General features: G+C 63.8%; 50 protein-coding genes, 2 tRNA genes, 1 pseudogene and 1 riboswitch (2 of these 54 cut by a window edge). Of the genes and pseudogenes, 16 read left to right on the forward strand and 37 right to left on the reverse strand.

The window, feature by feature from the left end:
- The 4 genes from SH584_RS01430 to SH584_RS01445 all read right to left on the reverse strand — a co-directional run.
- On the reverse strand, positions 1-252 hold the 5' end (the start) of the coding sequence (locus SH584_RS01430) for a DNA polymerase III subunit delta' (RefSeq protein ID WP_324807984.1). It extends 720 nt beyond the left edge of the window; only the first 252 of its 972 coding nucleotides appear in the window; its start codon is at positions 250-252; its stop codon lies beyond the left edge, outside the window.
- Positions 253-254: 2 nt separating this feature from the next.
- Complete coding sequence (gene tmk, locus SH584_RS01435) at positions 255-884, reverse strand: dTMP kinase (RefSeq protein WP_324807986.1); 630 nt, start codon at positions 882-884, stop codon at positions 255-257.
- A 6-nt stretch (positions 885-890) separates the two neighbouring features.
- Positions 891-2,027, reverse strand: a complete 1,137-nt coding sequence (locus SH584_RS01440) for a D-alanyl-D-alanine carboxypeptidase family protein (protein ID WP_324807988.1) — start codon at positions 2,025-2,027, stop codon at positions 891-893.
- Positions 2,028-2,111: 84 nt separating this feature from the next.
- Complete coding sequence (locus SH584_RS01445; protein ID WP_324807990.1) at positions 2,112-3,209, reverse strand: lytic murein transglycosylase; 1,098 nt, start codon at positions 3,207-3,209, stop codon at positions 2,112-2,114.
- A 110-nt stretch (positions 3,210-3,319) separates the two neighbouring features.
- Here SH584_RS01445 and SH584_RS01450 point away from each other — a divergent pair.
- A tRNA-Ser gene (locus SH584_RS01450) sits at positions 3,320-3,409 on the forward strand.
- 87 nt (positions 3,410-3,496) lie between these two features.
- A complete protein-coding gene (locus tag SH584_RS01455) occupies positions 3,497-4,687 on the forward strand; it encodes an acyl-CoA dehydrogenase (protein ID WP_324807991.1) in 1,191 nt (396 codons plus the stop codon).
- A gap of 6 nt (positions 4,688-4,693) precedes the next feature.
- On the opposite strand, the gene SH584_RS01460 is transcribed toward SH584_RS01455, so the two are convergent.
- Both SH584_RS01460 and rpmE read right to left on the reverse strand, forming a co-directional pair.
- The gene (locus tag SH584_RS01460) at positions 4,694-5,227 is read right to left on the reverse strand and encodes a GNAT family N-acetyltransferase (protein WP_324807992.1); all 534 of its coding nucleotides are present in this window, start codon (positions 5,225-5,227) and stop codon (positions 4,694-4,696) included.
- Positions 5,228-5,231: 4 nt separating this feature from the next.
- Entirely contained in the window at positions 5,232-5,462 is a 231-nt protein-coding gene (rpmE, locus tag SH584_RS01465; RefSeq protein ID WP_322840526.1) for a 50S ribosomal protein L31, read from the reverse strand.
- 101 nt (positions 5,463-5,563) lie between these two features.
- Positions 5,564-5,707, forward strand: a riboswitch (cobalamin riboswitch).
- 101 nt (positions 5,708-5,808) lie between these two features.
- On the opposite strand from rpmE, the gene SH584_RS01470 reads away from it, so the two are divergent.
- The 4 genes from SH584_RS01470 to SH584_RS01485 are packed head-to-tail and all read left to right on the forward strand — an operon-like array spanning position 5,809 to position 10,046.
- Positions 5,809-7,650 (forward strand): TonB-dependent receptor plug domain-containing protein, encoded by a 1,842-nt coding sequence (locus tag SH584_RS01470; protein ID WP_324807994.1) that lies wholly within the window; start codon positions 5,809-5,811, stop codon positions 7,648-7,650.
- Positions 7,619-8,374, forward strand: a complete 756-nt coding sequence (locus SH584_RS01475; protein WP_324807996.1) for an ABC transporter substrate-binding protein — start codon at positions 7,619-7,621, stop codon at positions 8,372-8,374. Before SH584_RS01470 ends, SH584_RS01475 begins: the two co-directional genes overlap by 32 nt.
- Positions 8,371-9,327 carry a FecCD family ABC transporter permease gene (locus SH584_RS01480; RefSeq protein WP_324807998.1) on the forward strand — a complete coding sequence of 319 codons (957 nt, stop codon included), beginning with the start codon at positions 8,371-8,373 and terminating at the stop codon, positions 9,325-9,327. The genes SH584_RS01475 and SH584_RS01480 overlap by 4 nt, the downstream gene beginning before the upstream one ends.
- Entirely contained in the window at positions 9,324-10,046 is a 723-nt protein-coding gene (locus SH584_RS01485) for an ABC transporter ATP-binding protein (RefSeq protein ID WP_324808000.1), read from the forward strand. Before SH584_RS01480 ends, SH584_RS01485 begins: the two co-directional genes overlap by 4 nt.
- On the opposite strand, the gene fabZ is transcribed toward SH584_RS01485, so the two are convergent.
- The 11 genes from fabZ to rpsB all read right to left on the reverse strand — a co-directional run bounded on the left by fabZ (position 10,015) and on the right by rpsB (position 20,764).
- Entirely contained in the window at positions 10,015-10,491 is a 477-nt protein-coding gene (gene fabZ / locus SH584_RS01490) for a 3-hydroxyacyl-ACP dehydratase FabZ (protein ID WP_324808002.1), read from the reverse strand. The genes SH584_RS01485 and fabZ overlap by 32 nt on opposite strands.
- Positions 10,488-11,069: an OmpH/Skp family outer membrane protein gene (locus SH584_RS01495; protein WP_322840520.1), complete on the reverse strand. Its 582-nt coding sequence runs from the start codon at positions 11,067-11,069 to the stop codon at positions 10,488-10,490. The genes fabZ and SH584_RS01495 overlap by 4 nt, the downstream gene beginning before the upstream one ends.
- The gene (bamA, locus tag SH584_RS01500; RefSeq protein WP_324808005.1) at positions 11,069-13,795 is read right to left on the reverse strand and encodes an outer membrane protein assembly factor BamA; all 2,727 of its coding nucleotides are present in this window, start codon (positions 13,793-13,795) and stop codon (positions 11,069-11,071) included. The genes SH584_RS01495 and bamA overlap by 1 nt, the downstream gene beginning before the upstream one ends.
- Before the next feature lie 82 nt (positions 13,796-13,877).
- Entirely contained in the window at positions 13,878-15,008 is a 1,131-nt protein-coding gene (rseP, locus tag SH584_RS01505; RefSeq protein ID WP_324808006.1) for an RIP metalloprotease RseP, read from the reverse strand.
- Positions 15,008-16,171: a 1-deoxy-D-xylulose-5-phosphate reductoisomerase gene (locus SH584_RS01510; RefSeq protein WP_324808007.1), complete on the reverse strand. Its 1,164-nt coding sequence runs from the start codon at positions 16,169-16,171 to the stop codon at positions 15,008-15,010. The genes rseP and SH584_RS01510 overlap by 1 nt, the downstream gene beginning before the upstream one ends.
- A complete protein-coding gene (locus SH584_RS01515) occupies positions 16,168-16,818 on the reverse strand; it encodes a phosphatidate cytidylyltransferase (protein WP_324808009.1) in 651 nt (216 codons plus the stop codon). The genes SH584_RS01510 and SH584_RS01515 overlap by 4 nt, the downstream gene beginning before the upstream one ends.
- On the reverse strand, positions 16,815-17,561 hold the full coding sequence (gene uppS / locus SH584_RS01520; protein WP_416385158.1) for a polyprenyl diphosphate synthase: 747 nt from the start codon (positions 17,559-17,561) through the stop codon (positions 16,815-16,817). Before uppS ends, SH584_RS01515 begins: the two co-directional genes overlap by 4 nt.
- A 2-nt stretch (positions 17,562-17,563) precedes the next feature.
- The gene (gene frr / locus SH584_RS01525; RefSeq protein WP_322840515.1) at positions 17,564-18,121 is read right to left on the reverse strand and encodes a ribosome recycling factor; all 558 of its coding nucleotides are present in this window, start codon (positions 18,119-18,121) and stop codon (positions 17,564-17,566) included.
- Positions 18,122-18,124: 3 nt separating this feature from the next.
- Positions 18,125-18,847, reverse strand: coding sequence for a UMP kinase (pyrH, locus tag SH584_RS01530; RefSeq protein ID WP_322840514.1), 723 nt, complete (start codon positions 18,845-18,847; stop codon positions 18,125-18,127).
- A gap of 100 nt (positions 18,848-18,947) precedes the next feature.
- Positions 18,948-19,892: a translation elongation factor Ts gene (gene tsf / locus SH584_RS01535; protein WP_324808012.1), complete on the reverse strand. Its 945-nt coding sequence runs from the start codon at positions 19,890-19,892 to the stop codon at positions 18,948-18,950.
- A 116-nt stretch (positions 19,893-20,008) separates the two neighbouring features.
- The gene (rpsB, locus tag SH584_RS01540) at positions 20,009-20,764 is read right to left on the reverse strand and encodes a 30S ribosomal protein S2 (protein ID WP_322840512.1); all 756 of its coding nucleotides are present in this window, start codon (positions 20,762-20,764) and stop codon (positions 20,009-20,011) included.
- Between the two features lie 285 nt (positions 20,765-21,049).
- Between rpsB and SH584_RS01545 the strand changes: the two genes are divergently transcribed.
- The gene (locus SH584_RS01545; protein WP_324808014.1) at positions 21,050-21,271 is read left to right on the forward strand and encodes a hypothetical protein; all 222 of its coding nucleotides are present in this window, start codon (positions 21,050-21,052) and stop codon (positions 21,269-21,271) included.
- On the opposite strand, the gene SH584_RS01550 is transcribed toward SH584_RS01545, so the two are convergent.
- Positions 21,225-22,001 (reverse strand): CDP-alcohol phosphatidyltransferase family protein, encoded by a 777-nt coding sequence (locus SH584_RS01550; protein ID WP_324808016.1) that lies wholly within the window; start codon positions 21,999-22,001, stop codon positions 21,225-21,227. The genes SH584_RS01545 and SH584_RS01550 overlap by 47 nt on opposite strands.
- A complete protein-coding gene (locus SH584_RS01555; protein WP_324808018.1) occupies positions 21,998-22,729 on the reverse strand; it encodes a phosphatidylserine decarboxylase in 732 nt (243 codons plus the stop codon). Before SH584_RS01555 ends, SH584_RS01550 begins: the two co-directional genes overlap by 4 nt.
- Before the next feature lie 112 nt (positions 22,730-22,841).
- On the opposite strand from SH584_RS01555, the gene SH584_RS01560 reads away from it, so the two are divergent.
- Entirely contained in the window at positions 22,842-24,065 is a 1,224-nt protein-coding gene (locus SH584_RS01560) for an NADP-dependent isocitrate dehydrogenase (RefSeq protein WP_324808020.1), read from the forward strand.
- On the opposite strand, the gene SH584_RS01565 is transcribed toward SH584_RS01560, so the two are convergent.
- Genes SH584_RS01565 through SH584_RS01575 form a run of 3 tightly spaced genes read right to left on the reverse strand, consistent with a single transcriptional unit; the run spans position 24,062 to position 27,151 of the window.
- Positions 24,062-25,288, reverse strand: a complete 1,227-nt coding sequence (locus SH584_RS01565; protein WP_324808022.1) for an FAD-dependent oxidoreductase — start codon at positions 25,286-25,288, stop codon at positions 24,062-24,064. The two genes, SH584_RS01560 and SH584_RS01565, sit on opposite strands and share 4 nt — an antisense overlap.
- Before the next feature lie 4 nt (positions 25,289-25,292).
- Complete coding sequence (locus SH584_RS01570; RefSeq protein ID WP_322840506.1) at positions 25,293-25,502, reverse strand: hypervirulence associated TUDOR domain-containing protein; 210 nt, start codon at positions 25,500-25,502, stop codon at positions 25,293-25,295.
- 47 nt (positions 25,503-25,549) lie between these two features.
- Positions 25,550-27,151, reverse strand: coding sequence for a monovalent cation:proton antiporter-2 (CPA2) family protein (locus SH584_RS01575; RefSeq protein WP_322840505.1), 1,602 nt, complete (start codon positions 27,149-27,151; stop codon positions 25,550-25,552).
- Positions 27,152-27,233: 82 nt separating this feature from the next.
- Here SH584_RS01575 and SH584_RS01580 point away from each other — a divergent pair, with 82 nt between their 5' ends.
- Positions 27,234-28,997: a cation:proton antiporter domain-containing protein gene (locus tag SH584_RS01580; protein WP_322840504.1), complete on the forward strand. Its 1,764-nt coding sequence runs from the start codon at positions 27,234-27,236 to the stop codon at positions 28,995-28,997.
- Here the strand turns inward: SH584_RS01580 and SH584_RS01585 are convergent.
- On the reverse strand, positions 28,994-29,431 hold the full coding sequence (locus SH584_RS01585; protein ID WP_324808026.1) for a GFA family protein: 438 nt from the start codon (positions 29,429-29,431) through the stop codon (positions 28,994-28,996). The genes SH584_RS01580 and SH584_RS01585 overlap by 4 nt on opposite strands.
- Positions 29,428-32,076 (reverse strand): alanine--tRNA ligase, encoded by a 2,649-nt coding sequence (alaS, locus tag SH584_RS01590; protein WP_324808028.1) that lies wholly within the window; start codon positions 32,074-32,076, stop codon positions 29,428-29,430. Before alaS ends, SH584_RS01585 begins: the two co-directional genes overlap by 4 nt.
- A 211-nt stretch (positions 32,077-32,287) precedes the next feature.
- On the opposite strand from alaS, the gene SH584_RS01595 reads away from it, so the two are divergent.
- Together SH584_RS01595 and mtgA are read left to right on the forward strand one after the other, a co-directional pair.
- Complete coding sequence (locus SH584_RS01595; RefSeq protein ID WP_324808030.1) at positions 32,288-33,571, forward strand: cation:proton antiporter; 1,284 nt, start codon at positions 32,288-32,290, stop codon at positions 33,569-33,571.
- A 9-nt stretch (positions 33,572-33,580) separates the two neighbouring features.
- Positions 33,581-34,300: pseudogene (gene mtgA / locus SH584_RS01600) on the forward strand (monofunctional biosynthetic peptidoglycan transglycosylase); the annotation flags it as partial.
- A gap of 272 nt (positions 34,301-34,572) precedes the next feature.
- Here mtgA and dnaE read toward each other — a convergent pair.
- From dnaE to proS, 6 genes are all read right to left on the reverse strand, one after another.
- The gene (dnaE, locus tag SH584_RS01605) at positions 34,573-38,034 is read right to left on the reverse strand and encodes a DNA polymerase III subunit alpha (protein ID WP_324808032.1); all 3,462 of its coding nucleotides are present in this window, start codon (positions 38,032-38,034) and stop codon (positions 34,573-34,575) included.
- 71 nt (positions 38,035-38,105) lie between these two features.
- A complete protein-coding gene (locus tag SH584_RS01610) occupies positions 38,106-38,990 on the reverse strand; it encodes a lysozyme inhibitor LprI family protein (RefSeq protein WP_324808034.1) in 885 nt (294 codons plus the stop codon).
- A 32-nt stretch (positions 38,991-39,022) separates the two neighbouring features.
- Positions 39,023-39,514 (reverse strand): glutathione peroxidase, encoded by a 492-nt coding sequence (locus SH584_RS01615; RefSeq protein ID WP_324808036.1) that lies wholly within the window; start codon positions 39,512-39,514, stop codon positions 39,023-39,025.
- Positions 39,511-40,185, reverse strand: coding sequence for an ABC transporter ATP-binding protein (locus tag SH584_RS01620; RefSeq protein ID WP_324808038.1), 675 nt, complete (start codon positions 40,183-40,185; stop codon positions 39,511-39,513). The genes SH584_RS01615 and SH584_RS01620 overlap by 4 nt, the downstream gene beginning before the upstream one ends.
- On the reverse strand, positions 40,178-41,428 hold the full coding sequence (locus SH584_RS01625; RefSeq protein WP_324808040.1) for a lipoprotein-releasing ABC transporter permease subunit: 1,251 nt from the start codon (positions 41,426-41,428) through the stop codon (positions 40,178-40,180). The genes SH584_RS01620 and SH584_RS01625 overlap by 8 nt, the downstream gene beginning before the upstream one ends.
- On the reverse strand, positions 41,425-42,747 hold the full coding sequence (gene proS / locus SH584_RS01630; RefSeq protein ID WP_324808042.1) for a proline--tRNA ligase: 1,323 nt from the start codon (positions 42,745-42,747) through the stop codon (positions 41,425-41,427). Before proS ends, SH584_RS01625 begins: the two co-directional genes overlap by 4 nt.
- Before the next feature lie 365 nt (positions 42,748-43,112).
- Here proS and SH584_RS01635 point away from each other — a divergent pair, with 365 nt between their 5' ends.
- Entirely contained in the window at positions 43,113-43,478 is a 366-nt protein-coding gene (locus SH584_RS01635; protein WP_324808044.1) for a DUF1622 domain-containing protein, read from the forward strand.
- Positions 43,479-43,685: 207 nt separating this feature from the next.
- Here the strand turns inward: SH584_RS01635 and SH584_RS01640 are convergent, their stop codons facing one another.
- The gene (locus SH584_RS01640) at positions 43,686-50,696 is read right to left on the reverse strand and encodes a M10 family metallopeptidase (RefSeq protein WP_324808046.1); all 7,011 of its coding nucleotides are present in this window, start codon (positions 50,694-50,696) and stop codon (positions 43,686-43,688) included.
- 530 nt (positions 50,697-51,226) lie between these two features.
- Between SH584_RS01640 and SH584_RS01645 the strand changes: the two genes are divergently transcribed.
- Positions 51,227-51,508, forward strand: a complete 282-nt coding sequence (locus SH584_RS01645; protein WP_324808048.1) for a hypothetical protein — start codon at positions 51,227-51,229, stop codon at positions 51,506-51,508.
- A 34-nt stretch (positions 51,509-51,542) separates the two neighbouring features.
- On the opposite strand, the gene SH584_RS01650 is transcribed toward SH584_RS01645, so the two are convergent.
- Positions 51,543-51,619: transfer RNA gene (locus SH584_RS01650), tRNA-Met, on the reverse strand.
- Positions 51,620-51,771: 152 nt separating this feature from the next.
- On the opposite strand from SH584_RS01650, the gene SH584_RS01655 reads away from it, so the two are divergent.
- Positions 51,772-52,182 carry a DUF3775 domain-containing protein gene (locus SH584_RS01655; protein ID WP_322840491.1) on the forward strand — a complete coding sequence of 137 codons (411 nt, stop codon included), beginning with the start codon at positions 51,772-51,774 and terminating at the stop codon, positions 52,180-52,182.
- Here the strand turns inward: SH584_RS01655 and SH584_RS01660 are convergent.
- From SH584_RS01660 to SH584_RS01670, 3 genes are read right to left on the reverse strand one after another with little or no spacing between them, the layout of a single operon-like run.
- Positions 52,179-52,697 carry a 2'-5' RNA ligase family protein gene (locus SH584_RS01660; protein WP_324808049.1) on the reverse strand — a complete coding sequence of 173 codons (519 nt, stop codon included), beginning with the start codon at positions 52,695-52,697 and terminating at the stop codon, positions 52,179-52,181. The two genes, SH584_RS01655 and SH584_RS01660, sit on opposite strands and share 4 nt — an antisense overlap.
- Positions 52,694-53,254, reverse strand: coding sequence for a PRC-barrel domain containing protein (locus SH584_RS01665; RefSeq protein ID WP_324808051.1), 561 nt, complete (start codon positions 53,252-53,254; stop codon positions 52,694-52,696). The genes SH584_RS01660 and SH584_RS01665 overlap by 4 nt, the downstream gene beginning before the upstream one ends.
- 30 nt (positions 53,255-53,284) lie before the next feature.
- Positions 53,285-55,237: a potassium transporter Kup gene (locus tag SH584_RS01670; RefSeq protein WP_324808053.1), complete on the reverse strand. Its 1,953-nt coding sequence runs from the start codon at positions 55,235-55,237 to the stop codon at positions 53,285-53,287.
- Positions 55,238-55,363: 126 nt separating this feature from the next.
- Here SH584_RS01670 and ald point away from each other — a divergent pair, with 126 nt between their 5' ends.
- The gene (ald, locus tag SH584_RS01675) at positions 55,364-56,464 is read left to right on the forward strand and encodes an alanine dehydrogenase (RefSeq protein ID WP_324808055.1); all 1,101 of its coding nucleotides are present in this window, start codon (positions 55,364-55,366) and stop codon (positions 56,462-56,464) included.
- A gap of 61 nt (positions 56,465-56,525) precedes the next feature.
- On the forward strand, positions 56,526-56,750 hold the full coding sequence (locus SH584_RS01680; protein WP_324809426.1) for a DUF3072 domain-containing protein: 225 nt from the start codon (positions 56,526-56,528) through the stop codon (positions 56,748-56,750).
- Here SH584_RS01680 and SH584_RS01685 read toward each other — a convergent pair.
- Together SH584_RS01685 and SH584_RS01690 are read right to left on the reverse strand one after the other, a co-directional pair.
- Positions 56,710-57,363 carry a tetratricopeptide repeat protein gene (locus SH584_RS01685; protein WP_324808057.1) on the reverse strand — a complete coding sequence of 218 codons (654 nt, stop codon included), beginning with the start codon at positions 57,361-57,363 and terminating at the stop codon, positions 56,710-56,712. The genes SH584_RS01680 and SH584_RS01685 overlap by 41 nt on opposite strands.
- Positions 57,363-57,404 carry the 3' portion of a cytochrome c-type biogenesis protein gene (locus SH584_RS01690; protein ID WP_324808058.1) on the reverse strand. Its footprint extends 363 nt past the window's final position, so the window shows 42 of its 405 coding nt (coding positions 364-405); the start codon falls outside the window, past its right edge — the gene reads right to left on this strand; it ends in the stop codon at positions 57,363-57,365. The genes SH584_RS01685 and SH584_RS01690 overlap by 1 nt, the downstream gene beginning before the upstream one ends.

A 57,404-nucleotide genomic window follows, 5' to 3' on the forward strand; every position in this document is an offset into this window, starting at 1 on the left:
CCAGCGAAAGTCGGGGTGGCTTCCCGCGCTAAGAAGCCGCGCCACCGGATGATCGGTCGGCGTGCCGAGATCGGGTTCGTCGCTGACCGGACCGGCCGCGTCGGCCAGAACGCGTGTCGACGCCATTCGCGCGAACATCGCTTTTCCGACGCCGCTTGGACCAGCGAGCAGCCAAGCATGATGGAGACGTCGCCCGGCCCATGCTGTCGAGAATTGCTCGACCGCCCGGCTCTGGCCAAAAAGCCTTTCCATGCTCACGGCAGCAAGTCGCCCAATGCATATAAAAGTCGCGCGGTGACTGTTGGGGCGCTGCCGTCGGCATCGACCAGTCGTACCCTTTCGGGCTCGACGTCGGCCATTCGGCGAAAACCCGCCTCGACCGCGGCGTGATAGGAAGGCGGCCGAGACCCGATCCGATCGCCGGCATTCCCGTCGCGAACACGAGCGCGGGTGGCGCCTTCGCTTTCTTCCAGGATCAGCACCAGCGTTCGATCGGGGACGAAATCGAGGCTTCCAAATCGATGCAAATCGCGGACCGCCTCGATGCCCAGTCCCCCGGCCTCACCTTGATAGGCCAGGCTGGAATCCAGAAAGCGATCGCTCAGCACCCATTCGCCACGAGCAAGCGCTGGACTAATGGTCTTTTGGATATGATCGGCGCGGGCTGCCGCGAACAGGAGCGCTTCGGCGCGGGGCGACCAGCGCCCTTCATCGCCCGAGAGGAGCAACTGCCGGATCGCCTCGGCTCCCGGGCTTCCACCGGGCTCGCGAGTGACGAGCACGGTTAGCCCACGCCCCTCTAGCGCGGCGGCGAGCGCCGACACTTGGGTCGACTTGCCGACCCCTTCTCCGCCTTCAAGGCTGATGAACCGCCCGGGAGTCATCCCGGTTCAGGCCATGCCGACCATTTGCTTGAACGCAAGCCAGGCGCGCCCGAAGAAACCGGCCTCCGTCACTGCCTCGCCCGCGATCAGCGGCATGACCTGTTCACCGGTGTCCGGGCTCGTCACGATCAGGTCGGCGATATGCTGGCCCTTGGCGATCGGCGCCTTGATCGGCCCCTGATAGCGCAGCTTCATCGAGGTCTGGCCCGCAAGCCCGGCCGGAACCGTTACCGCCAGATTGCGCGGCGCCACGAGCGACACGTCGGCCGCGCTGCCGAGTTGAACCTTTGCGCGGCCCACCGTCGCGTTCGCGGCGAACAACGGCTTGGCCTGCCACGCATTAAAGCCCCACTCCATCAGTCGCGTGGACTCGACGATTCGCTGATTGAAGCTGTCGAGACCTGCGACGACCATGACCAGTCGGCGGCCGTTCTGCTCCGCCGACCCGGTGAAGCCGTAACCGGCTTCCTCGGTATGGCCTGTCTTCAGGCCATCCGCGCCAGCGACCTTGCCGAGCAACGGATTGCGGTTCGACTGAGTGATCGCCTGTCCCGACCCCAAGGTCTTCCCCCAGGTAAAATTCCGCTGGCCGTAGAATTGCTTGTAGAGCTTGGGATGCCGCTCGACCGACGCGCGCGCCAGCGTCGCAAGGTCGCGGGCGGTCACGACCGTCCGCCCCTCGTCCGGCCAGCCGTTGCTGTTGCCGAACCGGCTATTGGTCAGCCCCAATTCCTTGGCGAGCGCATTCATCTGGTTGGCGAACGCTTCCTCGGTGCCGGCGAGGCACTCCGCCAGAACCACCGACGCGTCATTGCCCGAGAGCGTGACGATGCCGTGCAGGAGGTTTTCGACGCTGACCTGCTCGTTCGGTGACAGGAACATGGTCGAGCCTGCCTGCGGGCCATGCCATTTCTGCCAGGTCTCGGGACGAACCGTGCACATCTTCGACAGGGGCAACTCCCCCTTGTCGATCAATTCGAACGCGACCTCGGTCGTCATCATCTTGGCCATCGAGGCCGGCGGCATCGGGCGATCGGCATCCTTCGCCAGCAGGACCGCACCCGACGACAGGTCGACCAGATAGGCCACTGGCGCAGGCGTCGTGAAGGGCGGCGCTGCCGCAGGGGCCGCGGACGCAAGCATGAGGGAGGCGATCGTGATCGGGAAAGCGGCGCGAATCATCGGAAAGGTCGGCTCCGGTCTGCAGGAGGAAATGAGGCGCTACGTCTAGCGACTGGCGATGGCATCCGCTAGCAGACCGACCGAAAGCGCATAAAAGTTCGAGCAATTATAATCGAGGATCGCCCGATAGTTGGTCGACAGCAGATATGCGGTGTTCGACGGGCCGTCCGGTTCGATCAGTGTCGCCATCTCATTCTCCGGCAGACCGCGCCCGGTCGGCGCTACGCCTAGCTCGCGCCATTCCCGCATCGTCTTCCACTGGCTGTGACGCGCATAGACTCGCTCGCATCGCGGAGCGGTCAGTCGCGATACGATCGCGCGGCGATTGAGCGTCGAGGGCACCCGAACCGGCACGCCCCAGTGGATGTTCGGCTTCCAGCCGGCATCGCGCAGGTATGATGCGATCGAAGCCAGGCCATCGGCCTCGCTGCTCCAGATGTTCGCGACCCCGTCCCCGTCTCCGTCGACGGCCAGTCGTAGGACGGCCGACGGCATGAACTGGGGATAGCCGGTCGCCCCGGCCCAGCTCCCCTTAAGGCGCGACCGAGGGGTGCCGCGATCCAGCAGCCGCAGGGCGGCAATGAATTCGTCTTCGAAAAACTCCCGCCGACGGCCCTCATAGGCCAGCGTCGATAGCGCATCGAGCAGATCGAAATTGCCGGTCACCGAACCGTAGCTGGTTTCGTGACCGTAGATCGCCATCAGGACCTGCGGTTCCACTCCGAAACGACGCTCGATCGCGGCCAGCCGCGTCCAGTTGGTGGAATAGCGTGCCTGGCCCCGGTTAATCAGCGACGAGGTGACGTGTTGGCGACGATAGGGCGCGAATGGCGGGATCGCGTTGGGATTGTTGACCTGCCCCGGCTGCGCTCGGTCGAGACGGATCGCGGTCTGGTTGAGCTTGAGATAGGGAATCGTCGCCGCGATCGTGGCGGGACGGATTCCTTCGGCCCTCGCACGGGCAGCGAGGACCTGCTGGTAAGCTACGAAGCTGGACGCGCCCCCCGATGGTCCTGGACGAGCAGGCTGGACTGCGAGCCGGACGACCGACGTTGGAAGCGGCGCAAGCGGATCGAGCGGCTGCGCATTGGCCGTGCCGCCGGCCGTCATGATCGTCGCCGCCAAGATCAACTTCATACGCATCGAATTCTCCAACCCTCGCTCAACGCTAGACGCGAACGGCGAGCACGCCCACCGCATTCGTCCTGCGACTTGCACAGCCCATCGTCGTCGCTTAGTCCCGCCAACCTGAAGGAGAGGTGGCCGAGTGGTTTAAGGCAGCGGTCTTGAAAACCGCCGTGGGTGCAAGCCTACCGTGGGTTCGAATCCCACCCTCTCCGCCACGTCCCGGACCTTCACCTTCGTCTGGCGCCTTCCCGCCGAGAAGGCTAAGGCGCCCTCAAATTCACACCACTTTCGCGGAGACTGACGTGGGCGAGCCGAAAATCCTGCCGTTTGATTGGGCCGATCCCTTCGACCTCGACCATCAGCTGACCGACGAAGAGCGTCTGGTCCGCGACACGGCCGAATCTTACGCGCAGGACAGCCTTCAGCCGCGGGTGACCGAGGCCTATCTCGACGAAAACTTCGACCGCGAGATCCTTCGTGAGATGGGGTCGCTCGGTCTCCTAGGCGCGACGATTCCTGAGGAATTTGGCGGCGCAGGGCTTGGCTATGTCAGCTACGGCCTGATCGGACGCGCGGTCGAGCGGGTGGACTCGGGCTACCGCTCCGCCATGTCGGTCCAGTCAAGCCTCGTGATGCACCCGATCAACGCCTACGGATCGGACGAGCAGCGCCGCAAATATCTCCCCGGCCTGGCTTCGGGCGAATTGGTCGGCTGCTTCGGCCTGACCGAGCCTGATGCCGGCAGCGATCCCGGCGGAATGCGCACGCGCGCTACCAAGACCGCCAACGCGTATAAGCTGTCCGGGTCCAAAATGTGGATCACCAATTCGCCGATCGCCGACGTCTTCGTCGTGTGGGCGAAGTCCGAAGCCCATGGCGGCGCGATCCGCGGTTTCGTACTCGAAAAAGGCATGAAAGGCCTGACGGCGCCCAAGATCGGCATGAAGCTCTCGCTTCGCGCCTCGATCACCGGCGAGATCGTCATGGACGAGGTCGAGGTCGGCGAGGAGGCGCTGCTTCCCAATGTCGAAGGGCTGAAGGGTCCGTTCGGCTGCCTCAACCGGGCGCGCTACGGGATCGGCTGGGGCGCGATGGGCGCCGCCGAGGCCTGCTATCACGCCGCGCGCCAGTATACACTCGATCGCAAGCAGTTCGGTCGGCCCCTCGCCGCCAACCAGCTGGTTCAGCTTAAGCTTGCAAACATGGTCACCGAGATTACGCTCGGCCTTCAGGCGGCCTTGCGCGTCGGTCGGCGGATGGAAGAAGGCGTCCTTGTCCCCGAGACAATCAGCCTGATCAAGCGCAACAATGTCGGCAAGGCCCTCGATATCGCCCGCACCGCCCGCGACATGCACGGCGGCAACGGCATCAGCGCCGAATTCCAGGTCATGCGCCACGCCGCCAATCTGGAAACGGTCAACACCTACGAAGGCACCCACGACGTCCATGCGCTGATCATGGGGCGTGCGATTACCGGGATTTCCGCCTTCTAGGCTTCGTCAGGACCAAGCTGGCCGGCGAAGCACCAGCGTCGGTTCGCCATGATATGGCGTTTGGTGCAGCGCCTCGAAGCCTAGGCGCTCGGCGAGCTTGATCGAGGGCGTGTTCGCCGGCGCGATGATCGCCCAAACGGGCGTCGGCGGAAGCGTGCGTTCGGCCCAGTCGAGAACCGCACGGCAGGCTTCGCCGGCAAGCCCCTGCCCATGGACCTCGGCATCGAAGATCCATCCCATCTCAGGTTCGTCGCCAAATTCGGGATCGAGACCGCGCCACGCGGTGAACAGTCCGGCATTACCGATCAGGCGGAAGTCGCTCTTGCGCTCGACCGCCCAGGTTCCGAAACCGTTGAGCGTCCAGCCGCCGACGGCCGCCAGAATGCGGCGCCAGCACTCCTCGACCGACATGGGAATCGGGCCGAAGTGACGGTGGACGTCAGGATGCTGAAGTAATTGGTGATACGGGCGGAAATCTTCTTTCCGCCACGTTCGCAGGATGAGCCGCTCGGTCTCGACAATCGGGACCGAGCGGGACACCGCCTTACTTTTTGCCGAGCGTCAGACCGCCGAAGCGCTTGTTGAAGCGCGCAACCTGCCCGCCGCTGTCGAGCATCTGGCCACGGCCACCGGTCCAGGCCGGATGCGCGGTGGGATCGATCTCGAGCTGCAGCGTGTCGCCTTCCTTGCCCCACGTCGAGCGGGTCTGGTAGGTCGTGCCGTCGGTCATCTGGACGGTGATGAAGTGATAGTCGGGGTGCGTCCCGGATTTCATGGCATATTCCCTTGGATGTGGCTGGTTCCGACCAGCCTGAAGAGCGAGCCGCGCCCCTAGCCGAAGCCCATCGCCTTGACAAGTATCGCTGCCCGGCCCACCCGCCGCGGCAGGATCAGGGTCCGGCGTCGTAATGGCGCTGGCGAAGGGGGAAGCCGGCGAATATCCGGCACTGTGCCCGCAACTGTGACCCGTCGCCGATCGGCGATGGCAAGTCAGATACCCGCCTTGAACCGTCGTCCGTTTCCCGGCCGGGACCAGCCGTGGAGCGTGGGCGGTCGCGCGTGCCGACGGCATGCGCCCTTCCCTCCGTGACGACATCGTCATGGAAGAAGGAAGACCAAGCATGCCCGATTACCCCGCCATTGAACCGCCCGCCATCGTCGTCACGGCTTCGCGCAGCGATGAGCGCATCGACCAAAGCCCCGCCAGCGTGACGCTGATCGAAGCTGCGAAAATCGAACGCCTCGGTTCCCCACAAGTGACCGATTTCCTCCGCCTCGTCCCATCGGCGGCGGTGTCGGTCAGCGGCCCGACGGGTTCGCTCAGCCAGGTTCGCATCCGCGGCGCCGAGGCCAACCATACCTTGCTCTTCGTCGAAGGCATCCGTGCCAATGACCCGGCCGCGGGCAACGAGCCGCGGTTCGAACTGCTCAACGCCGATATTGCCAGCCGGATCGAGGTCGTGCGCGGACCGCAGTCGGCCCTGTGGGGATCGGAAGCGATCGGCGGCGTGATCGCGGTGGATGGATCCGCCCCCGGCGACGCCCGAACCCGCGCGTCGATCGAGGCCGGCAGCTTCGACACTCGTCGAGGCGCCGTGCGGACCAGTTTCGGCAACGCCGACAGCGGGGCTTCGATCGGGATCGCGGGCCAACGCAGCGACGGCATCGACAGCTTCGGTGACGGCCGGGGCGAGCGCGATGGCTACCATGATGTTGCGCTCCGCGGTGCGGCGACGCATCACCTGTCGCCCGTCGTCAGCGTCGGCCTCTCCGGCTTCGCCACTTGGGGACGAAGCGAATTCGATGGCTACGACCCAATCACCTTCGCTCGCGCCGACACGCTCGACGAAAGCCGCAATCGGCTGGCCGCCGCTCGAGTGTTCGCCGACCTAGGCGATCGCCGGGATGCTTACCTGCGCGTCTCAGCCAGCGCCCTCGCTTCCTCCAATCGCAATCTCGTTGACGACTCCGCGGTCAATCGCACCAGCGCAACGCGCAAGGTCGCCACACTGGAAGCAGGCAAGACAGTCGGCAAACACTCGTTTGTCGCCGCGCTTGAAGCGGAAGGCGAACGCTTCCGCTCCCGCGATCAGGTCTATGGCGGCGCCACCGACCAAGACCGTTCGCGGCACCATAACTCGCTGACGATCGAATGGCGGGGTCGCGATCTTGGCCCGCTTTCGGCAGGTGTGGCGGTTCGCCATGACATCTTTTCCCGCTTCAAGGATGCGACCAGCGTTCGCGGGTCGGTCCTGGCCCAACTCGGCTCGGGATTTGCGCTTTCAGCAAGCTATGGAGAAGGCATTGCGCAGCCGACCTTCTTCGACCTTTACGGATTTTTCCCCGGTAGCTTCGTCGGCAACGATGCAATCAAGCCCGAACAGAGCCGTGGTGGCGAAATTGCCCTTCGCTACGCCAATGGCCCCCTCTCCGCCTCCGCCACTTACTATCGCCAGCGCCTGAGCGACGAGATCGTCGACGTGTTCGATCCGGCCACCTTCCTGTCGAGCGTCGCCAACGCGGACGGCAAGAGCAAGCGGCAAGGCGTCGAACTCCAGGCGGATTATCGCCCTGCCACTTCGTTCGGACTATTAGCCACCTACGCGTGGCTCGACGCCAGCGAGCCTACAGGTCCTGCCGGCGTCCAAGTGAAGGAACAGCGTCGCGCCAAGCACAGCGGAAGCGTGTCCGCCGACGGTGAGGTCGGTCGTCTTCGATATGGAGCGGCGGTCGCCTATACCGGATCGCGCCGGGATACCGATTTCGACCTGTTCCCGGCGCAACGCGTGCGGCTCGGCTCCTACTGGCTCGCCAACGCCCGCATCGGATATCGGGTAACACCAAGCTTCGAAGCGCATGTTCGCATCGCCAACGCGTTCGACTCCAAATATCGCGATGTCGTTGGTTACCGAGTCGAGGGAAGAAGCATTCATGCCGGTCTCAGCGTCGCTCTCGATCGCTAGCGCTGCGGTTCGGGCGGCGTCGCTCGACCTGTGCAGCGACGAGTATCTGCTGCTGCTAGCGCGGCCGGGTGAGATCGCGAGTGTAAGCCGCCTCTCGCACGACCGCGCGGACTCGCCTCTCTGGCGCCGTGCGCAATCGGTACTAGCAAACCGTGGCCGCGTGGAAGACCTGATTTCGCGCCGCCCCTCGCTCGTCATCACGATGGGCGGGGGCGCGGGGCGGTCGAGCTTGGCAATCGCCTCGCGGATGGGGTGGCGAACGCTTGCGTTGCCCTACCCCGCCACCATCGCTGACGTCGAACGGAACATGGTCCGGGTTGCGACGGCCTTGGGCGAACCGATCCGTGCGGATGCTTGGCGACGAAAACTGAATGCTCTCCGCCGGGCGCAGCGCCCGGAGACCCGAGATGCCATTTATCTCGGTGGCGGAGGGACCAGCCAGGGTGCAGCTTCGATCGGCGGGCAGTGGATGCTGCTTGCGGGCCTCAAGCAACGCGACCTCCCCGGGGGCCGCGCCACGCTGGAGTTTCTCGCCACCCGCCCGCCGGAGGTCATTCTTCGATCAACCTACCGCCATGCGCAACCATCGCTCGGCCAGCGCTGGCTCGATCATCCGCTCGCTCAACGCCCGAATGCGACCGTGATTAAGACCGACGGTCGCCCTTGGACGTGCGCCGGACCGCTGATGCTGCCCGAGATCGAGCGACTGCGAGGCGCAAGATGAAGGTGGTCATTGCCGTCGTGCTGATCGCCCTTGGTCTGGCGCACTTGCTCCTCCCCTTTTCCATCATTGAGGAAGCGGCGAGCGTCGACGCCGGCTTGGCAAAGCTGGTCCTCCTCGAGCTCCGCCTCCCGCGCACCTTGCTAGTCCTTGGATATGGCGCAGTCCTTGGGATCGCGGGCGCGGCGCTGCAGGCGGTGTTCGCCAATCCGCTTGCTTCACCGGATATCAGCGGGGCATCGAGCGGTGCCGCACTCGGAGCGGTGCTCGGAGGATATTGGATCGGCGTTTCGCAACCCCTGATACTGGCGGCTTGCGGCGCCGCTGGGGCGATGGTGGCGCTGGGCATGTTGATTGCACTTACCGGCCGCCGCGCCGATAGCGCGACGTTGCTGCTGGCCGGCCTTGCCATGTCCCTCGCCGCCGGCGCCGCAACGAGCCTTGCGCTTGCGCTCGCGCCATCGCCGTTTGCTTTCTATGATGCGTTCGACTGGCTCATGGGCAACTTCGCGGATCGAAGTCTCGCGCAGGCGGCCGCCGCCCTCATTCCTGCGACCATCGCCTCCATTCTACTCGTTCGCCGCTCAGGAGCGCTCGACCGGCTGGCGTTAGGGGAAGATGTGGCCGCATCGCTTGGGGTTCGGCCTCGCGCCCTGACGGGGGAAATTATCGCGCTGAGCTCGATTGCGGTCGGCGCCTGCGTGTCGGTCGCGGGCGCGATCGGGTTCGTTGGTCTTGTCGCTCCAATCCTCGCTCGCCGACTGTCCAAGGGCCATCCCGGGCGAGCCCTCATCCCCGCCGCGCTGATTGGCGCGATCCTCCTCGCGCTCTCTGACCTGCTCGTCCGTTCCATCCCGCTCGACCGACCCATTCCGATCGGAGTTGTCACGGCGCTGTTCGGAACGCCGATCTTCCTCTGGCTTGTCGTCCACATGCGCCGCCGGGTGACGGCATGACGTCATTGATCGCATCACAAGTGGGGATTGAAGGCCGACTGTCCGCGACAGACCTGCTCGCTCAGTCGGGCGAAATGATTGCGCTGGTCGGTCCTAATGGTGGTGGGAAGACCAGCCTCCTGCGCGGGCTCGCCAGGGTCGAGGATGCCGTCGGAACGGTCGAGATCGATGGCGAAGATGTCGATCAGACGAGCGTTCGACGACGTCAGCAGCTGCTGTCCTACCTCTCCGCGTCGCGCGACCTGACGTGGCCAATCTCGACGCGCGACGTGATCGCGCTTGGCCAGCCAACCCCCGACCCGGGGCGGGTGGACGTCATGCTCGAGCAGTTCGAGCTTCTGCCGATGGCAAAGCGCGGTGCCGACACCCTCTCCACGGGTGAGCGCGCGCGCGTTTTATTGGCTAGGGCGCTCGCCGCGCAATCCTCGGTTCTGCTGCTCGACGAGCCGCTTTCCAATCTGGATCCCTATTGGGTTTTGCGGACGCTAGAGATCATCGCCGACGCGGCCGCGAACAAACAGACCCTGCTCGTCGCAATCCACGATCTGTCCCATCTCGATCGTTTCGACCGCGCCCTTCTCGTTGCAGATGGCAAGGTCCAGATGGACGAAACGCCCGCCGACCTGTTGGCCAGCGAGCGTTTCGAAGAAGCCTTCCGAGTCCAGCAGACGGGCGGACGCTTTGGGATCAGGCCGGAGGATCAGCGATCATTGCGGTGAAATTGGCTTCGGCGGCCAACTTGCCGTCGACCGATGCCCTGCCGGAAAATTTGCAGACGCTTGCACGCTTCTGCACGAATTCGACCTCGAGCGTGAGCAGGCAGCCTGGCTCCACCGGGGTGCGGAACTTCGCCCCTTCGATCGCCATGAAGTAGACAAGCTTTCCGCTGTTCGCGAGGCCGAGGCTTTCCACCGCGAGAACCCCAGCAGCCTGTGCCAGCGCCTCGACGATCAGGACGCCCGGCATGATCGGGCGACCCGGGAAATGTCCCTGGAAGAAGCCCTCGTTCATGCTGACGGCCTTGATGGCGCGGATGGACCGGTCGGGGATGATCTCCTCGACCCGGTCGACCAGCAACATCGGGTAACGATGCGGCAGCGCCGCCATCACCTGCCTGATATCAAGCGGGCCGATCGCGGCGGCGGCCGTCACCTCTTCGCTCATCGGCCCTGCGGGGCTTGCTGCTGCTGCGGGAGCGGCGTGACGCTGACCGAAGGGAGCTGCTGATTGAGCGCGGCGAGAACGCCATCGGTGATGTCGATTGCCGCGGCACTGTAAAGCGCACTGCCCTTATCGATTGCGATATTCGCGCCACGCTGGGCCGCAACGGTGTTGACGATCGCAACCAGACGCGTGCCGATCTGCGAGTTCACGTTCGCCTGGATCGACTGCAGGTTGCGCTGACCGTTGGTCAGTTCGGTCTGCGCCGCACGCTGCTTAGTTTCGAACGCGGTGATGCGCGCCTGAAGGGCTGCGTCCGGCTGACGACCGTTGAGCGCGTTCACCGCGGTCTGGATCGGGGCGCCTTCGGTCTGCAACTGCGTCTGCAGCGCCTGCGCACGGGTGCGAAGCGTGTTTTCCTGGGTGGTCAGCTGCGCGCCGGCTGCGCGGCACGCGGTGCAGTCGCGCGCAATGCGGGTGGTGTCGACGACGGCAACACGCGCTGCAGGAACAGTCTGCGCCAGTACCGGGGTCGCGATCACGGATGCCACGACCAGCGCGGCGGAAAGTCGAATGCTCATCAGAATTGAGTCCCTACGTTGAATGAAAAGAGCTTGGTGTCGTCGCCTTCCTGCTTCAGCAGCGCCTTGGCGATGTCGATCCGCAGCGGACCGAACGGCGACGTCCAGTTGACGCCAATGCCGACCGAAAGGCGAGGCTTGGCGGAATTGCCGACGAACTGCTCGGCAAAGCCCGGGGTGCGGATGTATCCGTTTGCGCCTTCGGTCGGACCGCACGAGGTCTGTGCACCGCCCGGCGTAAGCTGGAACGGCGTTCCCGTCGTATTCGCGGTCACTGGGGTGCAGGTCGCGATCACGTTGGTCAGGACGGGCGGCGTCAGCTTCCAGAGCGAGCCGACGTCGACAAATGCCGACGGACGGATACCAAGGTTGCGAAGACCAGCACTCGTCGGGAACTCGAGCTCAAGGCGACCCATGTAATAGGCGCGGCCCCCAAGCGAATCGCTCACGACATCGTCGCTCGCCTCGGTCAGATTGCCAACTTCGTCGTACGGGATGCGCTGGATGCGCGGACCGATGCCGCGGATGTCGAAGCCACGAAGCTGGGCACCGTAGAAACGGTCATTCAAGCGGATCGCATCGCGTCCCTCGCCGGGCGATTTCTGCAGCGGGTGGATGTAACCGGCCTCGGCATGCGCCGAGAGGATGAAGCCGGCCGGGAGACCGAAATACTTCGTGCCGTCGATGCGGCTGCGCAGATATTTCACGTCGCCGCCAAGCCCGGCGAAATCCTGACTGAGGATCACGCGCTGGCCGCGGGTCGCGCGGATGCTGTTCGTGTTGTCGTATGCGACCGTGTAGCCGATCGACGACGTCATCCGCTTTCCGATTTCGTCGCAAAGATAACGGCCCGCGAGCAGCGGATTACACTCCAGCCCGAGCGGACCGGCCCCGTCGGGGTCGGTGTAGAAGGTATTCTTGTCGAGCGTGATGTTGTCCTGCTGCAGCGAGTAGCGCGTGCCGAACGTCACATATTCGGTCACCGGGAAGCCAAGCCGAAGCGCGCCACCGGTCTGCTTCTGGCCATAGGTGCGGTTGCGTTCCTCACCGATGAAGTTGAAGCTGTTGTAATCGCGACGGAAGACTTCGCCACCCAGCAGGATGTTGCGGTCGAAAAGGTAAGGCTCGGTGAAGCCGAGCGTCACCGATTTCGAATAGCGTGAGAAGTTCACACCGGCCTGGAGCTGCTGCCCCTTGCCCATGAAGTTGCTCTGCGCGATCGAGGCCGCAATGACGAACCGCTCGAGGCTGGAGTAGCCGGCCGACAATTGCAGCTGGCCGGTCGACTTTTCCTCGACGTCCAGGTTCAGGACGACGCGGTCAGGTGAAGACCCTTCCGCCTGCTTGATTTCGAGATTCTCCTGGAAGAAACCGAGGTTCTGAATGCGATCCTGGCTGCGCTTCAGCTTGAACGCGTTGAAGGCGTCGCCCTCGTTCAGGCGGAACTCGCGGCGAATGACCTTGTCGCGAGTGACCGTGTTGCCCTGGATGTTGATGCGCTCGATGTAGGTGCGCTGGGCTTCCCCGACTTCGAAGGTCACGTTCATCACGCGATTCTCGGCGTCGCGCTGGAAGTTCGGAGAAATGTCGGCGAACGCATAACCCTGCGCCCCGGCAAATTCGTTGAGCGCGGTGACGGTGTCTTCCACGGCCTTGGCATTGAACCAGGCCCCAGTCTTCATCGGCAGCAACGCTTTGATCTGCTCGGCGGTGAAGTCGCGGATCTGGCTTTCGGCCTCGACCGTGCCGAACTTGTAGCGCGGTCCTTCCTCGACGACGTAGGTGATGATGAAGTCGCGGCGGTCGGGCGTCAGCTCCGCCAGGGCCGAGACGACGCGGAAATCGGCGTAGCCCTGCGTCAGGTAAAAGGCGCGAAGCTTCTGCTGGTCGGCCGCGAGGCGGTCGGGATCGTAGCTGTCGTTCGACTTGATGAAGCCGAGCAGGCCACCAGCTTCACGCGTGAACATCTCCTTGCGGAGGCGTCCGTCGTCATATTGCTCGTTGCCGATGATGTTGATCGCGCGGACCTTGGACTTGTCACCCTCGGTGATCTCGAACACGAGATCGACGCGGTTCTGGTCGAGCTGGACGATCTTCGGTTCAACCGAGGCGGCGAAGCGGCCCTGCCGGCGATAGAGTTCAATGATCCGTTCGACGTCCGCACGGACCTTCGACCGGGTGAAAATCTGGCGCGGGGCAAGCTTGATTTCGGGCGTGATCTTGTCCGCCTTGATGCGCTTGTTGCCCTCGAGCACGATGCGGTTGATGACCGGGTTCTCGCGCACCGTGATGACGAGGTTGCCGGTCTCGCCGCCGGCGATGACGACGTCGGCGAACAACTCGGTCGCGTAGAGGTCCTTCAGCGCCTGGTCGAGCGACTCCGCGCTATATTCGAGGCCCGGTGACAGGTTGGCGTAGGCACGGATCGTCTCGGGCTCGAGGCGCTCGGCCCCGCGCACCTGGATCGACCGGATCGTGCCCGCCTGCGCGCCTTGCGTGACCGCTACGGTCGCAGGCGGCGTTGGCGCAGCGGCCGGAGCCGTCTGCGTTGCCACCGGAGCGGGCGCGGGTGCCAGCGTGTCGGCAGGCGCAGGCTGCTCGGTCGCCTCGGGGGGCGGCGGGACGGCATCTTGCGCAAGGCTGGGAGCGGACCAGCCGCCCAGAACGGTTCCGGCGAGCAGGAGCCCACCAAAGCGCTTGGAGAAGTTATTGCTGCTGGAAATCACGCGTCCCCGCCCTAAGTTGCTGGATGACGAACGGAAATTTTTCCGCTGCCCCCAAGATGAAATAGCCCCTGCCCCAACCGACTTAACCAATCAAGCGCCCAAGCCCTTCGAACAGCCCGAACGAAGCCAGGTCGTTGGCGGTGGTGAACACGATTAGCGCCAACAAAAATGCCAACCCACCACGAAATGCCCAATCCTGCGCCCTCGCGCTCAACGGTCGCCGGCGAACCGCCTCCGCCGCATAGAAGACGAGGTGACCGCCATCCAGCATCGGAACTGGCAACAGGTTGATGAATCCCAGATTAATTGAGAACAGTGCGACCAGCTGAATGAACTCGAACGCGCCGAGCGACAGCTGCTGTCCGGCGATCTGAGCCATTTTCAGCGGACCGCCGAGATCCTTGGTCGACCGCCGACCGGTAATGATCTGTGCCAAGCCATCGACCATCGATCGGGTGAGCGCTACCGTATAGCCAGCAGCGGCGGGGATCGCGGCCACGGGAGAAACCCGCTCGAACTCGCGTTTCGGACGCGCCACCCCCAGCTGGCCGAGCCGGAATTTCTGTCCGAATTCGTCGGTCATTTCGAACGCGCCGATCGTCGCCGGGATCTCACGCACCGACCCCTGACGTTCGACCGCGATGACAACGCGCTCGTCCGGGCGGATCGACACGATCCGCTGGATATCCTCGAAGCGGTCAGTCGACTGGCCCGCAATGCTCATCAGTCGGTCACCGACCTGCAGCCCTGCGGAAACGGCCGCGCTCCCCGGCTGGAGGGCGGCGACCACCGGCGGCGTGCTCGGGCGTCCAAGGACCGCAAAAAAGGCTGCGAAGATCGCGATCGCCAGCAGGAAATTGGCGACGGGTCCGGCCAGCACGACGAGAAACCGCTGCCACCATGGCTTGTTGTGAAAAGCCTTGGCGCGCTGCTCGGGTGCAAGATCGGCATCGGCGCCTGCCTGGCTCGCCGCATTCATGTCGCCCACGAATTTGACGTATCCACCAAGCGGCAGCCAGCCAATCTTCCAACGGGTGCCGCGCTTGTCGGTCCAGCCGGCGACCTCGCGCCCGAAGCCGATCGAAAATGTGTCGGCACCGATCCCGAACCATCGGGCGACAAGATAATGGCCCATCTCGTGAATGAAGACGAGCGGTCCGATCGCGCACAGGAAAGCGATGGCGATGAACCATAGCGGCGGCTGGGCAAACATCAGGCGGCTAGCTCACGCATCATTCCGGCGCACTGGTCGCGAGTCCGGCGATCGATGTCGATGACATCAGCGATGGAGCGAGGCGCGGTGGCGCTGGTTCGCTCCAAAGCCTGCTCGACCAACTTCGCAATATCGAGGAATCCCAGTCGCCTGTCGAGGAAAGCGGCGACCGCTTCCTCGTTGGCGGCGTTCAGGACGATCGGCGCCGCACCGCCCTGTTCGAGCGCATGACGCGCCAGCCTCAACGCCGGAAAACGCTCCGGATCGGGCGTTTCGAAGCTCAACGACCCGATCGTCGGCAGGTCGAGCCTGTCCACCGGCGTGTGCATGCGATCAGGATAAGCCAGCGTGTGCGCGATGGGAATGCGCATGTCGGGGCTGCCCATCTGCGCCAGCACGGTTCCGTCGACATATTCGACCATCGAATGGATCACCGACTGCGGATGAACCAAGATGTCGATGCGCTCGGACGGCAGGTCGAATAGGTGGGATGCCTCGATCAGCTCGAGGCCCTTGTTCATCATCGTTGCCGAATCGACGCTGATCTTGGCGCCCATCGACCAGTTAGGATGCGCGACGGCCTGCTCGGGCGTCACCGTTTCCATTGCAGCACGCTCGCGTTCGCGGAACGGGCCGCCGCTCGCGGTCAGGATAATCTTTGCAACATCTTGCGAACGGCTGCCGACAAGGCATTGAAAGATTGCATTATGTTCGCTGTCGACCGGAAGAATGACGGCGCCGCTCGCGGTCGCCGCTTCGGTCATTAGCGCCCCTGCGGTGACCAAGGCTTCCTTATTGGCCAAGGCCACGGTCCGCCCCCGTTCGACGGCAGCCATGACGGGTTCGAGGCCGGCACATCCCACGATTGCTGCCATGACCCAGTCGGCGGTCTCCGCCGCCGCCTCGATCAGCGCATCCCGGCCCGAAGCGGCGCGACATCCGCTGCCGGCCAGGCGCTCGCTCAATTCCGCTTCAAGCGCCGCATCATCGATGACCGCCAGCTTCGCATTGGTCCGTCGCGCCGCGTTGGCAAGCGCCTCGACGTTCTTGGCCGCGGTCAGCGCAACGACTTCGAAACGATCGGGTTCACGCTCGACAAGATCCAGGGTCGATGTTCCCACCGACCCGGTCGCACCGAGAACGGTGACGGTCTTGCGGGTCACAGCACGCCTGCCAGCATCAGGCCAGCCGTCAGCGCTGCCACCGGGACGAGCCCATCGATGCGGTCGAGGAGGCCGCCATGCCCCGGCAGCCAGCGTCCACTGTCCTTAACCCCTGCTCTGCGCTTAAGACCGCTTTCGAAAAGGTCTCCGACCTGTGCGATCACCGCGAAAGGTGCCGCCAGCCAGAGCAGGAGGCTCGGCAGGTTCGCGGCAGTGACCCAGGCCCAGCTCAGTAAGGCTGCGCTGATGACCCCTCCGACTAGTCCGGCAATGGTCTTGTTGGGACTGATTGCGGGCGCAAGCTTCGGACCGCCGATCGCGCGGCCGGCGAAAAAGGCCCCGATGTCGGTCGACCAGACCACGATGAACACCCAGATCAGAAGGTCCGGCCCCAGTCCGATGCCCTCGAATTCGGCTCGCTCGCGAATCCATAACACCGATACGGCCGGGATCAGGCAATAGAAGAAGCCCGCGAGCTTCCACCCGAAGCCCCACTGCCGAACAATGCGCGTCCATTCGACGTACATCACCGTCGCGGCCAGCGCGATCATCAGCGCAAAACCGGTCCCCCCGATCGCCGAGAGCGCGAGTGCCACCACGATCAGGATCGCCCCGACGATCGAGCGCTTGGCTAGCTCGGTGATCATCGCCCGCCGAACCGCCGCTGCCGCGCAGCGAAATCGCTGAGCGCGCCGAGGAAGCAAGCCTTGTCGAAGTCGGGCCACAGCGTGTCGACGAAGAGCAATTCGGCGTAAGCCGCCTGCCATAGAAGGAAATTCGACAGCCGCTTTTCACCCGACGTCCGGATCAAAAGGTCGAGCGGAGGCCATTCGCTGGTCATCAACTCGGCATCCATCGCCGCTTCGTCGATTGCGTCGGCCGCAAGCTCGCCTTTGGAAACGCGGTCCGCGAGCCGACGCGCCGCGCCGACGATTTCCGATCGCGATCCGTAATTAAGCGCGATCACCAACGTCAGCCGGCAATTGTTCGCGGTTTGCTCGACGGCTCGCTCGAGCCGATCGACGAGATCGTTGCCGAACGGACGATGGTCGCCGATCAGGCACAGGCGCACGCCTTCACGATCGAGCTCGGCCAATTCGCGGTCGAGATAAAAGCGCAACAAGCCCTTGAGGTCGCTGACTTCTTCTTCAGATCGACGCCAGTTCTCGGAGGAGAACGCGTACAGCGTCAGCACCTCCACCCCGGCTTCCACCGCCGCCCGAAGCGTCTTTCGAACGGCTTCGGCGCCGGCGCGGTGGCCGGCGACACGCGGCAAGCCCTTGCGAGCCGCCCATCGACCGTTGCCGTCCATGATTATCGCGACGTGCCGGGGAACGGCGGGCGCCCCGCCGCCCAAGGCTTCAGGCCCCGAGGTTACGGCGGGAGTCACGCTCACTTGCCGAGGATTTCCTGTTCCTTGGCGTGCGCGGCGGCATCGATGTCCTTGATCGTGTCGTCGGTCATCTTCTGGACTTCGGTCTCCAGGCGCTTGCGCTCATCCTCGCTGATTTCGCCTTTCTTTTCATCGACTTTCAGGGCGTCATTGCCATCGCGACGAACGTTGCGAACTGCGATGCGCGCCTTTTCCGCATATTGACCCGACAGCTTCGCAAGCTCCTTGCGGCGCTCCTCGGTCAGATCGGGGATGGGCAGGCGAATCACTTGGCCGTCGACGATCGGGTTGATGCCAAGGCCGGCATTGCGGATCGCCTTTTCGACGGGCGTCACATTCGAGCGGTCCCACACCTGCACCGAAAGCATGCGCGGCTCGGGCACCGACACTGTCGCGACCTGATTGAGCGGCATGTTCGCGCCGTAAACCTCGACCTGGATTGGATCGAGCAATGCGGTCGACGCGCGACCGGTGCGAAGACCGACCAGGTCGCTCTTGAGGCTTTCGGTCGCGCCGGCCATGCGGCGCTGGATGTCGGTCTTGTCGTAGGCGGGCATCTCTTACTCCTCGTTTTGCACGATCGTCGCGGTTCCGCGTCCGGCCAGCACCTCGGCAAGGTTGCCGGGCTGGCGCAGGTTGAACACGACGATGGGGATATTATTGTCTCGGCACAGCGCCACCGCGGAGGCGTCCATCACCTTCAAATCATCGGCCAGCACCCGGTCGAAGCCGATGCGGTCGTAACGCTTGGCGGTGCTGACCTTCTTCGGATCGGCGTCGTAGATGCCGTCGACGCTCGTGCCCTTGAACAGTGCGCCGCACTTCATCTCGGCGGCGCGAAGCGCGGCACCGGTGTCGGTCGTGAAATAGGGGCTGCCGACGCCTGCCGCGAAAATCACGACGCGGCCTTTTGCGAGGTGACGCTCGGCGCGGCGACGGATCACCGGCTCGCACACCTGGTCCATCTTGATCGCCGACTGGACGCGGGTCTCGACGCCCATCTGCTCCAGCGCGTTCTGGACGGCGAGCGCATTCATGACGGTCGCCAGCATGCCCATGTAATCGGCCTGGGCGCGGTCCATGCCCTTGGCGGCGCCGGCCATGCCGCGGAAGATGTTGCCGCCGCCGATGACCAGGCAGATCTCGAAGCCCTGCTCCTTGGCGCCTTTGATTTCGGCGGCCATGCCCGCGACGGTGTCGGTGTCGATCCCGAACTGGCCGGGACCCATCAAGGCCTCGCCCGACAGCTTCAGCAGGATACGGTTGAAGCGGGGGCGGGTCATGAAGGCTCCTGGCTGAACCCCGATGCGACAACGGGGCAGGAGCGCTTTAAGACGCCCCTGCCCCGCTGCCAACCATGCATTATTCGATCGATCGATCGCTTCAGGCGACCGGCTCGCTCTTCTTGACGCCAGCGGCGGCGGCGACTTCGGCCGCGAAGTCGCTCGACTCGCGCTCGATGCCTTCGCCAAGCTGGAAGCGCTCGAACGCCTTAAGCGTGATCGGCGATCCAGCATCCTTGCCGGCCTGCGCGACGACGTCGGCGACCGGGGTCTTGCCGTCGATCACGAACAGCTGGCTCGTCAGGGCATTTTCCTTCGCGAATTTGGCCATCGTGCCGTCGACCATCTTCTCGACGATGTTGGCAGGCTTGCCGCTTTCATTGGCCTTCTCAACTGCTATCGCACGCTCGCGCGCCAGCAGGTCGGCGTCGAGGCCGTCAGCGTTGAGCGCCAGCGGATTGGCCGCTGCGATGTGCATCGCCAACTGCTTGCCCAGCGCGACGAGCGTATCGGTCGGCGCAGCGCTCTCCAGCGCGACGAGCACGCCGATCTTGCCGAGGTTCGGGACGACCGCATTGTGGACGTAGCTGACAACGGCGCCTTCGGCGACCTCGAGCACGGCAGAACGACGCAGAGACTGGTTCTCGCCGATCGTCGCGATGTTGTTGGTCAGCGCTTCCTCGACCGTGCCACCCGACGGGTAGGCTGCGCCCTTAAGCGCTTCGATGTCGCCGCCGGTGCCGAGCGCCAGCGTCGCGACGTCACGGACGAAGCCCTGGAACTGCTCATTCTTCGCGACGAAGTCGGTTTCGGAGTTCACTTCGACCACCGCGCCACGGCGACCGTCGACGGTGACGCCGACCAAGCCTTCGGCGGCCGTGCGGCCAGCCTTCTTGGCAGCGGCAGCGAGGCCCTTGGCGCGCAGCCAGTCGACCGACGCTTCCATCTCGCCATTGTTTTCGGCGAGCGCCTTCTTGCAGTCCATCATCCCGGCGCCAGTGCGCTCACGAAGTTCCTTTACCGAAGCGGCAGTGATCTCGGCCATGTGAATTTCCTTTTCTCTTCCCCCGCTCGACGCGGGGAAAATGTTGAAAGGGAGGGCACCGTCATGTGACGGCCCCTCCCCTCGAACCCCTCCCGCAAGCAGGAGGGAAAGATGAGTTAAGCCTCGAGCGCGGCTTCGACCGGAGGCTCGGCCATCGCGCCAATGTCTTCGCCGCGGGCCTGGGCGTTGCCCGACTTGCCCTGACTCGCCGCGCTTGCAACCGCTTCCGAATAGAGGCGGATCGCACGGCTGGCGTCGTCGTTGCCCGGAACCGGGAAGGCGATGCCCTGCGGATTCGAGTTCGAATCCAGGATCGCGATGACAGGAATGCCAAGGACGTTGGCTTCCTTGATCGCCAGCTCTTCCTTGTTGGTGTCGATTACGAACATCACGTCGGGCAGGCCGCCCATGTCGCGAATGCCGCCGAGGCTGAGCTCGAGCTTGTCGCGCTCGCGCGTCAGCTGAAGGACTTCCTTCTTGGTCAGGCCGGCCGTGTCGCCCGTCAGCTGCTCTTCAAGGCTCTTAAAGCGCTTGATCGAGTTGGAAATCGTCTTCCAGTTGGTCAGCATGCCGCCGAGCCAGCGATGGTTGACGAAGTGCTGGCCCGATTGGCGAGCAGCTTCCGCCACCGCGTCCTGCGCCTGGCGCTTGGTGCCGACGAACAGGACCTTGCCGCCACGGGCGACGGTCTGCTGAACGAAGTCGAGCGCGCGGGCGAAAAGCGGAACGCTCTGCGAAAGATCGATAATGTGAACGCCGTTGCGATCGCCGAAGATGTACGGCTTCATCCGCGGGTTCCAGCGGTGGGTCTGGTGGCCAAAATGGGCGCCAGCTTCGAGCAATTGCTGCATCGTGACGACGGGAGTCGCCATAGGATAGTCTCCTTCCGGTTAAGCCTCGGCGGGTCCGCGTAACCGATCGCAAGATCGGCACCGGTATGTTGAACCCGCCTGTGGGATGGCCGGGCCTCTAACCGAGCCGTCCCGCAATTTCAAGCTCTTCACTCGCACCCGCATCGCAAAAGAACATAGTGGGAACGAATTCGCTTGACGCGGCTGGAACGATACGAGAACATCGTTCAGAACGAAGCGATTGCAATTCGATACGGAACGAAATCGTTCCCGGACTGTTCAGCGCAAAACGAAGGAAACGGACTCATGCTCGCCATTGTCGCCACCCTCGCTCTCCTCACCTTCGCCGCCGGCGTCCTGTTCGAACTTGTTCGCCACGACTGCGGCAAGATCCTCGCAGCGCTCCAGGGACGTTCGTGGCTGGCGGAACGGCCGATGTCGGCACGCCCGGTGACGGTGCGCTACAGCCCGCGCTACCCGGCTACTCGGCCGATGCGGGCGCAGGCTGAGTGGCGCGCCGCCGCTTGACCCGACCGTAGCTGGCGATGCTCACCGGCAGCATTGCCAGATAGAGCGCCGAAACGGCTAGCAATGTCACCCAGGGAACGGTGATCAGCGCAGCACCAAACAGCGCGACCCCCGCAAGTGCAAACAACCGCCATCCCCTGCGGATTCGGATCGAACTCCACGTAAAGGTCGGGACGCTCGAAATCATCAAGGCGGCGATGAACAGCGTCCACACCATCATCAGGCGCCAGTCCTGGAACATCTCGTTCCCGGTAATCAGCCACAGATACATCGGCGTAAAGGCGAGGCCCGCCCCGACCGGCGCGGGGACGCCGGTATTGTAGCCCGCCGACTTGTGCGGCTGATCGTCGGCATCGATGCGCGCGTTGAAACGCGCTAGGCGCAAGGCGCAGCACACTGCCAAAGCCAAGGCTGCGACCCACCCGAATTTTGGGGCATCGCGTAACGACCACAGGAAAATGACCAGCGCCGGCGCGGTCCCGAACGCGATATTGTCGCACAGGCTGTCAAGTTCGGCGCCGAACTTGCTCTGAGCCTTCAATAAACGCGCGATGCGGCCGTCCATACCGTCGAGAACGCCGGCGAAGACGATCGCCCCCAGCGCCTTGTCCCATTCGCCGCCAATGGCGAAGCGTACACCCGTCAGGCCGAAACAGAGGACCAAGGCGGTGACCGCATTCGGCGCAAGCGCCCGCAAGGGAATTCCACGAACTGCACGTACTTCGCTCACTGGCTGCGCCCCACGCGTTGCGGGTCGACCCCGATTTCACCCAACACCGTCTCTCCGGCGATCGAACGCTGGCCGAGCATGACCTGCGCGCCGGTGCCGGCGGGCAGATAGACATCGACGCGGCTGCCGAAGCGGATCAAGCCGACCCGCTCGCCCGCCTCGACCCGATCGCCTTCTTTTACGAATGAGATGATCCGGCGCGCGATCAAGCCCGCGATCTGCGTAAATCCGACCGCCACGCCATCCTCGCGCTCGACCAAAAAATGTTGCCGTTCGTTGTCTTCGCTGGCCTTGTCGAGATCGGCGTTGAGGAACTTGCCTGGCACGTAGGCGATGCGACGCACCGTCCCCGCGATCGGCGTCCGATTGATGTGCACGTCGAACACGCTCATGAAAATTGACACGCGCGTGAACTCGCCGCTCAAACCGCCATCGCCCGCCAACTCGGGGGGTGTGGGCACCCGCGAAATCGTCGTCACCAGGCCATCCGCGGGCGCCACGATCAGCTTGGGATCGACCGGGGTCGTCCGGATCGGATCGCGGAAGAACGCCGCAACCCACATCGACACCATCACCATCACCCATCCGAAAACATTGGGCAGCAAGGCAAAAGCGACCAGCGTGATGAACGCGGCGATGACGGTGAACTTGCGGCCTTCGGGATGGACCGAGGGAAAGCGCCACTTGACCGTGGTCAGATGGCTATCGGGCTTTTCGATCGATGACATGGCCGTTCCTTACGGGTGCGGGCGACGTCCCGCAATCCACGCGGTTGCCTTGAACCCGCGCCATGCTTAAGGCCCGCTCCAACCCAAAATCACGAAACAGGATCGTATTTCGATGGCGAAGATCAAGGTAAAGAACCCGATTGTCGAGCTCGACGGCGACGAGATGACGCGCATCATCTGGGAATGGATCCGCGAGCGGCTGATCCTGCCATATCTCGATGTCGAGCTTCTCTACTTCGATCTCGGCGTCGAAAAGCGTGATGAAACCGCCGACCAGATCACGATCGACGCCGCCAACGCGATCAAGCAGCATGGCGTGGGCGTCAAATGCGCCACCATCACCCCCGACGAAGCCCGCGTCGAGGAATTCGGCCTGACCAAGATGTGGAAGTCGCCAAACGGCACGATCCGCAACATCCTGGGCGGCGTCGTCTTCCGCGAACCGATCGTCATGTCGAACGTCCCGCGTCTCGTTCCCGGCTGGACTGACCCGATCGTCGTCGGCCGTCACGCCTTCGGTGACCAGTATAAGGCGACTGACTTCAAGGTGCCGGGCAAGGGCAAGCTCACCCTCAAGTGGGTCGGCGAGAACGGTGAAGAGATCGAACATGAAGTGTTCGACTTCCCCTCGGCGGGCGTCGCTATGGGCATGTACAACCTCGACGAGTCAATCCGCGACTTCGCGCGCGCCAGCCTTAACTTCGGTCTCGACCGCGGCTGGCCGGTATACCTGTCGACCAAGAATACTATCCTCAAGGCCTATGACGGCCGCTTCAAAGATATCTTCCAGGAAGTTTTCGAGAGCGAATTCAAGGCGCAGTTCGACGCGGCTGGTATCGTTTACGAACATCGCCTCATTGACGATCTGGTCGCGTCGGCGCTCAAATGGAGCGGCAAGTTCGTATGGGCCTGCAAGAATTACGATGGCGACGTTCAGTCGGACATGGTTGCGCAGGGCTTCGGCTCGCTCGGCCTGATGACATCCATCCTGATGACCCCCGACGGCAAGACCGTGGAGGCCGAGGCGGCGCACGGCACCGTCACCCGTCACTATCGCATGCATCAGCAGGGCAAGGCGACCTCGACCAACCCGATCGCGTCGATCTTCGCCTGGACCGGCGGCCTCAAGTATCGCGGCAAGTTCGACGACACGCCCGAAGTCGTGACCTTCGCCGAGACGCTCGAGCGCGTCTGCATCGAGACGGTCGAGAGCGGCAAGATGACCAAGGATCTCGCGATCCTCGTCGGCCCCGACCAGGCATGGATGACGACCGAGCAATTCTTCGAAGCGATCCGCGAGAACCTCGAAGCCGCGATGGCGCGCGAAGCCGCTTAAGACAAATCGGGATAGGCATTCGGCGAGCGCACCCGCCCTCGCCGAATGCCCAGTCCGATCAATCGTCCGGGAACCCGGCGAAGAAGCGGGAAGCGGTCGAGCAATTGAACCAGCGCCGGCGCCTTGAATGGCGCACCTCCCAGCACTCTTCCGATGATCCGATCCTGAGCGGCGCGCTGCCCCGCCTGAATGATGCGCGTGGGCAGTAGCCGGCGGGCCTGGACGCGATCGAGCAGCGCGTCGACGTTGCCCTCGTCGCGTAGCGGTCGAGCAAGGATATTTGCCGCCGCAACAGCATCCTGAATGGCAAGGTTGATCCCAACTCCACCGATGGGGCTCATCGCATGGGCCGCGTCTCCGATCGCCAGCAGGCCGGGTCGCGACCAGCGCGTCAGCCGGTCGAGCGAAACGCTGAGCAACTTCACTTCATCATGGCTGGCGAGCGCCGCCGACAGATCGAGATCCGGGAACGCTCGCTGCACCTGTTCGCGCACCCAGTCGACTCCGCGCGCGCGGACCTCGGCTTCCGTGCCCTTGGGGATCAGGAAAGCCGCCTGCCAATAATCGTCGCGATCGATCAGCACGACCATGCGGCCGGGCTGCACCGAACCGCGCAGCGCATCATATCCGTCGTCTGCCGCCTTCGGCAGCCGGAACCACAACACGTCCATCGGCGCCCCGAGCGTCTCGACAGGAAGCAGGCCCAGCGAGCGAACGAGCGAGGATCGCCCGTCCGCGGCTACGACCAGCTTCGCCGCCTTCTCCTCCCGCCCAGACGCGTAGCGAATGCCGACCACTCGCCCCTCTTCCTCGACAAAGCCGGTGACCGGTTCATCCATCGCTATCTCGAAGCCGGGATAGATTTGCGCACGATGTCTCAGAAAATCCAAAAAATCCCACTGCGGCATCATCGCGATGAAGGGCGCGGGCGTGGCGAGGTGAGACAGGTCCCCAATCTTCCATTCGCGATCGTCGATCCGGAGCTGCGCGCTCGTCAGCCGGCTATGAGGCCGCGAGAGAAAGTCTTCGAGGAGGCCCAGCTCGTCGAGGATTTCCATCGTCGAAGGGTGAACCGTGTCGCCGCGGAAATCGCGGAAGAAGTCGGCATGCTTTTCGACGACCTTCGCGGGCACGCCAGACCGGGCGAGCAGAAGCCCGATCATCATCCCCGCTGGACCGCCGCCGACGATCAGGACGTCGGCATCGGCTCCGCTCGACGCCATGGCGTCATGCTTTCTTCAGTGCGTCAGGCTTGTGCGCCGCCTGCTTGCCGCTCTTTCCGCTTTCGACCAGATACTCGGGATTGTCCTTCGATGCGGCGACCTTGTGACCCTTGATCGTCGTCGGCTTGGTGAGTTTCTTGACGACCTTCCCGGTCGAGTGGCCCCCGCTCGAATCCCATTCGACCTTGTCGCCGCTCTTCAAATCCTTCGTCATATCCGTCTCCTTCCGGCAGATAACGCCGGAACAAGCCCCTGGATGCGTTAAGCGATCGCGAGCGCCAGGCTGCTCATTCTCCGCGCAATCTCCTCTTCCCCCATGATCGTCCGATCGGCGCCGCGAGCGATGAGATAGGCGACCTCCGCGTCGCTGTGCGCCCGAGCGACGATCGTCAGCTTGGCATTGGCTTTGCGGGCCTGCTCGACGATCTGGCCGGCCTCGAACGTCTCGGGAATGGCGACGATCAGCATTCGCGCCGCCGACAGGTTGGCCTCGTCGAGCGTCGCCGGGTGCGCGGCATTGCCCCGCACCACGATCAGATTGTCGCTTTCCTCAGGCAAGGCAACGTCGCTTTCGGACTCAATCAGCGTGACCTTCTGCCCGGCATCGCTCAACTCGCTCGCGATCCGGCTTCCGACACGGCCGTGTCCGACTAGGATGACCGCGGCGTCGCGGGCCTTCTTCTTGGCCGATGGCGGCGCATTCTTGTCCGGTCGCCCGGCCAAAGCGAACATGAGCGAATTCAAAAGGATGGAGATGATCGCTCCGGCGAGAATGAGGTCGCGCGCCATCGGTTCGATTAGGCCCAATTCCCCGCCCAGCGTCGCCAGGATAAAGGAAAATTCGCCGATCTGGGCAAGGCTGGCCGCAATCGTCATCGCCACCTTGTGATCGCGCCCGAATGCCCGAACGATGGCGTATGCGGCGATCGACTTGCCGACGACGATGATCAGCACGGTCGCGATCAGGGGAAGTGGCGCTTCGACCAAGACGGCCGGGTTGAACAGCATCCCGACCGACACGAAGAACAACACCGCGAAGGCATCGCGTAACGGGAGCGTCTCTTCACCCGCCCGCTGGCTGAACGGCGATTCCGCAAGGATCATGCCTGCGAAAAATGCTCCCAAGGCGAAGCTCACGCCGAACAGCAGCGCCGCGCCGAGGGCAACACCCAAGGCGATCGCCAGAACGGCTAGGCGGAACAGCTCGCGAGAGCCGGTGTGTGCCACCATGTGAAGCAGCCACGGGATCGCCCGGCGCCCCACGATCAGCATCGCCGCAACAAAGGCGGCTACCTTGGCAAGGGTAATGGCGATCTCGGTCGCCATCTCGGCGGGTGTCGCGCTCGCCGCGAGCACCGGCAACAGCACGAGCGCCAAGACCATGGCCACGTCCTCGACGATCAACCAACCGATCGCGATCCGGCCGCGGTCGGTGTCGAGCAGGCGCCGTTCCTGCATCGCGCGCAACAGGACCACGGTTGACGCGACCGACAGCGCCAAGCCGAAGGTCAGCCCCGCGCCGTGGCTCCAACCAAGCGCCAGCGCGAGCCCCCACCCGAGCAGCGTGGCCACGCCGATCTGGACCAGCGCTCCGGGGATGGCGATCTTGCGAACCGACAATAGGTCGCGAAGCGAGAAATGCAGCCCGACGCCGAACATCAACAGGATGACGCCAAGCTCGGCCAAGTCGGTGGCGATGCCCTGATCGGCGACGTATCCGGGGGTAAACGGGCCGACCAACACACCCGCGAGCAGATAGCCGACGATCGGCGGAAGCTTGAAGCGATGCGCCAACGCGCCGAGCAGGAAAGCGACGACAAGCCCTGCGACCATGGTCCCGATTAATGGCGTAAGGTGCGGCACTTTTCCTCCTGTTTGTAACGATCCGTACAAAGCTAACGCGAACCCACTGGCTTTCGTTCATCAAAGCCGCGATGGAAAGGACATGGCGACCGAAACGATCGTAACCCCCGCGTTGGCCGATGCCCTCGTCATCCTTGCGGCGGCAGGGATCGTCATCCCGACCTTCGCGCGATTCCGGATCAATCCGGTCATCGGCTTCATCCTCGTCGGCATCGTTGCTGGACCTTTCGGCCTCGGTTCGCTCGCCGCCCAATATCCGTGGCTGGAGTCGGTCAGTATTGCCGACGCGGCGACCATCGAACCCTTTGCTGAACTCGGCATCGTCCTGCTGCTTTTTTCGATCGGGCTGGAACTGAGCTTTCGACGCCTTCTGGCGATGCGTCGCCAAGTATTCGGCATCGGCGCGGCCGAGATGGTCGTGACCGCCGCGCTCATCGGCGGTTTCCTGACGCTGATCGATTGGCCGACGCAGAGCGCGGTGTGGCTGGCGCTGGCGTTGGCCATGTCATCGACCGCGCTCGTTCTCCCCATCTCGGGGACCCAGAGCCCGGTCGGACGCGCCGCGCTGGCGATGCTCCTGTTCGAGGATCTTGCCCTTGTCCCCATGCTGTTCCTGATTGGGGCAGCCGGCGGCGCCGCGAGCCAGAGCCTCGGACGGGTCGCGATCGAAGGCACGCTGGTCATCGCCGCGATCCTGCTGGTCGGCCGCTTCGTCCTCCCAGCCCTGTTCGCGCAAGCAGCGCGATCGAAGAAGCCCGAACTGTTCCTCGCCATCTCGCTGCTGGTGGTGATCCTCGCGGCAACCCTGACCGCCGCAGTCGGCCTGTCGCCGATCCTGGGCGCGCTGGTCGCGGGCCTTGTCATCGCCGAGACCGAATATCGCAGCGAGGTCGAAGTGGTGACTGAGCCATTCAAGGGCCTCGCGCTTGGCGTCTTTCTCATCACGGTCGGCATGCGGATCGATGTCGGCGCCCTGCTCGACGAATGGCCGATGCTGCTTGGTGCGCTCGCCGCGGTCATTTTGGTCAAGGCGATCGTCACCGGGGCCTTGCTCCGAATGGTCGGCGCAACTCGCGGCGTCGCCGCAGAGACCGGCCTGCTCATGGCAAGTCCGTCAGAGACTACCCTGATCGTCCTTGGCGCGGCAGGGGTCGCGGGTATTCTCGGCGCTGAAACGGTCGCCTTCTGGTCGGCGGCGACCGCGATCGGGCTCACCATCACGCCGCTGCTTGCAAGCCTCGGCCGGTTGGCCGCCCGCCGCGTCGACCGCGAAGGCGCCGACACCGGACACGACAGCAGCGCCGCAGGCCGGACGGTCATCTTCGGTTTCGGGCGCGTCGGCCGAATGGTCGCCGACATGCTGTCCGAACATGATCGTGCCTACCTCGCCGTCGACAGCGACATCGACGGCTTTCGCCAGGCGCGAAAGGCCGGTTACTCGGTGCTTTATGGCGACGTCTCGCGCCGCGAGCTGATCGAGAAACTTGAGCTTGGCGAAGCGTCCGCGGTCGTCCTAACCATGGACGACCCCGTACTCACCGCGCGCATTGCGCGCCGCCTTCGCACCGAGCATCCCGATCTGCCCATCATCGCCCGCGCCCGCGACACCGCGCACGCAGCCGCTCTCTACAAGGCCGGCGTTACCGACGCCGTGCCCGAAGCGGTCGAGGCGTCGTTGCAGCTATCCGAAGCCGTCCTCGTCGACATTGGCGTCGCGATGGGTCCTGTGATCGCCAGCATCCACGAAAAACGCAGCGAATTGCGAAGCGAGATCATGGAAGCCGGCAATCTGGAATCCGAACCGACGCTCGGCCGTCGCCGCCTTCGCGATTCGAAGCCAGCCTAGTCGGGGATAAAGCGCAACACGCCGACACGACCGTCGCCATGGCCAGATCGATCGCTTGGATGATGGACGCCGTCCATGACATCGACCTCGGCGAAGTCGAATGGTGAGAGCCCCTCCAGGCAGGCGACGTTGACGCCATATTCGTTGGGATTGGATCGCCGGCGATGATGACTGTAGATGCCGCACTCACCGCAAAAATGATGCTCGGCGACCCCGGTGTTGAACAGATAGGTCCGCAGCATTTCGGCGCCAGCGGTCAGGTTGAACCCGTCAAGCGTCGCGGTCACCGCCACCGCGCCGCGCATCCGGCAAAAGCTGCAGTTGCATCGCCGGGCGGAGGCTAGCCCTTCCGGCAATGTCACGCGAAACTGGACCGCACCGCAATGACAGGTGCCCGCCAAGGTGACGGGCTCTGCCGTGCGGATGTCTTTCACGCCTGAAGCGCTTCCTTGACCGCGGCGATTGCATCGGCGGCTCGCGCGCCGTCGGGGCCGCCACCCTGCGCCATATCCGGACGACCGCCACCACCTTGGCCGCCAAGCGCCGCGACCGCCGCCTTGACCAAGGCAACCGCCGAAACTTCAGAGACCAATTGATCGGTGACGCCGACGACGACGCTGGCCCGGCCGTCGTTGACCGCGACCAGCGCTGCCACGCCCTGGCCGAGCCGCTGCTTCATCGCATCGACTTCTCCGCGAAGATTTTTCGGATCGAGGCCTTCGACAATCTGGCCGAGGAAAGCGTACCCACCGACTTGCTCCGGGCCCGCGGCTTCGCCGCTGCTTCCGCCGCCCATCGCGAGGGCCTTCTTGGCTTCGGCCAACTGACGCTCCAGCCTGCGCCGCTCCTCGACCAACGCCTGCACGCGCGCCGGAACCTCCTCAGGGGAGGATTTCAACGCTGCAGCCGCCTCGCGCAGGCGCTCATCACGCCCGTTGAGCCATTGCCGCGCCCCCTCGCCCGTCAGTGCTTCGATGCGGCGGATTCCCGACGACACGGCGGTCTCGGACACGATTTTGAACAAGGCGATATCGCCCGTGGCATTGACGTGAGTCCCGCCGCACAACTCGACCGAATAATGACGATCGTCGCCCGGCCGGCCCATGCTCAGCACACGAACCTCGTCGCCATATTTCTCGCCAAACAGCGCCATCGCGCCGGCCGCGATCGCGTCGTCCGGGGTCATCAGCCGTGTCGACACGGACTCGTTGGCACGAATTTCCGCGTTCACGTCTGCCTCGATCTGCGCAATCTGCTCGGCGGTCAGCGCGGATGGATGCGAAAAGTCGAAGCGCAAACGGTCCGGCGCGACCAGGCTGCCCTTCTGGCTGACATGTCCGCCAAGGCGATGGCGAAGCGCAGCATGGAGCAAGTGGGTCGCGCTGTGATTGGCGCGGATGGCATCGCGCCGCTCGACATCGACCGACTGCGTCAGCGTATCGCCGACCTTTGCCGAACCCGAAACTACTTTGCCTTGCAGAACATGCAAACGCCCCAGCGGTTTGGACGTCGCCTCAACCTCGGCCTCTAAGCCATTCAGGGCGGACAATTTTCCGGCATCACCTACCTGCCCGCCGCTTTCGCCGTAGAAAGGCGTCTGGTTCAACACGAATTGGACGACGTCGCCCTGCGAAGCGCTTTCGACCCGTGCGCCATCCTTGACGATCGCCAGGACATTCCCCTCGCCTTCGGTCCCCGCATAGCCGGTGAATTCGGTCGATCCGATTTCCTCGGCAAGGTCGAACCACAGGTCATCTGAGGCCTTGTCGCCCGAACCCTTCCACGCCGCGCGAGCCGCTGCTTTCTGCGCCGCCATCGCCTCGTCGAAGCCTTGGCGATCTACGCTCAAGCCGCGCGAGCGAAGTGCGTCCTCGGTGAGGTCATAGGGGAAGCCGAAGGTGTCATAGAGCTTGAAGGCCGTCGCGCCGGGCAATTCGCTGCCTTCGCCCATTCCCGAAGTCGCGTCGTCGAGAAGCTTCAGCCCATTGGCGAGCGTTTGGCGGAAGCGCGTCTCTTCCTGAAGAAGCGTCGCCTCGATCAACGGCTGCGCCCGCACCAACTCGGGATACGCCGGACCCATCTCCGCGACCAACTCGGGCACCATGCGATGCATCAGTGGCTCCGCCGCACCGAGAATATGAGCGTGCCGCATGGCACGACGCATGATCCGCCGTAGCACGTAGCCGCGGCCCTCGTTGGCAGGAAGTACTCCGTCGGCCACCAGGAACCCCGATGCGCGAAGGTGATCTGCAATCACACGGTGGCTCGCCTGCGTCGGCCCTTCGGCGCGGGTCTTGGTCAATTCCTCCGACGCCGAAATCAGCGCCTTGAACGTGTCGGTGTCATAATTGTCGGACACGCCCTGCATCACGGCTGAGATGCGCTCCAACCCCATGCCAGTGTCGATCGACGGCTTGGGAAGGTCGCCGATAATCTCATCGGCTTCCTGCAGGAACTGCATGAACACCAGATTCCACACTTCGACGAAACGATCGCCGTCCTCGTTGGCGCTTCCCGGCGGCCCGCCTTGGATCTGGTCGCCGTGATCGAAGAAGATTTCGGAGCATGGCCCGCAAGGCCCGTCCGCGCCCATCGCCCAGAAATTATCCTTTGTGGCGATGCGAATGATCCGCTCGTCGGGGAGTGCGGCGATCTTCTTCCACAAGTCGAAGGCCTGATCGTCGGTATGATAGACGGTCACCGTCAACCGGTCCGGCGAAAGCCCCCATTCGCGCGTCAGCAAGGTCCAGGCATTGAGGATTGCCTGTTCCTTGAAATAATCGCCGAACGAGAAATTCCCCAGCATTTCGAAGAAGGTATGGTGGCGGGCGGTATAGCCGACATTGTCGAGATCGTTATGCTTGCCGCCTGCGCGGACACATTTCTGGCTGCTGGCGGCGGTCGAATAGGGTCGGCTTTCAAGGCCGGTGAAGACGTTCTTGAATGGCACCATTCCGGCATTGACGAACATCAGCGTGGGATCGTTCTGCGGGACGAGCGGCGCCGACGCGACGCGCGCATGACCCTGCCCTTCGAAAAAATCGAGGAAGCTGCGGCGGATGTCGTTGGTCGATGTCATTGACGGGATTTACGGCGCTTGCTGCGGTGCGGCAAGCTTGGTCGGAGGCCGCCGCCGAACGAGGGACAAAATAATTATCGAGTTGGCGGAACCGCTATGGCGAACAGGGGTTGTGTCATTGTGGTTCTCATCTTCGGATGTGACCCATGGAACCCCGGCAACCTCGGTTGCCGGGGTTTACTTTTATCCCCGCGCCTTGGTGGGAGCTGACGTGTTCGGCCTCGACAGCACTCACTTCCTCCTTGCCGCCATCGGCGCCGCGATCGTGCTCGCCTCGTGGCTTCCGCGTTTCGTGAGCGGACGCGAGCCCTCCACGTCAGCCTTGCTGATCTTGGCCGGCCTAGGCGCAACGCTCGCATTCCCGGCGCTACCCTCGGCATTGTCGCCGCTCGACTATCCTATCCTTTTCGAGCGCGGCGCCGAATTCTGCGTGATCATTGGCCTGTTCGGCACCGGCCTCCGCATCGACCGACTTGCCGGCCGCAAGCAGTGGATGCCCACCGTCCGCCTCCTCCTCATCGCGATGCCTCTCTGCATCGCGGCGGTGGCCTTGTCGGGATGGTGGCTCGCCGGAATGACCCTTGCCGGAGGCCTGCTGCTAGGGTCGGTCCTCGCCCCCACCGATCCAGTGTTAGCCGGCGATGTGCAGGTTGGCCCTCCACAGGAAGGCGGCGAACACCCGGTTCGCTTTGCCCTGACGACTGAAGCCGGCCTCAATGATGGCCTGGCCTTTCCCTTCGTCTACCTCGCGATCGCCATCGCTATCGCCGGCGGAATCGACACAACCTTGCTCGGTGAATGGTTGGGCCGCGATCTTCTCTATCGGGTCGTGGTGGGCGGCTTGGCCGGGATCGGCATCGGATGGCTATTGGGCAAGATCCTCTTCGATTGGCCTGATGAGAACAGCCTGTCGAAAACTGGATCGGGCGTCGTCGCGCTCGCCGGGGTCCTCCTGGCGTATGGCCTGACCGAGCTTGCCGAAGGCTACGGCTTCATCGCCGCCTTCGTCGCCAGCTACACGCTGCGCCGTTCGGAGAGCCATCACCGCTACCACCGCCGTCTTCACGACTTCAGCGAGGCGCTGGAACAGGCGATGACCGCCATCCTCCTGCTCGCCCTCGGCGCGGCAATTCCCTACCTCCTCCCCTATTTCGACTGGCGTCATGCCGCCATCGGCATCGCGTTGATCTTCATCATCCGGCCGTTGATCGGCTGGCTCTCGCTCACCGGATCGACCCTCGACACGCGCAGCCGGCTGGTTGTCGCCTTTTATGGCGTGCGCGGGATCGGCTCTATCTACTATCTCGCCTATGCCGCGCACATGGTCGACTTGACCAACGAGGGAGAACTTTGGGCGACGGTCGCCTTCACGATCCTGCTCTCTTCCGTGGTCCACGGCCTGACTGCCGGGATCGCCGTTCCGCGCGTCACCGGGGAGGATGAAGAACCCGATCGCGAACCCGAAACGATTGCACCGGCCAAGTCCGCGCCGTAATCACCGCCGATGGCACGGCGATCGAAAAGCAGCATTCCCGCGTACAAACGGCGAAGGTCCGGACGCGGTTTCTTCGGCTGGATATGGCGGATCCTGCTCGGGCTGTTCCTGTTCAGCATCGCCTGGGTCCTTCTGTACCGCTTCGTCCCGCCCCCGATCACAGCCACGATGATTGGCGACGTGATCGGCGGTCGCGGGCTGTCCAAGGACTGGATGAGCCTCGACGAAATGGACCGCGACATGGTGCGCGCGGCGGTCGGCGCCGAGGACAGCAAGTTCTGCAGCCACAACGGCTTCGACCTTGAAGCGATCGAGGACGCGATGAAGCGCAACGCCTCGGGCGGTCGAATCCGTGGCGGATCGACCATCTCGCAGCAGACCGCCAAAAATGTCTTCCTGTGGCAGGGCGGCGGCTATGCCCGCAAAGGTGTCGAAGCCTACTTTACCTTCCTGATCGAACAGCTGTGGGGAAAGCGGCGGATCATGGAAGTCTATCTCAACGTGGCCGAGACCGGCATAGGCACCTATGGCGCGAACGCCGGCGCGATGCGCTACTTCGACCATGACGCGTCCGCGCTGAGCCCGACCGAGGCCGCGCGCATCGCCGCCATTCTTCCCTTGCCCAAAAAGCGCGGCGCGGTGGCGCCCAAGGGCTTCACGCGCCGCTATGGCAACACCATCGCCGCACGCGTCGGCCAAGTCCGCCGCGACGGGCTCGATTCCTGCGTCTATGCCGGCACGTCTGCGCCGAAGGACAAGGCGCCGCCCCCCCCGAGCAAGGCGCCGCGCGAACTGCCGGGCGCCGAATATGAGACAGCCGCCCCACCACCGCCCGAACCGAGCGTCGACGCCCCGACATTGAATGAGGCCGAAGCTCCGATCGAGGAAACGCTTCCGTCAGCGCCGGTCGATCAACCGATCATCCTCGAAGAGCCTGCCACCGATGCGCCGCCCGAAACGCCAGCGGAAACGTCCCCGCCGCCGCAACAGGCCGACGAGATCTAGCCGACCAACGCCAGGCGGGGAGGTTCGAGTGCGCCGAGTTCGACGGCGCCCTCGCCCAACAGGCGGTTGAGTTTTAGCGCGAGGTCGGCATCGAGCGCGAAATCTCGGCCGACGACCAAAGTTGCCGTCCGGCCATCGCGGAGCGACACCGTCACACGCACCAGCCCGGTCCCGCCACGCGCCCCTGCAATCAGCGCCGCCACGTCCGCAATCCGCCCGGCGTCATCGACGCTGACATGCATCTGCAGCCGGGTCTTCTTCGCCAGCCCCTCGAGCGGCTGGAAGCGCTTGATCGTCACGCGCGGCACCTCGTCGCCGGGCCGCCGGTCTAGTTCGACCGTCATCAGTCCGCACGTCCCGCCCTTTGCCGCGGTCTCAAGTTCCGTCGACGGTTCGTCGTCGAATACGGTTGCTTCATACTGACCGCTGGCATCGGAAATCGTCGCCATCAGGTAGCGCCGTCCCTTGGCCGAAGTTCGCCAGCGGGTCGATTCGACCATTCCCGCCATCATCGTTTGCGATCGGCCGCCTTCCGCGGCCGCCGGGAGCGAGGCCAGCTCCGCGAAGCTGCGAACCTTGTGCGCGGCCAGCAAGTGCCGCTGGGCATCGATCGGATGTGCGGAGAAATAGAAACCAAAGGCGTCGCGCTCGGCGCCCATGCGCTCCGACAGCGACCAGTGCACGTCGCGTGGGAGCCGGATTTTCGCAACATCGCTTTCGGTCGGCCCACCGAACAGGCCATGCTGCCCGCTGGTACGCTGATCGTGCGCGCTGGCTGCATGGGCAAGCAAGGTATCCGCACCCGAATGGACCGCAGCACGGTTTGGCTCGATTGAATCGAATGCGCCCGCCCCTGCCAGGCCTTCCAATTGACGACGGTTGAGCAGCTTCGGATCGACCCGGGCGGCAAAGTCGTCGAGGCTCGCAAACGGCCCGTTGACGCCGCGCTCGTCGACCAGCGATTCCATCGCCTTTTCGCCGACGCCCTTCAGCGCGCCGAGCGCGTATCGCACCGCCCAGCCTTCGCCGTCACGCTCGACCGAAAAAGCCGCTTCGCTGCGATTGATGTCGGGCGCCAACGCCGTGACTCCCGAACGACGAATATCCTCGACGAACAGCGCCAATTTGTCGGTCTGCCCCGTGTCGAAGCTCATCGACGCGGCGAAGAAGACCGCGGGGTGATGCGCCTTCAGCCAAGCGGTGTGATAGGCGACGAGCGCGTAGGCGGCGGCGTGGCTCTTATTGAAACCATAGCCAGCGAACTTGTCGATCAAGTCAAACAACTCGTTCGCCTTGGGCGGTGCGATCCCGTTCGCCCCGGCCCCTTCGACAAAGCGCGCGCGCTGCTCGTTCATCTCGCTCTGGATTTTCTTGCCCATCGCGCGGCGCAACAGGTCGGCTTCGCCCAGGCTGTAGCCGGCCAGCACCTGCGCCGCCTGCATCACCTGTTCCTGATAGACGAAGATGCCGTAAGTTTCCTTCAGCACCCCTTCGAGCATCGGATGCGGATAGGCGAGCGCGACACGGCCGTTCTTGCGGTCGCCGAACAGCGGAATATTGTCCATCGGCCCCGGCCGGTACAGCGACACGAGTGCGATGATGTCGCCGAAACTGGTCGGCCGGACTGCGGCCAGCGTCCGCCGCATCCCTTCGGATTCCAACTGGAACACCCCGACCGTGTCGCCGCGCTGCAGCAATTCGTAGACTGCCTCGTCGTCCCATGGCAGTGCCGCAAAATCGACGGTGACGCCCTGTTGGGCAAGCAGTCGCTGTCCTTCCTTTAGGACCGAGAGCGTCTTCAGCCCGAGAAAGTCGAACTTCACCAGCCCCGCCGCTTCGACATATTTCATGTCGAACTGCGTGACCGGCATGTCCGACCTAGGGTCGCGATAGAGCGGCACCAGTTCGTCGAGCGGCCGATCGCCGATCACCACGCCCGCCGCATGGGTCGAGCTGTGGCGCGGCAAGCCCTCAAGCTTCATCGCCAAGTCGAGTAGCCGCTTCACCTCGGGCTCGCTGCGATATTCCTTTTCCAGTTCGCCGACGCCGTTGAGTGAGCGTTGAAGCGTCCACGGATCGGCCGGAAGGTTAGGCACCAGCTTCGCCAGGCGATCGACTTGGCCATAGCTCATTTGAAGAACCCGCCCGGTGTCCTTCAGGACCGCGCGCGCCTTCAGTCGGCCGAAAGTGATGATCTGCGCGACCCGGTCACGCCCATACTTCTGCTGGACATAGGTGATTACCTTGTCGCGATGCGTTTCGCAGAAATCGATGTCGAAGTCGGGCATCGACACGCGTTCCGGGTTGAGGAAACGCTCGAACAGCAGGTCGAGCGCGATCGGATCGAGATCGGTGATCGTCAGCGCCCATGCGACCACGCTGCCAGCCCCCGACCCGCGGCCCGGACCGACCGGGATGTCGTTCGACTTTGCCCACTGAATGAAGTCGGCGACGATCAGGAAGTAGCCCGCAAAGCCCATCCGCGTGATGACGTCGATCTCGAAGTCGAGTCGCTCGCGATAGCGCGTCTTTTCCTCATCCGGCTTGCCCGCGATCCGCAGGTCGAGCCCCGCATGCGCGTCGCGCCGCAGCGTCTCGTCCTCGTCATCGCTCAGGCGCGGCAGGATCGGGCGGCGCTTGGGTGCAGCGACTGCGCAGCGCTGCGCGATCACTGCCGTGTTGGCGATCGCCTCGGGCAGGTCCGCGAAGAGCTCCGCCACCATCGGTGCGGGCTTCAACCACGCCTCGGGCGACGACGTCTTGCGGTCGCCATGGTCGATGTAGGTCGATCCCGCGATGCACAGCATGGCGTCATGCGCCGCGTGGAAATCGGGCTCTGCGTAATGGGCGGGATTAGTCGCGACCAGCGGCAGGTCGAGCGCATAGGCCAGATCGATCAGCGCCGCCTCGGCCGCTTCCTCGACGGCATCCCCGCGCCGCGAAACCTCGACATAGAGTCGCCCGCCAAACATCTCCGCGGCCCGCGACGCATACGCATGCGCCTTGTCTGCCTGCCCGTCCGCAAGCAGCCGTGCGATTGCCCCCTCGCCGCCTGCCGTCAGCCCGATCAGTCCGCTCGAATGCGCCTGAAGCTTGTCGAACGAAACATGCGGCTCTTCGTGGATCGGCCGGTCGAGATGCGCCGCCGACACCAGCTTGCACAGATTGTCGTATCCCGCCTCGTCCTGCGCGAGCAGCACCAGCCAGTCGAGCGTTCCCGACGGCCCCAAGTCGGCGGGCCGCGCCACTCCCAGCATTGCCCCGACAATCGGCTGCACGCCCTCCGTAAAGCAGGCTTCACCGAACGCCATTGCCGCGTAGAGACCGTTGCGATCGACCAGCGCCACCGCCGGAAAGCCAAGCTTCGCCGCATGCTTGGCGATCGCCTTGGGCTCGATCGCGCCCTCAAGCATCGTAAAGCAGGAGAACACGCGCAGCGGAACGTAAGGAGCGGCCATTGGCAGACTATGGAACGCTGCGTCGCTCAGTTCCAGCGCGGTGCCCGACTTATCCCCAATTTATAGCGCGCTTACCGGGACGTGCCCTGCCACCGGCCGGCCATGATGTCATCGATTTCACGCATCCGCCCACGATAGGTGTTACTGATGCAGCGATTGTCCCGGCACTGGTCACGATAGCCAAGGAAGCGGTCACGAGTCTGGCGAAGCAAGCGATCGGTTGCCGGGTCCGCATTCGCCACCGCGTTTCGATACTGAAGCGACATCGACCGATCGAGTGCGCCGAGCGCAGGATCGTTGCACACCGCAATCTCGCTGCGAGTCCGCGCGCGCTGGCAATCGAAGCTCGGATTGCCCGGAGCCGCTGCCGCATCGGCGGCATCCGAATCCGGCAGGGGCGCGATCGGATCGGCCGGGGCTGCCCGTGTGGGCGTTTCGATCGGCGCAGGAGCAGGCGCCGGGGCAGCGGCGGTACCAGCCCTAGCCTGCGTCAACGTGGCGAGCGGAATCGTAATCGAGTCCCCATCGCTAATTGACACCGTTCCAGACGGCGGGGCGCCGACGCCATAGCCGATGCTGCCCGTCAGCGTCGTCCGACCACCGGCGACTTTCAGGCCAGGCGGGAAACGCAGGTTCGCGCGCGCTCGACAATCCGCCGCCGCATCGTCGGCGACCGGCGCGGTCGGTGCCGCCCCGTCCAGCGTCAGCAGGGCATATTCCGCAATCCGCGCATAATCATCGGCATTGTTGCCGCGAATCTCGGCCGCTCGACGAAACAGTTCACGCTTCACCAGATCAAGCGTCGCGGCGGATGCACAGCGATTGTCGCCTGCCTCGGCGCGCTCGGCGGCGTTACCGTCAATCTGGTTTTCGGACAGCGCATCCTCATTGCCGCGGTTGCAGGCACTTAGGGACAGCGCGGCGGCAAGGATCGTGAAGCTGGCGACTTTACTCATGGCCGGACAAACGCCTCTGGAGTGGAAAAGCCTCAACGCGGGCTGGAAAGCAGCGCCTCGATGTCACCGGCAATCTCTTCCGGCTTCGTCTGAGGCGCGTAGCGCTTCACCGCCTTGCCCGAGCGGTTGATCAGGAACTTCGTGAAATTCCACTTGATCGCCTTCGATCCCAACAGCCCCGGCGCTTCCGCCTTCAGATGCTGGAATAGCGGCGCGGCGTCGTCGCCATTGACGTCGATTTTGCCATAGATCGGGAAATCGACGTCGTAGGTCAGCTTGCAGAAATTGGCGATTTCCTCGGCATCGCCGGGTTCTTGCCCGCCGAACTGGTTGCACGGAAAGCCGAGCACGCTGAAGCCCTGATGCCCAAACCGCCGCTGCAGGGCCTCAAGACCTTCATACTGTGGCGTGAACCCGCACTTGGACGCAACATTGACCACCAGCAGCACCTTGCCCGCCTGGTCCGACAGGTCGCCGGTCGACCCGTCGGCCTTGCGGACCGGGATGCCAGTCAGTGACGTCACTCGAGCACCCCGTCATGAAGGCGAACGACGCGGTCCATCTTGGCCGCGAGCCGCTCGTTATGGGTCGCGACCAGTGCGCTGCTTCCCTCGCCGCGAACAAGATTGAGGAACTCGCCAAGCACGCGATCGGCAGTGGACTCGTCGAGATTGCCCGTCGGCTCGTCGGCCAGCACCAGCGGCGGGCGATTCGCCAGCGCCCGCGCGACGGCGACCCGCTGCTGCTCGCCGCCCGAAAGCTTCGACGGGCGGTGGTCCAGGCGATGGCCCAGTCCCAGCTTGGTCAACAGTTCGGTCGCACGCTGTCGCGCCTCCGCTGGAGTGTGACCATGGATGACCTGCGGCAGGATGACATTTTCCATCGCGTCGAAGTCGGGCAGCAAATGGTGGAACTGGTAGACGAAGCCCAGCGCATCGCGGCGAAGCGCGGTCCGCCCGTCGTCGTTAAGCGCCGACGCTTCCTTGCCGTCGATCACGATCGAGCCTTCGAAGCCGCCTTCGAGCAGCCCGACTGCTTGCAGAAGCGTCGACTTGCCCGATCCTGACGGACCAAGAAGCGCAACGATCTCGCCCGGTTGCACCGACAGGTTCACTCCGCGAAGCACCTCGATGGTAACGTCGCCCTGCGTGAATCTCCGCCGCAGGTCGCGAGTCGACAGGACCGGATCACTCATAACGAAGCACCTGCACGGGGTCGGTTGCCGCGGCGTTGCGCGCCGGGAACAGCGTGGCGAGATAGGTCAGCACCAGTGTCACGCCGATAATCGCCGCCACTTCGATCGGGTCGGTCTTGGACGGAAGCTCGCTGAGGAAGCGCACCGAGGGATCCCACAAATTCTGCCCGGTAATGAACTGGATAAAGTTCACCACGCCCTGGCGGAAGAACAGGAAGATCGCCCCAAGCAGCGCGCCGATCAGGATCCCGAAGGCGCCGATCGTCAGACCCACGGTCATGAACACCTTGGTCATCGACGCGCGGCTGGCGCCCATCGTCCGCAGAATCGCGATGTCGCGCGTCTTTGCGCGCACCAGCATGATCAGCGAGGAAGCAATGTTGAACGCCGCCACCAGGATGATGATCGACAGCACCACGAACATCGCGATCCGCTCGACCTCGAGCGCTTCGAACAGCGCCGAATTCATCTGGCGCCAATCAACCACCACGCCCTTGCCCTGAACCAGCGCCTGCAACGGCGCGACGATCTCGCCGACCTTGTCGGGATCCGTCGTTTGGACTTCGACCATGCCAACCGAATCGCCAAGCATCAGCAACGCCTGCGCGTCCTGGATCGGCATGATCACGAACGACTTGTCGTACTGGAAAATCCCGACCTCGAAGATCGCACCCACGGTGTAGGTGACGATGCGCGGCACCGTGCCGACTGGGGTCGAGCGCCCTTCCGGACTGATCAGCGAAATTTCGCTACCCGGATAGGCGCCGAGCGTCCGCGCCAGTTCCGATCCGATCGCAACATTATTCGAACCCGGCGTTATCGATCGCAAGTCACCAGAAACGACCTTGCCATTGAGGACCGGATTGCTGCGGATGTCCTGCAGACGGCTGCCGCGAACCAACACGCCCTCGACCCGACCGTTGGCCGATACCATCAGGGGCTGCTCGATCAAGGGCTTGGCCGAGACGATCCCCGGCAATTTCTGCGCTTCGGTCGCGATATTCTGCCAGTCGGCGAGGCGGCCCTCATAGCCCTGGACGATCGCATGGCCATTGAGGCCGGCAGTTTTCTCGAACAGCTCCGCGCGGAAGCCGTTCATGACGCTCATCACGATGATCAGCGCCGCGACGCCCAGCGCGACCGCGCCGACCGAGAAGCCTGCGACGACGACGATGAAACCCTCGCCCTTGCCCGGGAGCAAATAGCGCTTGGCGATCATGCGCTCATAAGCGTTGAGGATCATGACGTGAGCCGCTCGATTGCCGCGTCGATGCTCAATTCCTGCTTTTCTCCGGTGCGGCGGTTCTTCACTTCGACCACACCGTTGGCGAGGCCGCGCGGCCCGACCACCAGCTGCCAAGGCAGACCGAGCAGATCCATCGACCCGAGTTTGACCCCGCCCCGCTCGTCCCGATCGTCGTACAACACTTCGACCCCGGCCGACGTCAATCGCGCATAGATATCGTCGGCGGCTGCAATCGACGCCGCGTCGTCGCCGCGCATCGTGACCAGCCCAACCTTCCACGGCGCGACCGCGTCGGGCCAGATGATCCCGGCGTCGTCGTGGCTCGCCTCGATGATCGCGGCAACCAGGCGGCTGACGCCGATGCCGTAGCTGCCCATCATCGGTGTCAGCGGCGATCCATCCGGCCCCGAGACCTTTAGCCCCATCGATTTCGAATATTTGTCACCGAAGTAGAAGATGTGCCCGACCTCGATCCCGCGCCCGGTGCGGCGAACGTCCTCGGGCACTTCCGCCCAGCGCGCTTCGTCGTGGGTTTCGTCGGTCGCGGCATAGGTCGTGCTGACCTTGTCGAACAACTGCTCCAGCCCCGCCGCATCGGCATAGTCAAGGCCCGATTGCGCCCAGTCGAACTCCTCGAACGCCGCATCGTAGAACACCTCGCTCTCCCCGGTCGGCGCGAGCACGATGAATTCGTGGCTGAGGTCGCCGCCGATCGGACCCGACGCCGCCTTCATCGGCACGGCGCGAATGCCAAGCCGCTGGAAGGTCCGCAGGTAGGCGAGCAACTGCATATAATAGCTGTTGCGCGCGCCCGCTTCGTCCAGGTCGAAGCTGTAAGCGTCCTTCATCAGGAACTCGCGCCCGCGCATCACGCCGAAGCGCGGCCGCACCTCGTCACGGAATTTCCACTGGATGTGATAGAGCGTCCGCGGCAGGTCGCGATAGCTGTTGACGTCCTGGCGGAAAATCGCGGTGATCATTTCCTCATTGGTCGGGCCGAACAGCATGTCGCGGTCGTGGCGGTCGCGGATCCGCAGCATCTCGGGACCGTAGGCGTCATAACGCCCCGACTCCCGCCACAGATCGGCCGACTGCATGGTGGGCATCAGCATTTCCTGCGCGCCGGAGCGGTCCTGCTCCTCGCGCACAACCTGCTCGATTTTGCGAAGCACGCGCAGGCCTACCGGCAGCCAGGCATAGATGCCGGCGGCGGTCTGGCGGACGAGGCCGGCGCGGAGCATCAGCTTATGGCTGACGATCTGGGCGTCGGACGGGCTTTCCTTGAGGACGGGCAGGAAACTGCGGGAGAGGCGCAAGGCGGGACGACTTTCTTGACGGCGGACGCGTGGTCGGTTTGCTCTCCTACTCAGGCGCCCTCTTCAAGGCAACGCCACAGCCGTGTGTTGTCCCGGCGCAACAGGGCGGGCAAATATGCCGCGGTTCGTCGGTTTTGGGGCTGACTCGGCGGCGGTCGAGTCGTAACTCTTGGCCATCGGATCACGATGCAAGTCGAAGGTCCGGGGAGGAGCCGACGCCTGTCAGGGGGTAGAGCGGTTCGAACTTCCAAAGGGGGCTGACGAGCAATCGTCACGCAAGGACGCCCGGGCTGAACAAGCCCGGGCGTTTTGCTTTTCCGGCCATTCCGCGCCACTCTACTCATGTCGTTCGAAGGGGGGTGTGCATGGGATCCGCTGCGTGGATGGAAATGGCGGCGCGCCTGCTCGAATGGGCTGGGGTCGCGATCATCGTCGGCGGGGCCGTCCTCGCCACGGCGCGCTTCGTCATCGACCTCCGCGGTGCGGAGGCCAAGCGCGCCTACGACCACTTCCGCGCCAACCTCGGCCGCGGGATCCTTCTCGGCCTCGAGTTCCTCGTTGGCGCCGACATCATCTCGACCGTCACCGCTCCCCTCACTTGGCAGAGCGTCGGATTGCTCGGCGCGATCGTCCTCATCCGCACGCTGCTGAGCTTCAGCCTGGAAACCGAGATCGAGGGTGTCGCGCCGTGGCGCCGCCACCAGCGCGAGTCCTCGGACGAGGTTCGGTAAGGGAACCCGTCTGAGCTTCGTCGCTCGCAACGTCGGCGATCAATTCCCGACGTAGCATTGCGGGAAGCCGGCGGCTCGAGGCGCCGTTCTCGCGACATTTCTAAAGCACCCCGCAGCACATTCCGCGTGGCGCTTCCAAGAAGCTTAGACAAAAGAAAAGGCGCACCCGAGCCGATCGGGAGCGCCTCTCCTTGTTCTTATCCGACTTTAGACCAGCTGGTCGGTCGAGATACCATGATGCCAGTTTGTCTCGGTCATGAAGCTCCCGAAGCCATTTCCGCCGATATTGCCGGCGAGGTCATGGCCGTAGCTGCCACCGAACAAGTCGTTGTTGGCCGGCGAGACTGGCGTCACCATCCAGTCGTCGCCGTTAAACAGCGCGTCCTCGTCCGAAATCACCGACCGTTCAAACACTGCAGCCGAAGCGGCTGATCCCTCGCTGGTCTCCGAAGCCGGAGTTCCGAGCGAACGACCTTCCGCGCTGCCGTGAAGCACATAGTGCCGGGCGAGTGCTTCGGCATCGGTGCCATACGCCAGGGCGAGATCCGGGTTCGCCGCGGCGTAAGCGAGAGCGTCGAAGGTGATCGGACGATCTTCGTTAAAGCCGAAGGTCAGATAGTGCATGATCGCCGCATTTTCGTTGGGACCGTATGCCGCGATGAGATCGCCGTACGAAGCCAGGTAAGCCCATCCATCGAACGTGACGGTGCGGTTTTCCGCCGCACCGAAGTTGATGAAGTGAGCCGCCGCTGCCGACGTGTCCGAACCGAACGCGATTCGCAGGTCGCCGTACGAGGCGATATATTCCAGCGCATTGAACGACAGCGATCGACCCTCGGCAAAGCCGAACGACAGGAAGTGCTGAACGCCCGCGGCTGCGTCGGTGCCGTAGGCGGCCCGCAGATCGGCATAGCCAGCAATGTAGGCAAGGCCGTCAAACGCCGTCGTCCCTGCCACCAGCGTCGACCAGGAAAGGGCTCCGCTGTTCTGGAACGCTCCCATCTCGATACCAGTGATCTCGGTCGCACCCCGTGCAGTGACGAGGTAGCTGCGGTCGCCAGCGGTAAGCACGCTGTAATCCGACTGGAAACCACCGAGGATCAGCAAGTCGTTGCCGCTTCCGCCATCGACCCGATCGAAACCGGCGTCCGGCTTCAATGCGGCCGGGCCAGTCACGGTGATGATCGTGTCGTCGCCCGCGCCGCCGATCAGCACGTTCGAGCCAGCGTTGCCGGTGATCTGGTTGTTGCCGTCGTTGCCGGTCGCATTGATCGACGCGATCCCCGCCAATACCAGATTTTCCAACCCGCTGCTGAGCACGTAGCTGATGCTCGAAACGACAGTGTCGATCCCGCCGCCGGCGAATTCGGTAATCTGATCGCCAGCATCGTCGATGACATAGGTGTCGTCACCGGCACCGCCATCAAGGAAGTCCGCGCCGATCCCGCCGTCGAGCGTGTCGTCGCCGGCATCGCCGAACAGTCGGTCGATTCCAGCGCCGCCAAGCAGGACGTCGTTGCCATCAGCGCCGATCAGTTGATCGTCACCAGCGCCGCCATCGGCATAGTTGTCGGCGGCATCGCCGATCACCACGTCGTTGCCCGCGCCCAGAATGACCTGCTCGAAGCCCGACACCGTGTCGAGGCCACCTTCGGTTCCGGCATTGACCTGGCCCGATGCCAGGTTGACCTGAACCGCTCCGGTCAGATTGCTGTAGTTCAGTCGATCGATGCCGTCGCCGCCGCTCAGCACGTCGTCCCCGGCACCGCCGGACACCGTGTCGTTGCCTGCGCCCGCTTCGATGCGGTTGACACCCTCGCCGCCGCTCAGGACGTCATCGAAAGCCGATCCGATCAGGTTTTCGATGCCAGCGAGGGTATCGAGCCCCCATCCGGTTTCCTGCGCGTCGGTCAGCGAAAGGTCGACCATGACCCCGACGGTTGCATCGCTGTAGACCGCCGTGTCGACGCCTGCACCACCGATCAAGGTGTCGTCGCCTTCGCCACCGAGCAGGCTGTCGTCGCCATCGCCGCCGTCGAGCGTGTCGTTGCCCGCGCCGCCGATGAGAACGTCGTTGCCGACCCCACCGTTGAGGACGTCATCACCCGAACCACCATCGATACGGTTCGCGTTCGCATCGCCGGTCAGCGTGTCGTTGAAGGCCGAACCGACGAGGTTCTCGATCCCGCTCAGCGTGTCGGTTCCAGCGCCAGTTACCTGCGCACCGGTGTTCGACAGGTCGACGGTCACGCCCGCGGTCGCATCGCTGTACGAGGCCGTGTCGTTTCCTTCACCACCGATCAGGACGTCATCGCCCGCACCACCCAGCAACAAGTCGTCGCCGGTGCCGCCGTCGAGGACGTCGTTGCCGGCCAGTCCGATCAGCGTGTCGTTGCCGCCACCACCGCTCAGATTGTCGTTGCCGGTCGCGCCAATGATCGTCTCGTCACCGTCGAAGCCGGTCAGCGTCAGATTGCCGATGAAGCCATCAAAGTTGAAGGCCGTGAAACCACCGGTGTAGCCGTTGCTGATCGTGAACACGGTGACGAAGCCGTTGGTTGCCCCCGCGCCGTCGCGATCGGTCTGCAGAAGCAGGTCGGTGCCCGACTGGACCAAACGCATGTGGCCGCTCGCGAACGCGTTGCTGTTGGCAGTGTAGCCGGTCAGACCCAGGTTTAGGAAGCTGCTAAGCTCGAACCGGTCGCCGCCGGTGCCGCGCTCAAAGTCGGTCACCCGGCTGGTCCGGGCCGTCGTCGCCACTTCGGTCGACGCGGCAGCGCTTGCACCAACGCCGAACTGAATGACGTCGGAGCCTGCGCCCAGGGTGATCAGGTAATTGTTGACGGTCGAAGCACCGCGCATGCTGATGCTGACGATGTCCGCACCAGCGCCCGAATTCACCGTGGCGCTGGCGACGCCCGTCAGGATGATGCGGTCGTTGCCGTCACCGCCATCGACGCTGACGATATCGACGTTGCGGTCGTTCGACGTTGCGCCCAGCGCCGCATAGGTGCTGGAAGAAAGGCCAGCCACGTTCGTGGCCAGCCCCGCCGAAAGCGTTCCCGAGCGAACTTCGATGAAATCGTCGCCCGAACCGCCATCAAGATTGATGTTGGTCGAAACGACGCCCGCAGCGCGGGTCACCAGGATGCTGTCGTTGCCGCCGTACCCGAACAGCGAGTCCGTTTGGCCCGCCGGGCCGGAGACGGCGTTGTCGACGATCAGGTTGAAGTCGTCGTTACCGCGCAGCGTATCGCCGAAGTTCGAACCAGTGAGATATTCGACACCGATCAGGGTATCGACGCCTTCCCCACCCGTATCCTGGGCTTCACCCTGAATGCGGAGGTCGACGTTCACGCCGCCAGTCGAGTTGACGTAGGTGACCGTGTCCAGCCCCTCGCCACCGATCAGCGTGTCGTTGCCAAGCCCGCCCGAGAGCGTGTCGTTGCCGAGCCAACCGTCGAGCACGTCGTCGCCGGCGTTGCCGACCAGCGTGTCGAGCGTGCCGCCGCCAGTGACGACGTCGTTGCCGAGGCCGCCACGGAAGATGACGCGTTCGATGCTGGTGAAGGAGCCCGCTGCGACGCCGTCCATCGTGATCGCGCTGTTGCCTGCGACATTCGCAAGGTTGAACGCGATCCCGCCGGTCTGGTCGGTGTAGTAGGCATAGGCGATGTCGGTCCCCTCACCGCCGTCGAACGTGTCCTGCCCGCCGTCGTTGGTGAATGCCACCGAGGTGCTCGCCACGCCGCCGATCAGCGTGTCGTCGCCGCTGCCGCCGCGAAGGATGTCATTGCCCTGGCCGCCGACGATGAAGTCATTGCCGGCACCACCTTCGAGGATGTCGGCACCTTCCTGAGCGGACAGCGTTCCATTGTTGTCACCGAACAGCGTATCGTTGCCGCCGCCGCCGATCACGACGTCGTCACCCGCACCACCAACGATGGTGTCGGTCAGCGCACCGCCAACCAGGCGATTGGCCAGTGCGTTGCCGGTCAGCGAGTTGGAGAAGGATGCCGCGCCGACCAGGTTTTCGATATTGGTCAGCGTGTCGAGGCCACCCGACGTCCCGGTGTTCTGAGCCGTAAGCGTGTTAAGGTTGACGACGACGGTCGAGGTCGCGGCCGAATAGTCGACCGTGTCGCTTCCGTCTGCGCCGTTGTAAATGTCCGCCCCACCACCGTCGAAGAAGACGTTGGCGTTGGCGTCGCCAGTGATGTTGTCGCTGCCCGACCCGGTGCGAACGTTTTCGAAGTTGACGATCGTGTCGATCCCCATGCCCGTATTCTGGGCCGTCGTGGTCGCAAGGTTGACCGTCACGCCCGTCGAGCCACGGTACGACACAGTGTCGACCCCGTCGCGGCCGTCGAGGAAGTCGTCTCCAAGTCCGCCTTCGACGACGTTGGCATTCGCATCGCCGACCAGGATATCGGAAAAGTCGCTGCCCACGAGGTTCTCGATGCTGCGCATCGCGGCAATCGACTGGCCGTTAAATGTGGTGACACCGTCCAATGCCCCGTTCAGCCGTGCGAAGACGCCTCCAGCGTAGCCCGCGAACGATGCCGTGTCGGTTCCCGCGCCGCCGTCCAGGAGGTCGACCGTTCCGCCAGCGTTCGCACCCGGGTTGAGGATGTCGTCGCCGGCCCCGCCCGTCAGGACGTTCTCGGTCGAGTCACCGATCAGGGTGTCGTTGAAGTTGGATCCCTGGATGTTCTGGAAGCCGCTGAGGGTATCGAGACCCGCAGCGCCCGTGTTCTGCTGCGATCCCTGCAGACCGAGGTTGACCGTCACGCCGGCGCCAGAGCCCGCATAGGAAACGGTGTCGTTGCCGGCGCCGCCCACCATCGTGTCGTTGCCAAGGCCGCCTTCGATCACGTTGGCGTCGGCGTTGCCGATCAGCGTGTCGTTCAGATTCGAACCGACCAGATTTTCGATTCCCGTCAGCGTGTCGATGCCGGCTCCAACCGTGTTCTGAGCGACGCCCTGAACGTTGAGGTCGACAGTGACACCGGTCGACGAGCCGCCAGTGAAGGCATTGACGAACGACGCGGTGTCGTTGCCCGCGCCGCCGTCGATGATGTCGTCGGCGATCGTTCCCTGAAGGAAGTCGTTGCCTTCGCCGCCATCGAGGATCGCGCTGCTGGTGTTGTTGGCGGTCACCGCCGAGGTCAAGACCGCCGAATTCTGAAGTGAGATGTTGAGCTGGTAGGTCTGCCCAGCCGAAAGCGGCTGCGCGACACTGCCCGTCGCAGGCGTATATTGGCCGACGCGGATGTAATAAGTCCCGACCGCGTTAAAGGTGTACGTGATGTAGGCATCGTCGTTGACGGTCGAGCCGGGATCGCCCGGACCGGTATCGTTGCTGGCCAGCACGACGCCCGCGCTGTTTACGAGCTCGATGATGCTGTCACCAAGTGACCCCGCACCGTCGATATCGAACACGGCCTGCGAACCGGCAACGGTGACGTCGATCCGGTAATATTCCAACACGCCACCCACCGCAGTGGCATTGATGGTGGCATGAGGAACCGACGTCGAATTGGTAATAATGGGGTTGGCATCCACATCGAAGGCACCCGCCGTGTTGACGGCGGTAGCAATGCTACCGTTGTTGGTCGCCTGGTCCTTCGTGATATCCGCCTTCGACGGTGCCGAGACAGTCGTGGTCGTGGTGAAGCCGCCGCCGATCAGGCGATCGTCGCCGCCGCCACCAATGAGGGTGTCCGCGCCACCGGAGCCGCCGATCAGCACGTTGTTCTGGCTGTTGCCAGTCAGCTTGTCGTCACCGCTGGTGCCGCCGATGTTCTCGATGCTGCGGAGCGTGTCGGTCTCGCCGTCATGCTCGACAATCACGTCCGCGCCGGTGTCATTGAGCGTCACTGTGACGCCCGTCGTCCCAGTGAAGATCACCGTGTCGCTTCCGGCGCCGCCGTCCAGCGTGTTGTTCGCCATGTTGCCGACGAAGATATCGTTGCCTGCGCCGCCCTTGACGTTCTCGATCAGCGATCGGGTGTCGTTGTCGTACAGCAGCGACATCGCGATGTTGCCCGGCGCAAGGGCCAGGCCGTTCGAATAGGCAAGGTGGTTGGCTAGCTGCGCGGGATCGAACGTCGAGAATTCACCCGGACGCAGGTCGACCGTCACGCCACCCGCATAGTTGCTGGCATCGATCGTGTCGTTGCCGCCGCCATCCCAAATCGTCATCAGGATCGTGTTGCCCGATGGCGCGCCCTGGCCAACGCCATTGATGAACATCTCGCCAGTCGTGTTGCTCCACGAATAGACGGTGTCGCCGGCGTTGGTCGTGAAGTTGGCGCCGTACATGTACTGCAGCGCCGCCAGATCGTACTGCATGTAGGTCTGCGGCTGATTGCTCTTTTCGCCGGCGAAACCCGACGTTCCGGGCGCGGGCGTGTAGGTCATCAGCGACCAAGCCTGACCGTCGCGATCTGGAGTGAGCGACTGGGTGCCGAAGCGCGGGAACGATCCGAAATAGAAGGACAGGTCCGAGTTGGTATAGTCCTGGTGACCGTGCTTCAGACCCATCGTGTGGCCGATTTCGTGGAACATGGTGGAGTAGCCCCACGTCCCCTTCACGGCCATGTCGTAATAAGGTTGGCTGGTGCGGCCGAACCAGATGTCGCCGGCAACGCCGCGCGTATCCGACGGGAAGCCGCCGTAAGCCGAGGTCACGTCCTGATCTGCGCTCTGCGAGATCCGGATGTTCGCGTGAACGGCGTCGGTCTCGGTAATCTCGGTAAACTTCAGGTTCGTCCACGCCGAAATCTGCGCGAAGGCCGCGCGCGCCGCAGCCTGCTGCTGCGCGCCGAGGTCGAGGTGATAGAGGCTGACGCCGTTGCTGTCGTAGCCGGTGCCATTGTAGTTCGAGCCCGACGTCGGGAAGCTGTAGGTTAGCTCCTGCTCGCCCCACTTCGACCCGATCAGCGTCGCGTCGACGTTACGGTTGCCCGTGAAGGAGCGGCTGCCGTCCGGATTGGTGATCAGGTTGAGCAGGACGCCGAGGTTGTTTCCTTCCGGGTTGGCATCATTGATGCCGCCCTTGCCCGAGCCGTCAGCGTCGTTTTCGCGGAAACCCGCGCATGCCGCGCAGCCGCAGCCTTCGACGACCGTGACATGATTAAAATCGGTGAGGGGATCCCACGAACCGGGGACGGGAAATTCGGACGAACCTTCGCTGCCGAAGTCGGAATTGCTCATGTTATTGATCCCCCTACGCTTTTCAACTGGACGAAATGGCGCGGCACAAGAACAAGACGCGAATCCGCCTTCTTCTCATGCCAAGTTGACTATGTGTTCACCTGAAGTTTTTAACGGTCAAGCGGCGCCTCACCCGATTTGGCAATCGATCCCCTTATTGCGACGAACCGCCGTTTAAATTCGACAAACGGAGGAAAGTTGACGGATCGTCAATCCGGTGAGTTTCCGACGCATTTCAGTAAGTATTGGAAAACAGGCAGAATCATTACGCGGGTGACCTGCGCGGTCTGGATCGCCATGGGTCGTGACACTGATCTTGCTAAAGCGTACCGAGGCTCGTGCATATGATCCCCGTCCCAGCAAAGATCACGGTCTTCGCTCCTTTCGCCGCGGCTCTGGTCGCCTGCTCAGCCATTCCTCAGGAGGACAGCATGCGCACCGCCGATGGCTCTCAAGGCACCGAACATCTCTCGCATGGCGACCCGTCGACTTCCTCGTCCACTGCAAAGGATCCCGCAGCCCAAGGGCCAATGCCGGAACCCGTTTCGGCGGCGGAAAACGCTCTTCCCGAAGGCCGCAAGGATTCGCCGTCTGAGGCCGAAGGGCGCCGTACCCTGTCCACGGCTTTCGTCCGGGTCCAACCCGACGGGCTGTTGACCGTGCAACTCCGTGGCGGCCGCACCTTTCTCCTTCGCAACGTCCAGATGAATGCGCGCAATTACTGCGGCACCCAAGTGTCCGAAGGTCGCGAGGGTAAGCGATTCTGCGGCGGCTACGCCGACGTCGTCGGGGCCAGGGCGGGATCATCCTGACGCCACCGAGCACGGCCCGCTGTGATTGAAAAGATGGTAGCGGAGGAGGGACTTGAACCCCCGACACGCGGATTATGATTCCGCTGCTCTAACCAGCTGAGCTACTCCGCCCCACGTTTCGGCGGTCCCAATGGCCGCCGAGAGAGGCACCGGCCGTTGGCCGCGCGGTCGGGCCTATAGGAGGCGACTTCATGACCGTCAACTTGGGTGGAACCGCCCCCGTCGGCTCTCGTTCAGCCCATTAGATTGGAGAGCCCTAACCGATGGAACCGTTGACCCCGCTAGAGACCCTGTGCCGCATTATCCTGCGGGCGCGCGAATATGAGGCGCAGGTGCCGACCGACTATGACGGCGGTGAAGCTCCCGAGAATGTCGATAACGAGGGTGAGGAAACGCTCTCGGTCCTCGACGATTCGCTCAACACAAGCGTCGAGGAAGAGCTGACCGGCGCGATCGAGGACTTGGCCGAGGACCAGCAGGCCGAACTGCTCGCCTTCGCCTGGATTGGCCAGGGCACCTACGACGCCTCCGACTGGGACGAAGCGATCGAGGCCGCCAACGACGAGAATAATATCGTCGAGGAGCTGATGGACATGCCGATGCTCGCCTCGGTTATCGAATCCGGCATGGCCGCCTTCGACCTAAGCTGCGACGGAATTGGCGACCTCAGCTAGGTGCGGCGCCCGCTGCCCCGGAAGGGATAGCGGGCGATCGTATCCCACGGTCCGTCCATGTACCGATGCAGCCCCAGCCCCGCGATCGCCAACGGTCGCGGGGCAAAATTTTGCTCGAGGCTCGCCATTAGAGCGCGCGCCACGCTCGACGTGACCTTGTTCTGCACCGTGATGTGCGGGCGCCACCCCTGCCCGTCCTGTGCAGTCAGCAGGCCAAGAAATTGCTGCGCCAGATCGGCGCGGATGAAATCGAGGTCTTCGGACACGATCCGATAGGCGACGCCGCCGCCCAGGTTCATCAGCCCGGCGACCATGGCGCCAGGAGGCGGTCCGGCGGACAGCGTCTTCAACGCGGCCTTCGCTTCATCGACGACGGTTGGCGGCAGCGCGTGGAACATCGTCAGATGCGCCCCGATGCGATTTCGCTCGGGCGGGAAATGCACTTTGCGGAGGCCGTCGAAGAAGGCGAAGTCCGCAGGAGCCAACTCCGCCGTGACGATCAGCGCACCGCTCATCGGCCAGGCCACTCCCCTCGCTCGATGGCCGGGCACCCCTCGAGATCGATGTCCGCCGCGACCAGTTGCTCAGACTCGACCCGTACCTTTGACCAGTCGACTTTGCGAAAGGTCTCCCCGACTCCCGCCACGCCACCTTGCGAGACTACCAGATATTCGACACTCCCCGATCGACAGCCGATCATCGCATCGACGGCCTTGCCCAGTTCCTTTGCGTGGCCGTCGACCAACGCGGCGCGGGAAAACATCGACGCTGGAAACAGCGTTTCGCCATGGGAGACCTCGCTGCGGTCATGCGCGGTTTTGCCGCCCTTCTCGACCGCGCGCTCGCGACCGAGCCAGCGCCAGATCCCGAACCCGTTGAGGAGCGCGAGGATGATGTTCTGCCACACCAAACTCCCCGGCCCGCTGATTAGCCCGATGCCGAGCCACCCCAGCGAACCCGCGGTGAAGGCGATGAAGCCGATCCCGGTGACCTTCGGCCCAAGATTGGATGCGGTCAGCAGCGCGCCGAGAATGATGCAGGCGGGAGCGACCCAGGTCAGTATCTGTTCCATTCCCGCCTAACTGCCGCGGCGGGGAAACGTTCAGATTTCGACCTGGCTACCCAACTCTACCACGCGATTGGTCGGCAGCTTGAAGAATTCCATCGCGCTTTCCGCGTTTCGAAGCATCCACGCGAACAGCTTCTCCCGCCAGATCGCCATCCCCGGCCTCGCGGAGGTGATCAGCGTCTGCCGCGCCAGGAAGAAGCTGGTGTCCATCATCTTGCAGGTCGGACCGCATTTTTCGACCAGCGCCAGCGCCGCGGGCACGTCGATTTCCTCCATGAAACCGTAGCGGATGATTACCCGGAAGAAGCCAGAGGAATAATCCTTTGTCTCGATCCGGCGCTCCGCCCCGACGAAGGGAACGTCCTCGATCCGAACCGTCAACAGCATGATGCGCTCGTGAAGCACCTTGTTGTGCTTCAGATTGTGGAGCAGCGCATGTGGCACACCCTTCATCGACGTCGTCATGAAGACCGCCGTGCCCGGAACTCGGGTCGCCGAGCTTGCCGCGGACTTGATGAACACGTCGATCGGCAAGCTCTCTTCCGACATCCGGTCAATCATGAGTTTGCGCCCCTTCGCCCAGGTCGTGAGCAAGGTGAAGGCGATTGCGCCGATCAGCAGCGGGAACCAGCCACCGTCGGGGACCTTAAGAAGGTTCGCGCTGAAATAGAGCAGGTCGATGGTGAAGAAGACCGCGAGCAGCGGGATCGCCTTCCACGCCGGCCATTTCCACAGCGAAAACAGGACGACCGCGATCAGCACGCCGTCGATCAGCATCGCGCCGGTGACCGCGATGCCATAAGCGGCGGCAAGGTTCGACGACGATCCGAAGGTAATCACCAGCAGGATGACCATCACCATCAGCGCCCAGTTGATCGCCGGAATGTAGATCTGCCCGGCGGCGTGCTGGCTGGTGTGGGTGATTCGAAGGCGCGGGATGAAGCCGAGCTGGATTGCCTGCTGGGTCACCGAGAAAGCACCGGAAATCACCGCCTGGCTGGCGATGATCGTCGCCATCGTCGCCAGGATGACGAGCGGCAGGCGCAAGATCTCGGGGGCGAGGAAGAAGAAGGGATTCTTGACGGTCTCGATCGCTTCGGCCGGCGTCTGCGCGAGCAGCATCGCCCCCTGCCCCATATAGTTGAGCAGCAGCGCCGGCATCACGAACCAGATCCACGACACCTTGATCGGGTTGCGCCCGAAGTGCCCCATGTCGGCGTAAAGCGCTTCGGCACCGGTCACCGCCAGCACGACCGACCCCATCGCGATGAAGGCGGGCAATGGCTCGGACAGATAGAATTGGATCGCGTTCATCGGGTTGAACATTTCGACCAGCACGGCCGGATGATCGACGATGTGGATGACGCCTAGAACCGACAGCGTCGTAAAATAGACCAGCATGATCGGACCAAACAGCAGGCCCACCTTCGCGGTGCCGCGCGACTGGATCGCGAACAGCCCGACGAGGATCGCGATCGCCAGCGGAATGACGAACGGTTCGAAACGCGCCTCTACCGTCGTCAGTCCCTCGACCGCCGACAGGACGGAGATCGCCGGGGTGATCATGCTGTCGCCATAGAATAGCGCGGTGGCGAACACGCCAAGCATAATGATGCCCGCCGTCCACTTCTTCTTTTTCGCGCCGTCGTCGCCCGCCGATCGATTGATCAGGGCCAGCAGCGCCAGGCTCCCACCCTCGCCCTTATTGTCGGCGCGCATGATCAGCATGACATATTTGAACGTGACGATAATCATCATCGACCAGAAGATCAGGCTGAGGACGCCGTAGATATGCAGCGCGTCCGGCGCGAGGGTGTGGTGGCCGGCAAAGGTTTCGCGGAAGGCATAGATGGGCGATGTACCGATATCACCGAACACGATTCCGATGGCTCCGACCGCCAGCTTGGCAAGCGAACCTTGCGCGTGGCCGTGGCCCGCGTTGTTCTCGTTCAGCGTCTCGGCGCCGCCCGTCTCGGAAATACTCATGTGATCACATGCCTATCATCGCGCCCGACCCGGGGCGCGCCGCCCTAGCACCGGCAAAAAGACGCTGCAATCGACCGCAACCGGGTCTATAGCGCCGCCACTTTCCCAGTTTGGAGCGAACGAACCATGCGCGTCGGTGTGCCGAAGGAAATCAAGAATCACGAGTATCGCGTCGGCCTGACGCCGGCCTCGGTCGCGGAACTGACCGCGGCTGGTCATGAAGTGCTGATCGAAACCAAGGCGGGCATGGGAATCGATTTCTCCGATGCCGCCTATGAAAAGGTCGGAGCGACCATCGTCGCCGACGCAGCCGCGGTGTTCGCGGGCTCGGACATGATCGTGAAGGTCAAGGAGCCGCAGGCGTCCGAAATCGCGATGCTCGAGGATCGTCACCTCCTCTTCACCTATCTCCACCTCGCCGCCGACAAGCCGCAGGCCGAAGGCCTGATGAACTCGGGCGCGACCTGCATCGCTTATGAAACGGTGACGAGTCGCTCGGGCGCGCTGCCGTTGCTGAAGCCAATGAGCGAAGTCGCGGGTCGCATGTCGGTTCAGGTCGGCGCCCACTATCTCGAAAAAGAACAGGGCGGCCGCGGCGTCCTGCTCGGCGGCGTTCCGGGCGTTGCGCCCGCAAAGGTCGCGATCCTTGGCGGCGGCGTTGCCGGCATCAACGCCGCGCAGATCGCCACCGGCCAGCGCGCCGACGTGACGATCTATGACATCAACAACGATCGGCTGGCCGAGCTCGACATGCATTTCGGTAGCACGATCAAGACTGCCTTCGCGTCGAAGGCCGCGATTGCGCAGGCGATCCAGGAAGCCGAAGTCGTCATCGGCGCGGTCCTCGTTCCCGGCGCCGCCGCGCCCAAGCTTGTCACGCGCGACCAGCTCAAGACGATGAAGCGCGGCTCGGTGCTCGTCGACATCGCGATCGACCAGGGCGGCTGCTTCGAGACCTCGAAGGCCACGACGCACGACGATCCCGTCTACACGATCGACGGAGTCATCCATTACTGCGTCGCCAACATGCCCGGCGCCGTGGCCCGCACGTCGACATTTGCCCTCAATAACGCCACGCTTCCCTTCGTCCTGAAGCTGGCAAACCTGGGCGCCGAAAAAGCCATGGCCGAGGATCCGCACCTCGCCAATGGATTGAACGTCTCGGGCGGGAAGATTCGCAATCAGCCGGTCGCCGAAGCACTCGATCTAGAGTTTGTCCCTCTCTGATTGACGCGGAACATTCATGGAACATCGGGGTTTTCTCTTCGAACCTCAAAGGGATACCCCGATGTCCGAACAGATAGCCGACGACCCGAAGCAGCACCCGACTGGCAACGCCATCAAGGACCCGGAAGATTGGGTCACTGGCGACGAGCCGATGACCGGCGCACAAGCATCCTATCTTCAAACCTTGAGCGAAGAAGCGGGCGAATCCTTCGACCCGTCGCTCAGCAAGGCCGATGCCTCGAGCCTTATCGACTCGCTTCAGTCGAAGACGGGTCGGGGCGCCTGACTGGATTGGTCGCTGCTTGAGGAGGTAGCGTCAGTAGCGCGTCTTCGACCAGCGGCCGCCAGCTCGCATTTGCCGGCGCATTCGCCAATATTCCTTGCCATTCGCGTCGCGCGGTTTCCGGATCGCCCGATCGTGCGGCGGCGAGTCCTAGAAAGAATGGCGGAGCAGGTTGCGCAGGGCCCAGCGCGCGCGCCCGCTCGAATGCGAACCGAGCAGCGGGACTTAAGGTTCGGCTGTGGTCGGCCAGCGCGTTGCCTAGCCCGACCCACAGTTTGAAGTCGGTGGGATGCTGCCGTACCGCAGACTGCAACAAGCCCGCGGCGTCCTTCGTATTGCCGCGCGATGCCAAGGCTTCCGACATCGTCAGCCATCCGTCGGAATTATCGAAGCGCCCCATCAAGGCGGTGCGCGCGGCGTTCAACGAAGGCGGCACCGGCCGATCGGCGATGGCGCGAGGCGATCCCGCCTGCCCTGGACTTCCCTGTAGCGCGTAACCTGCGCCTGCGAAGGCAAGCACCGCTGCCGACAGGGTGAACAGACCTCCACGCACACCGCGCACCCACAACAGCCCGAGCGCGACCACCGCCAAAAGGATCAGCCACAAGATCCCCATCAACCGCGCCTCCGGACGAGGCGTCGGCGAAGCAGAAACGC

It is taken from the genome of Sphingomonas sp. LY29 (genome assembly GCF_035593985.1).
Taxonomy (GTDB): Bacteria; Pseudomonadota; Alphaproteobacteria; order Sphingomonadales; family Sphingomonadaceae; genus Sphingomicrobium.

Coding starts and splice junctions, on each gene's coding strand:
- pyrH (WP_322840514.1), bottom strand. CDS start 18,847: ATGACCCGCCCCCGCTTCAACCGTATCCTGCTGAAGCTGTCGGGCGAG.
- SH584_RS01635 (WP_324808044.1), top strand. CDS start 43,113: ATGGGATCCGCTGCGTGGATGGAAATGGCGGCGCGCCTGCTCGAATGG.
- SH584_RS01680 (WP_324809426.1), top strand. CDS start 56,526: ATGTCCGAACAGATAGCCGACGACCCGAAGCAGCACCCGACTGGCAAC.
- fabZ (WP_324808002.1), bottom strand. CDS start 10,491: ATGAGCGAAGAGGTGACGGCCGCCGCCGCGATCGGCCCGCTTGATATC.
- SH584_RS01485 (WP_324808000.1), top strand. CDS start 9,324: ATGACGTCATTGATCGCATCACAAGTGGGGATTGAAGGCCGACTGTCC.
- SH584_RS01660 (WP_324808049.1), bottom strand. CDS start 52,697: ATGAGCGGTGCGCTGATCGTCACGGCGGAGTTGGCTCCTGCGGACTTC.
- SH584_RS01515 (WP_324808009.1), bottom strand. CDS start 16,818: ATGATCACCGAGCTAGCCAAGCGCTCGATCGTCGGGGCGATCCTGATC.
- SH584_RS01640 (WP_324808046.1), bottom strand. CDS start 50,696: ATGAGCAATTCCGACTTCGGCAGCGAAGGTTCGTCCGAATTTCCCGTC.
- SH584_RS01565 (WP_324808022.1), bottom strand. CDS start 25,288: ATGGCGTCGAGCGGAGCCGATGCCGACGTCCTGATCGTCGGCGGCGGT.
- SH584_RS01610 (WP_324808034.1), bottom strand. CDS start 38,990: ATGAGTAAAGTCGCCAGCTTCACGATCCTTGCCGCCGCGCTGTCCCTA.
- SH584_RS01665 (WP_324808051.1), bottom strand. CDS start 53,254: ATGGAACAGATACTGACCTGGGTCGCTCCCGCCTGCATCATTCTCGGC.
- tmk (WP_324807986.1), bottom strand. CDS start 884: ATGACTCCCGGGCGGTTCATCAGCCTTGAAGGCGGAGAAGGGGTCGGC.
- rpmE (WP_322840526.1), bottom strand. CDS start 5,462: ATGAAATCCGGGACGCACCCCGACTATCACTTCATCACCGTCCAGATG.
- SH584_RS01480 (WP_324807998.1), top strand. CDS start 8,371: ATGAAGGTGGTCATTGCCGTCGTGCTGATCGCCCTTGGTCTGGCGCAC.
- SH584_RS01625 (WP_324808040.1), bottom strand. CDS start 41,428: ATGATCCTCAACGCTTATGAGCGCATGATCGCCAAGCGCTATTTGCTC.
- ald (WP_324808055.1), top strand. CDS start 55,364: ATGCGCGTCGGTGTGCCGAAGGAAATCAAGAATCACGAGTATCGCGTC.
- SH584_RS01560 (WP_324808020.1), top strand. CDS start 22,842: ATGGCGAAGATCAAGGTAAAGAACCCGATTGTCGAGCTCGACGGCGAC.
- SH584_RS01570 (WP_322840506.1), bottom strand. CDS start 25,502: ATGACGAAGGATTTGAAGAGCGGCGACAAGGTCGAATGGGATTCGAGC.
- SH584_RS01580 (WP_322840504.1), top strand. CDS start 27,234: ATGGCGACCGAAACGATCGTAACCCCCGCGTTGGCCGATGCCCTCGTC.
- SH584_RS01655 (WP_322840491.1), top strand. CDS start 51,772: ATGGAACCGTTGACCCCGCTAGAGACCCTGTGCCGCATTATCCTGCGG.
- SH584_RS01670 (WP_324808053.1), bottom strand. CDS start 55,237: ATGAGTATTTCCGAGACGGGCGGCGCCGAGACGCTGAACGAGAACAAC.
- frr (WP_322840515.1), bottom strand. CDS start 18,121: ATGCCCGCCTACGACAAGACCGACATCCAGCGCCGCATGGCCGGCGCG.
- SH584_RS01470 (WP_324807994.1), top strand. CDS start 5,809: ATGCCCGATTACCCCGCCATTGAACCGCCCGCCATCGTCGTCACGGCT.
- alaS (WP_324808028.1), bottom strand. CDS start 32,076: ATGACATCGACCAACGACATCCGCCGCAGCTTCCTCGATTTTTTCGAA.
- SH584_RS01495 (WP_322840520.1), bottom strand. CDS start 11,069: ATGAGCATTCGACTTTCCGCCGCGCTGGTCGTGGCATCCGTGATCGCG.
- rseP (WP_324808006.1), bottom strand. CDS start 15,008: ATGTTTGCCCAGCCGCCGCTATGGTTCATCGCCATCGCTTTCCTGTGC.
- rpsB (WP_322840512.1), bottom strand. CDS start 20,764: ATGGCGACTCCCGTCGTCACGATGCAGCAATTGCTCGAAGCTGGCGCC.
- SH584_RS01645 (WP_324808048.1), top strand. CDS start 51,227: ATGCCGGAACCCGTTTCGGCGGCGGAAAACGCTCTTCCCGAAGGCCGC.
- SH584_RS01620 (WP_324808038.1), bottom strand. CDS start 40,185: ATGAGTGATCCGGTCCTGTCGACTCGCGACCTGCGGCGGAGATTCACG.
- SH584_RS01555 (WP_324808018.1), bottom strand. CDS start 22,729: ATGTCATCGATCGAAAAGCCCGATAGCCATCTGACCACGGTCAAGTGG.
- tsf (WP_324808012.1), bottom strand. CDS start 19,892: ATGGCCGAGATCACTGCCGCTTCGGTAAAGGAACTTCGTGAGCGCACT.
- SH584_RS01475 (WP_324807996.1), top strand. CDS start 7,619: ATGCCGGTCTCAGCGTCGCTCTCGATCGCTAGCGCTGCGGTTCGGGCG.
- SH584_RS01445 (WP_324807990.1), bottom strand. CDS start 3,209: ATGCGTATGAAGTTGATCTTGGCGGCGACGATCATGACGGCCGGCGGC.
- SH584_RS01545 (WP_324808014.1), top strand. CDS start 21,050: ATGCTCGCCATTGTCGCCACCCTCGCTCTCCTCACCTTCGCCGCCGGC.
- SH584_RS01440 (WP_324807988.1), bottom strand. CDS start 2,027: ATGCTTGCGTCCGCGGCCCCTGCGGCAGCGCCGCCCTTCACGACGCCT.
- dnaE (WP_324808032.1), bottom strand. CDS start 38,034: ATGGCCGCTCCTTACGTTCCGCTGCGCGTGTTCTCCTGCTTTACGATG.
- SH584_RS01685 (WP_324808057.1), bottom strand. CDS start 57,363: ATGGGGATCTTGTGGCTGATCCTTTTGGCGGTGGTCGCGCTCGGGCTG.